A 42,070-nucleotide genomic window follows, 5' to 3' on the forward strand; every position below is an offset into this window, starting at 1 on the left:
GAACCTACCAAAGCTGCGCTATTTTGTGGCCAGGCCTAAAAGCCGACGCTAACACGCTGCAGAATCATAATCACCCGCATATGAACTGCCTCCCATTGCTTATGTCCAAGAAATGGGAGGCAGTCAAATCGAATGGAATACAGAGGCTTTATTCTTACATTTCTGTGCTTGTAGTTTTACAGGTCAAGCTGCATCAGGCGAGCAATGCTGACAATGTAGATCTTAAGAGCACGCTTGAGCCACTCCTCAGAGATTCCCTCGTCAGGACCGTGCTCCATACCAACCCACTCTGGCAGGTCTTTTGCGGCCTTGCTGTCATAAGGACCAAAGGCAACTGCGCGCTTAAAGTGACGTGCATAGGTGCCGCCACCAATAACAAACGCCTGCTCATCGCTGCCGGTGTACTCATGGAAGGTATCAAGCAGGGTAGTAATCTCAGGGGAGCTTGGGTCAATGTAGAAAGGTACAGCATCGGAGAGAACCTCAAAGGTACAGCCGTGATCCTCGCCAAGCTCAGTCATGCGCTTAGTGATAGCCTCGCCAGTGGTGGAAGTAGGATAGCGAGAGTCAACGGTCTGTACGTAGACATCGCCCTTGGTGCGGATAGTACCAGAGATGCAGGTCAGAGGACCAAACTTGTCGTCAGCACTCTGGATGCCCGTACCAGTACCATCAGTAGTTGAGCAAAGCTGCTTCGAGAAGGTCAAGAAGCCGCGCTCTTCTTCTCCACAGAGGTTGTTATCAAGCAGGTAAGTTACAAGCAGGCCAATTGCGTTGACAGTTCCTTCAGGCATGGAAGCGTGTCCACCCTTACCTGTTGCGTTAATGCGAGCAAGCTTAGTGCCATCATCTTCAACACCTGCGTCCTCAACCTTGATGGAATCAGTATCAGCCAAGGTAGATGCGTCAGCGCGGACAAGTGCGCTTGCAAGACCTGGAATAGCGTTAGGTACGGTACCACCGTCAAGCTCAACGATCTTCTCGCCGTTTGCACCAGCAATCTTTGGAGAGGTGAACTGTGCGTGGTACACGCCCTTCTCGCCGCAAATAAGAGGGAACTCAGCATCAGGAGTGAAGCAGAATGCTGGCTCTGGATACTTGGAGAGGTAGTAAGGGACGTCGCCCATGCCGGTCTCTTCGTTGTTGCCAACAATGGCTCGCAAGGTGTAAGGAAGCTTCTTACCAGTCTTTTTTACCTGCTCTACAAAGTAGTGTGCTGCCCAGAGTGAGAGTGCCAGAGGACCCTTGTCATCCAGAACGCCGCGACCCAGAATAAAGCCCTCGCGACGGGTAACGTCAAGTGGGTCTACCGTCCAACCCTTACCCAGAGGAACAATGTCGGAGTGAGCGATGGTAGCAAGGTACTTTTCGGACTCACCAGGAAGGTCACCAAAGCCCAGGTAGCCGTCTACGTCTGTGGTCTCAAGGCCCAGGCGCTCTGCAATCTCAAGGCCGCGGCGCAGTGCCTCATAAGACTTTGGACCCCAAGGCTTGCCAGGCTCTGCTAGAGACAGATCCTCAACGGACTCTACCTGCACGAGGTAGCGGATATCCTCAATAATCTCTTCCCAGTGCTCGTTGACAAACGCCTCGGCGCTTGCTTTGAGTTCTGCATCAGTCATGAAAACTCCTCTAATTCAAACGTTTGACCTTGGAACATATGGAGAGCAGCGGTTTTAGCCACATCCCGCGTATGAAATAGACAAGGTCGGGAACAAGGTACTAGTTACACTATACTTAATACCCCTTATCAAAGGAGTTAACTATGACGAAAAAGACTTTTATTGGAAACGCATCATTTCTTGGCGTTTTGACGGTTTTGGGAATTGTTTTGATGGTTCTGAGACAAACACTGCCTCAAGACACTTCCACGCCACTGTTCTATTCCTACATTGTTGCACCAATCATGCTGTATTTTGGCATTGCTGGCCTGGTGGGCCTGCTTATAGCACGCAATACCGGCTTCTCAGTAACTAAGACAGTGGCAGTTGTGCTGCGCACGCTTGCTGGAATCCTTTTTGTGCTGCCATTCTTTTTCTTCCTGATTGTGGTGCTCCCTTGGGTTCTTCTCCGAGGACTTTTTGCCATCCTTATGGTTGTCATGCTCTATGCACCATGGTTCTGGGCACTCTTTGGCCTGCTCTATGGCTTGAGCTGGGCTCAGCAGAAGGTTATTGAAGACGTTACCACTGACCCATTTGCAGAAGATGCAGCTGCTCAGAAAGCTGCTGTCGAGAAGAACGGTGTAGCTGATACAGATACAGCTAACGAAGACGCAGCCAACTAACAGGAAAGTCCCGCGCTCCATACAGTCCAACAAGAAAGAAGCAACGCGTGCTTGAGCTTAAAGGTATTTCAAAGCGTTACAACACTGGTGGATTTGAACAAACTGCAATGGACCATATTTCCGTTGCGTTTAGGGATAACGAGTTTGTAGCAATCCTTGGTCCTTCGGGCTCGGGTAAGACTACTATGCTCAATGTCATTGGTGGTCTTGATCGCTTTGACTCAGGAGATTTGCTGGTAGATGGTATTTCTACCAAGAAGTTCAAAGAGCGAGACTGGGATACCTATAGAAACAACCGCATTGGTTTTGTATTCCAGGCCTATAACCTTATTCCTCATCAAAGCGTGGTAAGTAACGTTGAGCTTGCATTGACACTTTCTGGCGTTTCTAAGTCAGAAAGTCATGAACGTGCGCTTGAAGCCCTTGATAAGGTTGGCCTTAAAGCGCACGCAAATAAGCGCCCAAATCAGCTTTCTGGCGGACAGATGCAGCGCGTGGCTATTGCTCGTGCGCTGGTAAATGATCCAGAGATTTTGCTGGCAGATGAGCCAACAGGAGCACTTGACTCTTCAACATCCGTACAGGTTATGGATTTGCTCAAAGAGGTGGCCAAGGACCGTTTAGTTATCATGGTTACGCATAATCCTGAGCTGGCTCATCAGTATGCAACGCGTATTGTTGAACTGGCAGATGGTCAGGTAACTGCTGATTCAGATCCATTTGATGTTGCAAGCGTTGCTCGTCGAGAAGCCAAGCCTTCTCGCAAGACCTCTATGTCGCTTCTGACTGCACTGGGTCTCTCGTTTAATAACCTCATGACCAAAAAGGGTCGCACGCTCATGACCGCATTTGCGGGCTCAATTGGCATTATTGGTATTGCAGCAATTCTGGCGCTGGCAAATGGTGCAAACGGTTACATCAAAAAGGTTGAGGAGGATACGCTTTCAATGTATCCACTCACCATCTCTGAACAGTCCGTTAATATTTCTTCCTTTATTTCTGGAAGTGGTAGCAGTTCTGACTCGGCTGATTCTCAAACGCAAGATGCACAAAGCGAGATGACGCAAAACCAGAAAAACGCAGAAGCTGCAAAGCTAGAAAATCAGCCCGCTGAAGGTGCCATTCCTACCAATAATAGGTTAGGGATGCAGGCAGAAAGTATCGGATCCAATGATCTGACCAGCCTGAAGGCGTTTCTCGACAATAATGGTGGCGGCATTAACACGTATGCCAGTGCTATTACGTATGGCTATTCCGTAAGTCCTTTCATCTACCTGCCAGCAGGCGCGGACTCTGGCTCTTCTGATCCTGTTCAGGTGCAGCCAGATGTTACCTTCTCTAAGGTGTCGCCTAAGATTCCGTCATATAGTCCGCTTGCTTCATTTGCAAGCACTACGCTGTTTAGTGAGCTTCCAGGAAATCCTTCCATTTACGAGGACCGTTATACGGTTCGTGCTGGCAGATGGCCTACTGCTTGGAATGAGGCTGTTCTGGTACTGCGTCCAAACGGCACTATGGATGACTTTTTGGAGTATACGCTTGGCCTGCGTGATTACGCTGGCCTGCGCTCTACCGTTGATAAAATTGCAAGTGGAGAATCTGGCACTATCGAAGAGTCTCATAATACATACACCTACGACCAGCTGATGTCTCCAACCTTTAAGCTGGTTATGCCTTATCAGCGCTATGTATGGGACGGAAATCTTGGTGTCTGGACAGACAAATCCGACGATCAGTCATACATGAATGACCTCATTGCTAATGCACCCGACCTGCATATTGTTGGTGTTGTTCAGGCAAAAGACCCAACTACCACAGGAGCGCTTTCTGAGGGCATTTACTACACGCCACAACTAACTCAGAAGATGATTTCTGATGCAGAGGCATCTCCTATTGTTCAGGATCAGATGAATCGCCCGGACGTTGACGTTTTCACTGGTAAAACCTTTGAGGACGAGAAGAACGGTCAGACTTCAGAGGGACTTTCTATCAGCTCTCTCATTTCCGTTGATTCTAACGTGCTTTCTTCGGCGTTTAACTTTAATCCACAGGCACTGAACTTCTCGTCAATTAATCTGTCTGGGCTGGATATGTCCTCGCTTGACCTTTCTGACGTGCAGCTACCACCTTTTGATACGTCGCAGCTTAATCTGTCTGACAGCAATGTACTGTCTTCTGTTACGTCTTCGCTTGATCCAGCTGCGCTGGCGGCGGCTTTCCCAGAGCTTTCTGCAGCAGACATTCAGCAGATTCTTTCTGGCATTACCGTTAATTTCAAACCAGGAGGACAAGCTGCTATTTCTTCGCTCATGGGCACTATTGCTCTGGGATGGAACTCTTGGAGTGCTGCTAATCCTGGCAAGACCATGGCCGACTATCTTGCAACAGATCAGGTTCGCACGCAGATTGTGACTACCGTTTCTTCTGCGGTTGATACCGATGACCTGCAGCAACAGCTGGTTAGTGCTCTGGCAAATAAGCTGGGAACCAATCCAGACCTTCCAAGCGTCCAGGCTGAGGTTTCTCAGAGGCTTATGAGTGCTTATCAATCACAGATTGCAAGTGCTCTTTCTGCAGCTATTACGCGCGCTATGAGTGCTTACGTGCAGTCTGCGTTAACCAGCGTGATGACGCAGGTTGCTTCTAGGATGCAAAATCAGATTGCAGGCGCTCTCAATACAGCTATGCAGGGTATTGCGGCAAATATGTCCAATGCTATGCACATAGATCAAGCAACGCTCGCTAGTGCCTTTAAGCTCAATGCTGACCCATCGCAGCTAGCAGCTATTGCCGCGTCAATGCTTAGAGCAACGCCGGCAACGTATGAGTCAAATCTTTCTAAGATGGGATATGCGGACCTTAATAAGCCCACGTCAATCAATATTTATCCTAAAGACTTTGCAAGCAAAGAGAAGATTGTTGAAATTCTTAATACGTACAACGCTGATGCAAAGGCTGCAGGTGAAGAGTCTAAGGTAGTTACGTATACCGACATTGTTGGTGCGTTGATGAGTTCTGTCACGCTGATTGTTGATATGATCTCGGCGATGCTGATTGCGTTTGTATCTATTTCGCTTGTTGTTTCCAGCATTATGATTGGAATCATTACGTTCATCTCGGTTCTTGAACGTAAAAAGGAGATTGGTATTCTGCGCTCTATTGGTGCTTCTAGGCGAGATATTGCCAACGTATTCAATGCAGAGACGTTTATTGAAGGCCTTATCTCTGGTGTTATGGGCATTGGCATTACGCAACTACTCATTTTGCCTGCAAATGCTGTGGTCAAAGCCATGTTTAACGTGGACAATTTGGTGATCTTGCCGATAAACGGAGCACTAATTTTGATTTTGATTAGTGTTGTCCTGACGCTTCTTGCAGGTCTTATTCCAGCAGGTAGAGCAGCTAAATCCGATCCAGTTCAGGCACTGAGAAGCGAGTAAGGCGCCTGGCTGGTCGCGCTGTCTGGCGAGAAGAACGTCTGGCTTCGTGCATTACCTCACAAGAAAAGCCCTGTCATACGCACGCATGACAGGGCTTTTGCGTTGTTGTTGCAGATACCAGACCTAGTTCTCCTGACCGCCAAAGAGGTCGACAACCTCAAGACCAAGCTTGGAGGCTTCAATGGCATCCTTTGCGCCAAAGACAACAATCGAGAGGTCATCATAGCTTTGAGGCATAGTGCTTCCCAGTGCCTTGATGTCTTCTACCTGGGCGTGAAGGATTTTCTCGCGAAGTTTACGCAAACGCTCTGGGTCACGGTGGTTGAAGTACTCAATGTCTTGCCTGCGAGCAAGCATGCGAGCGGGAACAGGAGCGTCAACGCCTGCAACAGAGGCAACTACGTAGCCCTCAAACTCGTCAGCGTCTGGAGTCCACTCAGAGAGCCAGCTACCTGCACCAACATAGCGGTCAAGGGTTGCATCAAGCGCAGGGTCTCGGTAGGAGACAAAGCTCTGCAGGCCAGCAATAGAGTTTCTGAACATGACGCCATAAGCTCCGCCCTTAACGCGAACCTCGTTCCACAGGTAATCAAGACCCAGAACCCTGGTTGCAACAAGCCAGTTACCCTGCTGTTCATGAGTTGCGTGAGCAACGTTTGGATAGGAGAGACCAACATAAGAAACGTTTGACGGAATGAGGTAGGCCACGCGCTGCAGCTTGCCTTCAGGAACAACAAGTGTCTGCGTTGCACTGTCTACCTGCGATTCATTGCCCTTCTTGAGGTTAAGATCTCCAGCTACTTGCCAGAATGCCTCGCGGCTCTGAGTGGAGCCGGTAAAGCTGACGGTAACGTTGTCTGCACGGAAAATCTTGCAAGTAAGTGCATCCAGGTCTTTTGCAAGCTGAGGAGCGCGCTCATCCCAGTTGGCAAGCAGGTTCTTTAGGTACTCGTAGAATCCAACGCCTGCCAGCGCATCGTTTACGCGGCTAGCAGCAGAATAGGAGTTCAAAGCCTTATTTTGTGCAGCGGTATGGCCCGCACCTACAAAGTACTGCTCCTGTGCAATACGTCGCTGAATCAAGATGTTCTTGAGGCGACCCAAGTCGTCAAAACACGTGCTGGACCAGACCTCAGAAGGAATGCTTGCAAGCCCCTGGGTTTTCTCGGCAAGGGCGCTTGCAGCAACAATAAAGGCGGGACGTGCCTGGTTAAGGGTGTCTTGGTCGTAGATATCTGTGAAGAACGAGAGGTGACCAAGGTTGCTCTCAATAAGAATATCAAGCTCGGATGCGGTATGTGTAGCCGTATCAAGCTTTCCCAGCGCCTCAGTAAGAATGCCCACAAGTGGCAGCTCTTCAAAGGTAACTGCGCTGGTCAAATCAAAGTAATGGTAGACGTAGTCGATGCCGTGAGTATCCAGCTCGTGCGCAATGCACGATAGGGGAGCTTCAACCTCAAAGCCAGCAGGACGCTCTCTACCTGCACCGATATCACTGAGCGAGAGGGACGGCAGCTTGGCTAAGTCTTCTGGAGCGTCAGGTGTTTCTTGCTCCAGACGCAGTGCCTCTACCTCTACGCGGATCTTCTCGACGTCCTCATCAGTGAGCGTGGAGCGAAGTTGTGCCAGTTCAGCGGCTTCTTCCTGAGCCTCTCCCTCGTCTGTAGGGACAAGCTCAACCTGAGCTGCGTGCTTGCTGTTGCAGATGAGCTCCAGCAGCAACTTCTCAAAGCCCTTTTGAGCTGCAAGTTCTTTGACGTAGGCGATGGCATCCTCGTAGCGGATGTAATCCAGAGGACGTGCGTCGTCATAGAGCCAGCTTGAAAGCGAACGCAGCGTGTACTCAATACCGTTTGAGTACGGCTGATCATTTTCGCGTAGGTTAAACTCTGCAAGTGCAATGGAAGCATTGAGCTTCTTTGGATCAATGCCTTCGGAAGCAATCTTTTTGCAGGTAGTCTCTACCAGCTCACGGAACTTTTGAGCTGCTCCTTCTCTGAGACCCTTGAGCTGCAAGAAGAGCATTGGCTGTGCAAGGTCATCGGAGAGATAGTAGCTAAAGTCATCGCCCAGCTCTGCGTCAAGAATTGCACGCTTGAGCGGGGATTCATTGGAGCCCATGAGGGTGTCAAACAAGATATCTGCTGCCATCATCTTGTTGCGCTGATCAGGCGTTCCAAGCACGTAACCCAGGCCAACGCTGGAGTTGTCGGCTGTGGTGTTCATGTGGACCTGGCAAGGCTCGGGCAACACGGGTGCCTGCAGGTTAAGCGGATTAGGGGCACCTGCATCGCGTTTCTCGGCAGCTGCAAACCTCTGGGCAATAAAGGAGAGCTCACGCTCGCAATCAAGGTCGCCGTAGAGGAAGGTGTAGCTGTTAGAGAGGTCGTAGTGGCGAGCGTGGGTGTCCAGGAAGTTCTCGTAGGTGAGCTCAGGGATTGCGCGAGGCTTGCCGCCAGACTCTTTGCCGTAGGCGGTATCAGGGAAGAGGGCCTCGCTAACAGAATCGTAGAGCACGCGATCTGGGTCAGAGAGAGCACCCTTCATCTCGTTGAAGACAACGCCGTTGTAGCTAAGATTGCCCTGCTCGTCAGCTTCTAAGTGCCAGCCTTCCTGCTCAAAGATGCGCTTGCGCTTATAGATTGCAGGATGCAAGACAGCGTCCAGGTACACGCTCATGAGGTTTTCCAAGTCAGCTACGTTAGTGCTGGCCACAGGGTAAACGGTCTTGTCAGGGTAAGTCATTGCGTTCAAGAATGTCTGCATAGAGGTCTTGAGCAGGTTAACAAACGGCTCCTTAACAGGATAGGCATCAGAACCACAGAGAACTGAGTGCTCCAGAATGTGGAAGACGCCCGTGTGGTCTACAGGAGGTGTCTTAAAAGCAATGGCAAACGAGCGGTTATCATCATCGCAGGCAAACCACATAAGGCGGGCACCTGTGGGAATGTGCTTAAAGATGTACGCATAGCCAGAAATCTCGTTAACCCACTCAGCCGAGATTACCTCAAAGCTTTTGTCCTCTGCGTGAAGCGTGCCAACAGAAAATGCACTGTCCATCTGCGAATACTTAGACGTCATAAGCTGCCAATCTATACGAAAACTTACGTGAGCATTAATGCCGTTTTTGAGACCATCTTGCCTTAACGGGGCCGTTTAGAGACCTAAGGCTCTGCGCGGAGCAGGGTAAGGTGGATTTTTGTTATTGTGATACTACCGCGTCAGAGAAAAAGTGACACTTGTATCCGTATTTTGTAATGAAAGATTTATACCCAGATGAATGATTTCATTTCTAATGAGAGCACGGTGGAGTCTTCTAAAGCCACAGACGTTGTAGAGGCCTTTGCGGAAGAGGAAGCACTTGGTAGCGACGACGCAGAAATAACCCCTGATAATAAGAAGAAAATCTATCGAGGAATGCTGTTTGTCTTGATTGGCGGAGCTTCCTGGGGCGCATTTGGAACCGCCGCAAAATACCTGCTAGATACCTATCATGTTGATCCCATGTGGCTGATTGATATTCGCGAGCTTTGTGCCTGCTGGTTATTCTTGGGTACTGCCTTTGCGTTGGATAGAAAAAATCTTACAACTGTCATTAGAAAGCCAAAAGAGTTGGCAAAGATTTTTGTAGTTAGTTTGTTTGCCATCTTATTCTCGCAAGTTGCTTACATTTATGCAGTTAATGCCACTAATTCTGGAACTGCAACCATTATGCAGTCGTTAGGCATGTTGGGCGTTTTGGCCTTTGTGTGCGTGGTTGGTAGGCGCTGGCCTCGCCGTCGCGAGATTCTTGGCATTGTTTTGGCACTTATTGGCACATATCTTTTGGTAACAGGAGGAAATCCCGGCACGCTTAACCTGCCAACATCAGGTATTTTCTGGGGCGTTATGTGTGCGTTTGCTCAGGCAGCCCTCTCCATTTTGCCCAAGCCTTTGATGGAGAAGTGGGGAAGCTTTACCGTAAACGGCCTTGCGTTTTTGTTCTCTGGCACGCTCATTGCCGTGTTTTATCAACCTTGGAATCACATGCCTCAGCTGGACGCCTTTGGTGTTTTGCTGGTAGTCATTGGCGTGCTGGTGGGAACATTCTTGGCGTACGGCCTTTACCTGCAGGGCGTTAAGGACGCAGGCTCACTTAGGGCGGTTCTTCTGGGTACTATCGAGCCCGTTATGGCAACCATCACCACCGTACTGGTGCTAGGAATTTCCTTTAGCGTTGCCGACCTCATCGGCTTTGCCCTCATCCTCGCCATGGTCGTGCTCACCGCGTAGCCGTACGCTCGCGCCGACCGCCATCTGGCGAGAAACCCGTCCACTCCAAGCTCAACTCAACCCACAATCACCTCCGCACCCGACAACAAAAACCCCGCAGGTAAACTGCGGGGTTTTACGTTCTCTAAAGGTTATGTGACCAGAAGCTTAGATGAGCTCCATCTGCGTAAGAACTGCCGAGTACCAGCCGTTTGGATTTGCTGGGTTGTACTTTGCAGCGCCAGAAACAGAAAGCCTTCCGCCATAGCCAGCAGCAAGACCAGCTGTGTGATCCCAGATAGCCTCTTCCCAGCTGCCCCAGCTTGAAGATCCCCAGCCCCATGCGTTATAGGGGAGGAAGTTATATCTACCCTTTGTACTTTCAACTGCAGAGATAGCAGGCGAGAGACGCGGGTCAACGCCGTAAGCCCATGCAGCCTCGGCAAAGGTTGAGCCGTAGCCAGCAAGAGGGGAACCAGCAAGATACGCATCAATTCGAGCGCCCCAGCTGCTTACAAAGTTGGTCTTATCGCTTGACCAGTCAACATTTTGAGCTGAAGGGGTTGATGGGGTAGTGACTTCTGTGGTGTTACCAGAAGCGTTGGTAAAAGTAGTCTCAGTAGAGGCTTGTTTCAGCGCCTCTTCTGCAGCTGCTGCTTCTGCTGCTGCCTGCGCAGCTTGCTCTGCCTGCAACTGCTCTCGTGTTGCAATTGCTGCATTCATAGCATCCTCAGCAGCCTTCTTCTGCTCTTCTGCTTCTGCCATCTGTGCATTTAAAGATGACTGAGTCTCAGAAAGCTCTTTGCTAAGGTCAACCAGGTGGTTGATAGCATCTGAATTTTTGTTCTGGATAATCTCAAGATACTGAACAACAGCAATCAGATCATTAAAGTTATCTGCCGACAAAAGCAGATCAATAATTCCCATAGAGCCCTGCTGCATGCGATACATAGCCCTAATAGACTCTGCAGCTTTTAGGCGCTGCTCTGGGAGCTGCTGCTCAATCTCTGCAATACGAGCCTCATTGTCTGCAATCTGTTTTTGCAGCTCAGCTACGCGCTGGTTAGCAGCATCGTAATCAGAATTGGTCTTTTCTACCTTGGCCTGGAGCTCTTCAAGAGTCTCTGCCTGAGCTCTTGAGACGCCAAACAAAAAGGTATTAGCAACAAGCACTGCTACAAGAAGTGCTGTCATAAGGGTAGAGCATGAAGGTAAGCGTCTGTGACGCATATATTTGTTCAAATCGACCTCCGCGATTGGGGCTTCCGATTAGTACGCATGTTGTGCCGTCCGCTCATTACTGGCTTCAAGCGCGAGGTCAGATAACACTTGACCTCCAAAATACGCATAATCGCTTTTCTCCGCTCGTGCGAGGGTGTCAATTCTACTTGTTTTTGGCTCCAAATGCCAACTTTGCAGAAAACAAGGCACTTTTAAAGTAGTAAAGTCGTTAGGTAAAACCGTGAACGGTAGAAAAAGAAAGGGCGAACGGATTGCGTACAATAGGTTCGTAATCAGTCCCCAAGGAGGTTTTAGTGGAGTCGGCAATTTTGTGGATTGAAGCGCTTAAATCAGCGTTATTTGGCGTAGTTGAAGGTATTACCGAGTGGCTACCTATCTCATCAACAGGCCATATGCTGCTACTCAATCAGTTCTTACCACTCAATGTTTCTGAAGACTTCTGGAATATGTTCCTCGTTGTTATTCAGCTTGGCGCAATTCTTGCAGTATGTGTGGGTTTTTTCCACAAGCTCAATCCCTTCTCGCCAAAGAAATCTAAGGACGAGAAGCGCTCTACCTGGAAACTCTGGGCAAAAGTGGTGGTTAGCTGCGTTCCTGCAGCAGCAATTGGTCTACCGCTCAACGACTTCATCGAAGAGCATCTTGGAAGCCCTTTTGTTATTGCCGCAACCCTTATTTTCTACGGCATCATCTTTATTGTGCTTGAGCTACATCGCGAGAAGGTCGCTGCAACGGTAAAGGTTGAAGCACCTCGTGGTAAACACATGCGCCCAGACGCCGCCGCATCCCTGAAGGCCCCCTCAGCCGACAACCTGGCCCGCGTGCAAGACATTGACAACCTTGACTGGAAGACCGCACTTGGTATTGGTGTGTTCCAGGTTCTTGCAATTGTTCCAGGCACTTCAAGATCTGGAGCAACCATTCTTGGCGGCTTAGCACTTGGTTGTTCAAGGGCTGTAGCTGCTGAGTTTACGTTCTTCCTGGCAATTCCTACTATGGCCGGCGCTTCTGCTTTGAGGCTTGTGCGCTACTTTATGAAGGGCAACACCTTCACTGCTCCTGAGGCAATTATTTTGGGTGTTGGTTGTTTAGTGGCGTTTATTGTTTCGCTTGTTATGGTCCGTGCGCTTATGGGCTATGTCCGCAAGCATGATTTCAAGCCTTTTGGCGTGTACCGCATTATTCTGGGCATTGCAGTTATCGCATACTTCCTGCTTGTTAAGTAAGTTTCTGACTGACAAGCGATACAACATATGCGTTCAAGCGCGGTGAGTTTCTCGCCGCGCTTTTTTATGCCAAAACATATGGAAAATACGTGGAAAACCTATGAAAGATATATGTAATCGCTCTGGGCTCATTTACTAAGAATTGCCTTGTCCTATATGCTCTTACAGCTGAATTTTGGCCGTAAGAGTACGTAATTACTTGTAATAGTTCCAGGAGGTTTTATGCGCCACATCAAGACGCTTCAGAGAATTGCGTGTGCACTTGCACTTGCGTTTGTTGCAATTCTTGCAGTTTCTGCACCAAAACTTGCATTTGCAGATCCTATTGATACATCTACACCAGGTGTAAAGGTTTCTGTTTTCTCGGCTGACGGTAATGCCGATACATCTAGGGTTCTTACAGACAACCCTCAGCGTTCTGGCCACCAGACTCCTGTTCCTGGTCAGTATGGCGAGATTGTTGTTCGCGTTGGTCAGACCATTAGAGATACTGGTGCGTATTCCCACTACACCACCACCCGTCCTGGTTTTGCTCCTTTTGGCGTAACCACTACGCTGGTCACCGCAGGTGCTTATCCTGAGCTCCCTGCTACTGATTATGACTTCACCTATGCTTTCTACGGAAACAGCAATACCGTAACTAACAACGGTGGTCAGTTCTATTTTGAGTTTACCGGTCGTAAGGTAACCCCTGCTAATCAGCCTGTTACGGCATTCTTCCTTGTTACTATGCAGGGAGATTCCTCTGATCCTGCTAACGTTGGCGGCAACACAACCCACCTTATGTGGGTTGGCTATCACATCCACGTTATTCCTGCAGAGACCACCCCAACTCCAACTCCAACACCTACGCCATCCGCAGTTAACCAGCTCATTTACGACGCAAATGGCGGCACCATCTACGGCAACGCAACTTATACAGAGTCCAAGACTCCAAATAACCCTCGTACCTATGGTTTTGCTGAGTACAACATCATTGAAGACCAGCCAGTCCGCGATGGTTACAAGTTTGAGTTCTGGAAGCGTTCTTACGTTGATAACCACTTCCGCTATGTTGGTGCTTCTGCTGTTCCTGCAGATGCAAACAACAACCCAGCTGGCGATAAACGCTATGTTTCTGAGACTACTGTCTTTAACATGAGAAGCCCTTATACTCTGACTGCTGTTTGGAACCAGGAGTATGAGCTCAGCTACGATGCAAACGGCGGTACTGGTGCTCCTGCAGCACAGAACGGTTACTTTGGTATTGATAGCAACACTGCTGACTCTCTCACTGATCCTAAGAACGAGACTGTCTCTGCTACCGTTCCAACTCGCGATGGCTACGTCTTCAAGGGCTGGAAGCTTGATGGCATCACCTATCAGGCAGGAGACCAGGTAACCCTTACCACCACCACTCCTAAGGTTGTTCTTGTTGCAGAGTGGGAGCCAGAGCCAGTTGCTCCTGTAACTCCAGAAAACCCTGCTACTCCAGAAAATCCTGCTACTCCAGAAAACCCTAGCACCCCAAGCACTCCAGGTATCCCTGGTGGTCCTCTTGCCCCAAGCTTCCCAAGCGCTCCAAATCCAGCAGCTATCCCATACTATGGCGGCCCTGCACTTCCATACACTGGTGATGAGAACCTCACACTTAGCGCCATCGTTATGGCATGTGTTGCAGGTGGTGTGATTGCTCTGGCAGTTGTTGCTCGTGCAAAGAGCCGTCAGGCAAACTCCATGAACTAAGGCAGGCGTTTGGTCTAGAAGATCTTCTCGCCATACGTGTAGAAGTTCACTAGCAGCATTGATGCAGATAAACCGGCTCTCTTTTGGGGGCCGGTTTTTTATTGTGGAGGCAACAGAAACGAGCGCAATTAATGTCCGGTTATCGGGGTACACTTTTACTCTAAGAATGATTGACACAAGGATGGCGTAATGCAGATTGATCTTGAAGGTTTAAATCCTGCCCAGCACCAGGCAGTTATGACAACTCAAGGACCCTTGCTGGTTCTTGCAGGAGCTGGTTCGGGAAAGACGCGTGTTCTGACGTTTAGAATTGCGCACATGATTGCCGATGAAGGCGTTCGTCCTTGGCAGATTCTGGCCATTACGTTTACAAACAAGGCCGCAGCAGAGATGCGTGAGCGTCTTGAAGCACTGCTGCCTAACAATATTCGCGGTATGTGGGTTTGCACGTTCCACGCTATGTGTGTCCGTCTGCTTAGAGAAGATGGTGAGCGTCTTGGTTATGGCCCCAATTTTGCTATCTACGACGATGATGATTCAAAACGCCTGGTAAAGACTATTCTGTCTGATTTGGATATTGATGTCCGTCAGTTCCCGCTCAACTCCATTCGTTCTAAGATTTCTGCTGCTAAAAACGCCCTTTTGTATCCCGATGATGTAGAGACACAAGCAGCAAGTCCTATGGATCACGTGGTAGCCCGCGTGTATCGTGCGCTTCAGACTCGTTTGGATAAAGCCAATGCCATGGACTTTGATGACCTTCTGGTTAAGGCGTTTGAGCTGCTCTCTAAGTATCCTGACGTGCTTGCCAAATACCAGGAGCGTTTCCGCTACATCAACGTTGACGAGTATCAGGATACCAACGGCGTCCAGTACGCAATTACCAAGCTTTTGGCATCCAAGTATCGCAATCTTATGGTTGTTGGCGATGATGACCAGTCAATTTATTCGTGGCGCGGAGCAGACATCAAAAACATCTTGGCGTTCGAGAAAGACTACGAGGAAGCAGTTGTAGTTAAGCTAGAGCAAAACTACCGCTCAACGGGCCATATTTTGGCCGCTGCCAATGCAGTTGTTGCGCACAACTCTCATCGCAAGCCAAAGCGCCTCTTCACCGATGAAGGAGATGGTGAGAAGATCCAGGTGTATCAGGCATCCGATGAGCGTGATGAGGGCGCATGGATTGGCTCTGAGATAGAAAAACTGCACGATAAGGGCACGTCATACGACAATATTGCCGTGTTTTATCGTACTAATGCGCAGTCTCGTATTCTTGAAGATATGCTGCTGAGAGCCGGTGTTCCTTACAAGATTGTGGGCGGCACTCGATTCTTTGATCGTGCAGAGATCAGAGACGTTATGGCCTACCTTAAGGTTGTTGTAAACCCTGATGATGATATGGCCGCGCTGCGCGTTATCAACACGCCTCGTCGCGGTATTGGTGCAACAAGCATTCAGAAGATTCAGACGTATGCACTGTATAACGGCCTGTCGTTCTTCTCGGCATGTGAAGCATGTGTGATGGAGGAGAGCCTTCTTACCGCAAAGGTGAGAAATGCGCTGGTAGAGTTTACGTCAGCTATTGAGCACGGCCGTCATATTGACGGCGAGCTTGATGAGGTAGTTGAGGCAATTATTGACCGCTCAGGTCTTATTCGTGCACTTGAGGCTGAGCATACCATTGAGGCTGATGGACGTATCGAGAACATTCGAGAGTTCTTTGGCGTTGCGGCAGAGTTTGACGAGTCTCACGACGATGTTGAAGAAACACTTGAGAGCTTGCAACAACTAAGGGAAGCAGGAGCGCTTGACGCACAAGATGCTGCTTCGCTGAGTGAGGCTGGTTTTGATGCTGCTACCGGCACGCTTGCTGGTGTTGCTGCTGAGCCAGACTCTGCACCTCAGGAAGAAGCTCTACATCCACAGGTTGCTGCAGAGAAGCTCCCGGCATTTATGGAATGGTTGGCACTTCGTTCTGACCTTGACAGTTTGGATGGCTCTACCTCTGCGGTAACACTTATGACCATTCACGCTGCAAAGGGTCTGGAGTTCCCAGCAGTATTTGTTGCTGGCATGGAGGAGGGTATCTTCCCTCATGCAAATTACGAGGCAGAGGCAGCTCAGCTAGAAGAAGAGCGCAGGCTGGCCTATGTTGCTATTACGCGTGCGCGTAAACGCTTGTATTTGACGTATGCGTCTACCAGAAGAACCTATGGCTCTGTTCAGGCTAATCCCGTATCGCGTTTTGTGGGGGAGATTCCTCAGGAGCACGTTAAAGCTATTGGTGTTGGCTCCGCAGGATTTTCCGGTGTTGGCTGGGCCAAGCGCGGAGACCGTCATGGCACCTTTGGCTCTGGCCGTGGTTCAGAAGTCTATGGTGGAAACGTTTTTGGTTCTCGTACGCGCTCTAGCGGTGGCGCCCCAGCTCCACGTCCAGCTCCTATTCAAAAGGACCCAGCCCGCGCTTCTACAAGCTTTGCTGTGGGAGATCAGGTGTCTCACAAGACCTTTGGTCCAGGTGTTGTTTTAGCAGTTCAGGGCGATACTATTGAGGTCAAGTTTACACGCACTAATAAGACAAAGAAGCTCATGAAGGGCTTTGCTCCGATAGTCAAAATTGAGGGATAGCCATGGTGTTGATGCATGACGGCTTAATTTTGGGCCTCACTCCACAAGATTTTATTTTTAGGGTAGTTACCTTTGTAGTTGTATTCTTCATTGCGTTTTTGATTGAGCATTTTGCAATAAAGCTCTCAAGAAAGGCTTTGGATTCATCTAAACTGCCGTCGGCATCTATCTTTGTCAACATAATCCGAGGAATCATCTGGGCGTTTGCTATTCTCGCGGTATTGCAGCCTGTTTTTGGCATTCAGCCAACGGCGTTTGTGACCGCTTTGGGAGTTACCTCCATCGCCTTGTCTTTTGGTCTCCAGGATACCATTTCTAACCTGGTAGGCGGCTTAGGCCTTATGTTGGTAGGTGTGGTTAAGCCGGGAGATCAGGTAAGCATTGGAACTATCTCCGGTGAGGTTATTGATATGAATTGGCGCTCTACCATAGTTCGTGCTCGTGGAGGTAGGGTAGACATCATTCCTAATTCAGTACTTAATAAAACAGCACTTGCGCATCGTACCAGGTGGGATATGACAGAGGTGCCCATTAATATAGTGCTTAAACCAACCGTTGATTTGAATGCGGTAACGCAAGAAATAACAGAAATTGTTCAAGAGGTAGTTGCACCTCAGCTTGATAGAACACTTCCTATTGAGGTTGAAGCATCAAGCATTGCTGAGACAGGCATCAAGGTAATCATTCATGTTCACATCAAAGACGATGCAAACGAAATGAGTGTACGAGACAAAATTGTAAGAGCCCTGGCTGGTTCTAGTTGGCTTGCAGGAGTAGGAGCTTAATATGAAAATTGGAATTATCGGAGCCATGGAACCAGAGGTTGCGCTACTAAAAGCGCAGATGACCGTTGAGCGCACGTATGATCAGGCCCGTATGCAGTTTGTTGAAGGCCTTTTGGGAGATGTTTCTGTTGTTGTTGTACAGTCGGGAATTGGCAAGGTCAATGCTGCAGCATGCACGCAGATCCTGATTGATACGTTTGCAGTAACACATGTTATTAATACTGGTATTGCAGGGCTTTTAAACCCTGAGCTACAGGTTGGGGATATTGTTATCTCCTCAGATTTAGTTCAACACGATATGAACGTTGGTCCTCTCAATTTTGCCGCTGGTCAAATTCCAGGTCTTCCAGTTTTCTCGTTTACAGCAGATGAGAGTCTTATTGAGCGCGCACTTGCATCAGCCAAAGAAGTAGCTCCTCAACTGCAGGTTATTTCTGGCCGCGTTGCTTCAGGAGATCAGTTTGTAAGTTCATCAGAGTTAGCAGACCACATCTACACAACGTTTGGTGCTGACTGTTGCGAGATGGAGGGCGCCTCAATTGCTCAGGTTGCTTGGCTTAACCACACACCGTTTGTGGTGATTAGGCTTATGTCCGATAAGCCCGGCACTACTTCAAGCGTTGATTATCTAACGTTTGAGCGCGAGGCTTCTGAGCGCTCTGCCAGAATTACTGCAGCTATTATCAAAAAGCTTGCCTAGTAATTAGGCGCGCATTTCTGAGTAACTCTTCTGGGTTACCTGGGCAACTCTTCTAGGACAACTGGGTAGTTCTTCTGGGCCAGCTTGTAATTTGCATAAGAGGGATATCGAGGCGTAAGAAACAACTTGCGCTGATTTAGCTATTCGAATGTTTTTAAACATAATTGAACGATATATCGATTATCATTGTCCCGTTATGAAAGTGGTTTGAAAGGTACCGAATGATAACCCTCGGACACTTTTTTGAGATGATGGTTGCCAATCCGTTTTTGGCCCTCGTCATTGTCCTTGTTTTTGGATGCATCTTTGTAAATGGTGCAACCGACGCGGCTAATGCTATTGCAGAGGCTGTTGGAACTCGTTCAATTAAAGTTAACCATGCAATTATCATGAGTGTTGTATGCAACTTTGTTGGTTTGGTGGCTATGTGCCTCATTTCAACTGCAGTTGCAGACACAATTTTGGGTATGGTTGACTTTGGTAGTAATAACCATGAGGCTCTTGTTGCTCTTGCCGCAGGCTGTGTTGGTATTGTTACTTGGGCAGTAGGAGCTTGGGCTTTAGGTATTCCAACTTCTGAGTCACACGCCCTTATTGCAGGTCTCACCGGTGCAGCACTTGCTATTCATGGTGATTTTGGTGCAGTTAACTGGGGCGAGTGGAGCAAGGTTTTAATTGGTCTGCTCTTCTCAACCACATTAGGTTTTGCCGCTGGTTGGATTATTGTTAAAGCAATTAACAAGTTTTGTGTAAACGTTGATCGACAACGCGCTGATGAGATGTTTGGCCATTTGCAAGTTGTTGGCTCAGCATTTGTTGCTGCTATGCATGGTGCACAGGATGGTCAGAAGTTCATGTCCATTGCTATGCTTGCAATTGCACTTTCAGCAGGTCATGGAGCTGCTGGTGCAGATGTATTCCCGCTCTGGTTGCAGGTACTGTGTGCTGCTCTTATGTCTATCGGCACTGCAATTGGCGGAAGAAAGATTATTAAAAAAGTCGGAATGGAAATGGTAAAGCTTGAGCGTTATCAGGGCTTTGCTGCGTCTTTCTCGGCATCTGCATCTTTGCTGCTTTCCACACTGACTGGTCTTCCTGTTTCAACAACTCATACAAAAATGACCGCCATGATGGGCGCGGGTGCTGCAAAAAATATTCGTTCAGTTAACTGGGGTGTTGCAAAAGAAATGGTAGCAGCATGGGTGTTTACTTTCCCTGGCTGCGGACTTATTGGTTTTCTTTTTGCAAAACTGTTCCTGATGATTTTCTAAGTACGTATAACTGTCTTTTACGAGTTCTATTGAACCACTCAACTTTATTGGAGGATTCATGCTAGGTAAGCCAAAAGAGGACGTCTTCTACACCATGTTCCGCGAGTTTGGCGACAAAATTGTAGAAACCGCTGAAGAGTATGTGGTCATTATGGAAGGCTTTCCCGAGACTGCTGCACGTATTCCTCAGATGAAGGTTTACGAGCGTGAGTGTGACGAGAAGGTCCAGCACATTATGAAGGAGCTTTACGCTTCCTTTGTCACACCATTTGAGCGTGAGGACATCTCTGACTTGGCGCTTCGTCTTGATGACATCGTTGACGGAATGAATTCTGTTGCGGAGCGCCTTGATCTCTTTAACGTTGACGACACTCGTAAAGAGGCTATGCAGCTTGCTGAACTTACCCTTCGCGCATGCAAGACGGTCCGGGAGATGCTGAGTGTTTTGAGTGATTACAAGAAAGATCCTACCGTTATGGAGAAGGCTATTGCAGTTGGACATGTTGAGGACGAGGGAGACCTTATTTACCACAACGCACTCTCTCGCTTGTTCCGTGATGAAATGCCTGGTCGCCACACCGTTGCTTGGCTTCGTATTTTTGACCGCATGGAGACTGTTCTGGATTCCTGTGACGACGCGGCGGGAGTTGTTCGCTCCGTCGTTATGAAAAACGCTTAAGTTCATTTTCTGCTAACGGTATATACAGACTAAAAACTGCCTTCCGCCGGGAGGCAGTTTTTATATTCTCTTTTTGTCCGGTATTGGGGTTAAACTGTTTATATAAAAGAAAGTGGAGGTGCCATGAGCGGCTTCAAGCGTTTTTGCTACATACTCTATGTTTTTGCAAGTGCTTTTGTGTTTTTAGCCCTTGCTTTAACGTGGTTTGGTCCTTGGACACATCAGGCAACTAATCTCTTGTTTAACAAGCCCTACCTTATTGCTCTTAACGCTTGTGCGGCTATTAGCATCTTTGGTCTTGTTGTGGTGTTGTTCAGAGCTCTATTCATTAGAAAAACGGTAAAGCTCACGGTTGCAACAGTTGAAGGCGGAACAATCTCCGTCACTAAAGATGCCATTTCTTCTCAGGCAGCCCATATTATTGAAGAAGATGGAACTTGCCTTGCACACCGTGTTAACGTGCAGATTTCTAAGAACAATTCTGTAGCCGTACAGATTGATATTCTCCCCAAAGAGCCTGTTGATGTCACCGCAAAGGGCTCTGAGTTCTATAACGCTCTTCAGTCTGGTCTTGCCATTGTGTGCGGACCTTGCGTTTCTAGCATTAATCTTTCTTTTATCAAGCCAAGTTCCTTCTCGCCAAAAGATGAAGAAGGCGCGTCTTTGTCTCAGTCAAAAGAGGTTGTGCCAGAACCAGAGACTGTAGAAGAGCAATCTTACGAGCAACCTTCCACTCAAGCCGCTGCTCAGCAGACTGGTAAAGACATTCGATTGAGTATTTCAGAGCCAGATGCAAAGGAGGTCACAGACAATGGATAATAGCTTCTTTCAGAAGATGCAGGAGAAGTGCAAAAAATACGTCGTTGACCATCCAGGTGCCATTATTGGCGGATTTTTAGGCCTCTTGTTTGCAATTTTTTTGTTTACGTTTGGCCTTTTTAAAATGCTAGTTGTTGCATTGTTTGTGTTGGTTGGAGTTGCCATCGGTCAGATTTTTGACGGAAAGGCAACCATTTTGGCAAAGATTCGTTCCTTATTTACGGATAGAAACTAGATAGGAGAGAGCTGTGGCAGAAGAGCTTACTAATTCGCAAGAGACCACCTCTGAAGAAATTGTTCCTGCAGAAGAAACAACAGATGTTCCTTCCGATGCAGATCTTGAGGATACAGACTCTCTTACCTTCTCTGGTGGAGTTGTCGAGAAGATCGTCTCGTTGGCTTTACGTGACGTCACCAACGTGGTGGGCGCTCGTGGAAACTGGCTTAACAGAGTTCAGGATGTACTTGGTGCATCTGATACGGCTAAAGGTGTCACTGTAGAGGTGCTGCCTGATAGCTCGCTAAATGTTACCGTTTCTGTACTTATTAAATATGGTTCTTATGCGCCTCAGATTTTTGAAGACGTTAAACATACAGTTGTCGAGAAAATCACCGGTATGACAGGCCTTGAAGTTTCTGGTGTTAACCTACGAATTGAAGATGTTTTGACCGAAGAAGAATACGATCGCCTAAAACATCGTCCAGAAGAGCCTGAACAGCTAGACAAAGAAGAGTAAAGTACGCTAAAGTTGCACTGTTTTACGCTTTTATAGTAATTGTTTTATTGTTTTGTCACTACAAGCTCCCTAAGCGCAAGGAGTTTTACCATGAAAAGGCTTTCACGTTGGAGCATGGCGATTGTTGCTACGTTTGTGCTAGCACTCTCGCTCGTTGGAGGACTTGCAAAGCAAGCACTCGCAGACACCACCCCTGTTACCTCAGAGGCTGAGCTGCTGGCTGCTATTGCTGCTGCTCCAGCAGATGGTTCGCAGACTATCGTTCAGGTAAATGCGGACTTTACCATTACTGCTCCAGTCCAGGTTCCAGCTAATAAGAACATTAGGTTGATGGGTACTGGAACTATCACAAGTGCCATGACCGGCTCTAATTTCTATATGTTCAAGATTGCTTCTGGCGGCGCAGTTACTCTTGATGGCGCCACCATTGATGGCAACAACACTGCATTTGCCGTTGAGAACCGTGGTAGCTTTACCTTGCTTCGTGGCGTTATTAAAAACGGTAAGGCAAAACCTACACCTGGAAATAACGGCGTAGTTCTTACTACTGGCGCTGGCGCAAAATTTGTTATGGCCGGCGGCACCATTCAGGACAGCACGGTTGCTAACGCTCTTGGTGGCGCAGTTACTGTTGCAAATGGTGCAACAGGTGAGCTCCGTGACGGTACCATTCAGAACACTACTCTTACCAATCAGTACTCCGGTAGCGTTTTGGTAAGAAATGCAGATTTCACTATGACTGGCGGAACCATCACTGGGGGCGATGCTTCTTCTACCATTAATTCTTCTGGTGGTCTGATGCTCTATGCCTTGGATCCAAACGGTGAGACAACAACAGCCACTATGGGTGGTGGATATATCACTAACAATAAGGCTGTTGAAGGTGCAGGCGTCTACATTTACGCAGGTAATCCTCAGTTTGGTGATTCTAAGTCAAAGGCAGACTTTACCTTCAACGGTGGCTCTATTACTAATAATGTTGCTTCTGAGTCCGGTGGTGGTATCTACGTAATCTGGAACGGCAACGTTGTTATGAATAACGGCATCATCAAGAACAACACTGCTGGCATTGCTGGCGGTGGCGTTGCTACCTACGACCAGTTTGTTGGTGTTGTTGGTGGTCAGAAGGTTCCTTATTCCAAGGTTGGTGCTCCATGGAATAACTGGCCAAACATTTATCGCGCTGGCTTCACCATGAATGGTGGCTCTATTGACGGAAACAAGGTCACTAGTAATGGCACCAACCAGCTTGGCGATAAGGGTGTTGGTGCTGGTATTTATGTTGCATCTGCTAATGTAACCCTTAATGCTGGTGAAATTATCAATAACACTGCAAATGACCAGGGCGGCGCAGTTTACGTTGCTTCTGTTCCTTATGTTGTCCACATTAATAACGCACTTATTAAGAACAACACCGCAACTGTTATTGGTGGTGGTGCTTGGTTCTGCCCAACCGGTGTAGCTGAATTCCACTCCAAAAATGGCGTAGCATTCTTCAACAACACCGCAAATGGTGCTGGTGATGAGATTGCAACCGTTCGCGGTGCAGGTGAATCTGCTGGTGCAACTATTTCTGATTATATGCTTGGTGGTGCCTCTGCACATTGGACTAAGGATGGCGCGGTTACCATCAACCTTCCTTCAATCCTTGGTGAAGCTGATCCAGCTGCTGCACGTCATACTACTGAAGAAGTAAGCAATATCGTTAACAACACCGATATGCTTGCTCTTGAGTCTAATCTTCGTTATAGCTCTATCGCCGCAGCACAGAATAAGGCTCAGCTGATTATTTCTGGAAATACTGCACAGCGTGGTGGTGGTATTGGCTCCAACGGTACCGTTATTACTGGTGAAGAGGGTACTCAGGATGTAACCGTTAAGAAGGTTTGGGATACTTCTGCAAACCCAGATGCAGTTATTCCAGAGACGCTTACTGTTTATCTAAAGGCAGATGGATATGTTGTTGACTCCGTTGAGCTTTCTGCAGCTAATAACTGGGAGCATACATTCCACGGTCTTCCTGATAACGTAACTTTGAGCTTTACAGAAGGAACCGTAGTCGGTTGGACTGCTCAGACTCCTGAGGTTAATGGTAACGTTACTACCCTGACCAATAAGGCCGACGCTCCCGTGACTCGTGATGTCCCAGTAACCAAGGTTTGGAACGGTACAAAGAAGGATTCTGTAACCGTTCACCTGCTTGCTGATGGTGTTGACACTGGTCAGACCCTTGTCCTTTCTGAGGCAAACAATTGGACCGGTTCGTTTGTTGGTGTAAATCTTTACGCAGCAGATAATCACGTCATTGCTTACACCGTTTCTGAGGATGCTATCGAGGGTTACACTTCTGAGATAACTGGTGATATGGCTAATGGCTTTACCATTACCAACACCGAGACTCCAGTTACTCCAACTCCAACTCCAGAGAAGCCTGGTAAGAAGCGTAAGCATCGCACGCCTGATACTGGTGACGCAAGCGTTGTAGCTATGGTTGCTTTTGCAACAGTTGGTGCTGGCTTTGTTGGTGTTGGAGCATATGCTCGTACTCGTAAAGAGCAGTAAGCAACACACATACACTTAGTATGCAGATCCCCCGCTTTTATAAAAAGCGGGGGATCTTTGTCAGAAGGACGATTCCTTGTTTTAACTGGAGATGTTTACGTTCACCGAATTTGCCAACCGTTTAACCAATAAGAGTGTTCTTCTCGCCAGGAGAGATTAGAGAAGAACGACAATACTACTAGGTGGATAGTGAGTATCTGCATGAGTACCTTATTGGAGGTTGTTATGGAGCTCAAAGCTGATAAAAAGGTAATTGTCGAGCGTAATAACAAGGTTGTGTATGACAACGGAGACACAGTTGTTAAGGTGTTCAGCGGAAGCAAACCTTCTGCTGATATTATGAATGAGGCTTTAAACCTCACTCGTGCTGAGCAGGCTGGCATCAACGTTCCTTCTCTTGTAGAGATTAGTAAGGTTGGTAATTGCTGGGCTGTTTCAACCAGAAAAGTTGAAGGCAAAACAATTAGGCAGCTTATTGAGGAGCATCCAGAAAAAGAGGACGAGTATCTCAATAAGTTTGTCGATATTGAGCTGGCTATTCACGCTCATAAGGCACCGCTTCTTACTCGTCAAAAAGACAAGTTCACCCGAATGATTAACAGCATTCCAGATATTCTTGATGAGGCTACAAGGTATGAGCTTCTGCTCAAGCTTGATGGTATGAAGCCTCACACTAAGGTCTGTCATGGTGACTTTGTTCCTTCCAACGTTATTCTCGCCGAAGATGGCGCTCCTGTAATTCTTGACTGGGCCCATGCGACACAAGGCAATGGTGCTGCAGACTGCGCTACAACTTATCTGCACCTGCTTCTTCATGGTGATGAGGAACTTGCCGAGAAATACATCAATCTTTATTGCACTAAGCAGGGCTGCACTCGTCAGTATGTAAATGAATGGCTTGGCATTATTGCTGCAGCAGAGCTTGCTCGCGGTCGTGTAAAAGAAACAGAGTTCCTGCTCAAGTGGGTAAATGTTTTTGATGCAATGTAGTTGGTTACAAGAACTTTAAACTAGCTGAGAAGAGCCTCGTCAGGGGCTCTTCTTTTATTACACTTCTTGTCATTACATAAAGAGACACAAGGAGTTAGTCATGTACGATATTGATCCAAAGCAGACCACCGTAAAGTCAGAAAATAAGAAATCAAAGCTTGAGCGCATGAGCGCTGGTGAGTGGTGTGGTGGCTCTGATGAGGAGCAGAGTGCTGCGTTTTGGCGCGCTAAGGATCTTGCCTGGGAGTTCAATCAGACCCGCCCAAGTGATAAAGAAAAGTGCCGTCAGATTTTGAGCGAACTTCTCGGTGAACTAGGAGAGGGAAGCGCTGCAGTTTCTCCTTTTAATGTTGACTATGGCTTCAATATCAAGATTGGCCCACATAGCTTTATCAACCATGGTGCATACTTGATGGATTGTGCGCCTATCACTTTTGGTGCCCATAGTTTTGTGGGCCCTCAGTTTAAGGCGTACACCGTTCAACACCCTCTAGATGCTGAGGAGAGAAATGCTTGGTATGAGCGAGCATTGCCTATCACAGTGGGAGATAACTGCTGGTTTGGCGGAAATGTGACGGTGCTTCCCGGTGTAACTATCGGAGATAACTGTGTAATTGGTGCTAATAGTCTGGTTACTAAAGATATTCCAGACAATTCTCTTGTTGTTGGATCTCCAGCAAAAGTTGTACGTCAAATTACTGAGGCGGATAAGCTGGGACTTAAGGAGCTTTTGGGTTAGTTTTGTTGGGCAGGCGCACGCGGCTTTAGGGGATTGTTTAACTATTTATTTGATGTTAGAGACGACCGCGCTATAATAATTGTAACGGGGAGCTGGGAAATGGCCCGGCTGAGAGGCAGCACCGTATGTTGCGACCCATTAACCTGATCTGGGTAATGCCAGCGTAGGGAGCCAATGCCGTCCTTACGCACTACAAGAAGGAGGGCATATGAAAAAACTTTCTCAGTTTACACTGCAAGCCATATCCCTTGCTTCTTTTCTTGCGCTTTGGCAGCTTGTCATTGTTGTAGGAATTATCCCAAATTATCTTGTGCCAACTCCTGTTCAGGTTGTATTTGCGCTGGTCAAAGACTTTCAGCTTCTTATGACGCATACCGGAATTACGCTTTTAGAATCCCTTGTTGGCCTGGCCATTGGAGTTTTTATTGGCTTTGCGCTTGCGGTTCTTATGGACTTCTTCAAAACGCTGGACAAGCTGCTTTCTCCACTTGTAACTATCTCACAAACTATTCCTATTGTGACCATTGCGCCGCTTTTGGTGCTTTGGTTGGGCTATGGCCTCTTGCCCAAGATTGTTCTTGTGGCTATTTCAACGTTTTTCCCTATTACCGTGGCGCTGAACTCGGCATTTAAATCGATTGACCCCGATATGGTTGATCTAATGACCACCATGGGAGCTAGTCGTTGGCAGATTTTCTGGCACGTCAAATTGGCCGCCGCTGCACCACAGTTTTTCTCGGGACTCAAAATGAGCGTGACCTACGCCGTAATTGGCGCAGTAATTGCAGAGTGGCTGGGAGGCGACGCTGGACTGGGCGTCTATATGACACGCGTCAGAAAAGCATTTGCGTACGACAGGATGTTTGCAGCAATCGTGGTGGTTTCTGCATTGTCACTGGTGTTGATGAAGCTCGTAGAACTTGTCCAAAAGCGAGCGCTACCTTGGGATACCTCTCAGAAAACCAAGGAATCCGCGCGGTAACTTTGATGGAACTCAAAGAAAGAAGTGATTACACGCATGAACGCATTTAATCGCAAGGGTATAACAAGAAAAGGCTTTCTAACTGCAATGGGTTTCTCGACAGCAGGACTTTGCGCAGGTTGCTCGCTTGAACAGCCGTCTGCTCCATCCAACGCAAACAAGGGTGCTGGGCAGAATTCCGGCGGTACCACAGAGATTACGTTTGCCCTGGACTATACCCCCAACACCAACCACACCGGCATTTATGTAGCTCAGGAAAAGGGCTACTTTAACGAGGCTGGCCTCAAAGTAACCATTCAGCAACCACCTGCTGACGGTGCGGACGCGCTGATTGGTGCTGGTGGTGCTCAGATGGGCGTTACCTACCAGGACTATATTGCTAACAGCCTCTCGTCATCTAATCCTCTGCCGTATACTGCGGTGGCTGCTATCATTCAGCACAATCTTTCAGGCATTATGAGCCGTGAAGAAGATCACATTGTTCGTCCGCGTGACCTTAATGATCGTACTTACGCAACGTGGAATCTCCCTGTTGAGCAGGCTACTATCAGGTCAGTTATGGAGTCTGATGGAGGAGATCCCTCCACGCTTAAAATGGTACCTTATGAGGTAGATGATGAGGTATCTGGACTAAAAGCAAAGATGTTTGATGCTGTTTGGGTGTATGAGCAGTGGGCTGTTCAAAACGCTCGTGTTCAGAACTTTGCGTACAACTACTTTGCGTTTGCAGCTATTGATCAGAATTTTGACTACTACACGCCAGTTATCGCAGTAAATGATGGCTTTGCAAAAGAGAATCCAGACGCTGTTAAGGCCTTCTTAAGCGCTACCAGAAAAGGTTATGAGTTCTGCGTTTCTAACCCTGATGAAGCGGCAGAAATTCTACTCAAAGCTGTTCCAGAACTTGACGCTGACCTGGTTAAAGCTTCTCAGAAGTTCTTGGCTGCCAAATACATTGACGACGCCGAGAAGTGGGGAGTTATTGACTCTGCTCGCTGGCAGCGATTCTACACCTGGCTCAATAACCAGCAGCTGCTAGAGAATAAGATTGACCCATCCGCAGGATTTACTAGTGAGTACCTTGGATAAGAAGCTTATTGACATAACAGAAGGTGCTGCTATGGACGCTTCTGGCGAGAAAAGCCTAGGAGCTGCACCTGCATGCGAGACGCAACAGGACGCGCCAGCGCTTGAAGCACGCCACCTTACGCTGGTTTGGGGAAACGGCCAGGTAGTTGCTCAGGATATCTCGATTGAGCTGCAACCTGGCACCATTACCTGCTTGGTTGGTCGCTCGGGCTGTGGCAAGACAACACTGCTCCACGCACTTGCGGGACTTCTGCAGCCACAGGAGGGCAGGGTGCTGCTGCATGGCTCTGACGTCACGGGACATCCGGGACACATCGGCTACATGCTCCAGAAGGATCTGCTTATCCCAAGCAAGCGCATCATCGACAACGTAGCGCTTCCGCTTGAGCTGAAGGGCGTCTCGCGCTCTGAGGCACGCGCACGGGCCCAGGAGATGCTGGAACGCGGTGGACTTGAGCGCGTGGCACAAAGCTGGCCTCACGAGCTCTCAGGCGGCATGAGACAGCGCGTTGCGTTCCTGCGCACGGCACTCATTGGCTCAGACATCATGCTGTTGGACGAGCCCTTCTCGGCACTAGATGCTCTCACACGGCGAGAAATGCGTGCGTGGCTCATGTCTTCCGTGAAGGAGTTTGGCCTCTCCGTACTGGTGATCACGCACGACGTTGATGAGGCGGTTGCCATGGCTTCGCGCATTTATGTAATGGCGGGCAGTCCCGCGCAGGGCGTGGTAACCAAGATTGTGGGCGTTGTTGAGCCGCAGGGCTGCGCTGATACAGTGTCGGAGGCAGGCTCTGGCAAAGACGCTGGTCAAGGTGCTGACCTAGCATCATTTGATTTGAGCGAAGAGTTTTTGGCTGCCAAGCGAGAAGTGCTTTCGTTGCTGGGATAGTTGCCTGGATGCGTTGCTGCGGGTGTGCGGGTTTCTCGCCTCGTGGTCTTTAGCTGCGGGTTTCTCGCCTTGGATTTGATACAGAAAAAGACGTGAGAGCTTGTCTCTCACGTCTTTCTTGTTAGCTTGATTTGCGTGCACGTAAAACCTATTTGTGTAGCTTAATTACTCGCTGAACTCCAGGAATGCACGGTAACCGCGATATGCCTCAAAGATGTCGGCCTTGTTTGCAATCTCCCAAGGTGCGTGCATGGAGAGAACAGGGACGCCGCAGTCGATGACGTGCATGCCGTATTTTGCCAGCATGTATGCGATAGTTCCGCCGCCACCAGCGTCAACGCGGCCAAGCTCAGCGGTCTGGAACTGGACGCCAGCGTTGTCCATAATGCGACGAATCAGTGCAACGTACTCGGCATCGGCATCGTTAGAGCCAACCTTGCCGCCGCTACCAGTGAACTTGTTAAAAGCAAGACCGTGACCCATGATGGCGGAGTTCTTGATTTCAAAGCTACCAGCAAAGCTTGGGTCATAACCAGCAGAAACGTCGCTAGAGAGCATGTAGGAGTTAGCCATGCAGCGGCGCAGAAAAAGTGGAGACTCAAAACCGGCAAGCGCCAGAACCTCTGCCATGATGTTCTCAAAGAAGAGGGAGTTCATGCCAGTAGCGCCAACGGAGCCAATCTCTTCCTTGTCGGTCAGGATGGTGACGGAAGTACGTGCAGGAGTGTCGCACTCAAGCTGCGCAATCAGGGAAGGGTAGGAGCAGCTGCGGTCGTCGTGACCGTAGCCCAAGATCATGGAGCGATCAAAGCCCATGTCACGAGCAGGACCTGCAGGAACAATCTCAAGCTCAGCGGAGAGAAGGTCTGCTTCCTCAATGCCGTAGAGGTCCTTCAGGATGTTGATGACGTTAGCCTTAACAGCTTCCTTTGGCTCGTCGCCCTCAGCATCGGCGGGTTTCTCGCCGTTCTGACCCCAAACAAGTGGACGATTACCAACAATAAGGTCGAGCATCTCACCCTCGATGACCTTGGAAGCGGTCTTTCCAAGCTGCTCAGCGCTCAAGTGGATGAGAAGGTCGGAAATGCAGAAAACAGGATCGGTTGGGTCCTCACCAACGCATACGTTTACGACGCTACCGTCTTTAAGTGCAAGAACGCCGTGAATTGCCAGGGGAATGGTGACCCACTGGTACTTCTTGACGCCGCCGTAGTAGTGGGTGTCAAAGGTGGCCAGCTCGTTGCGCTCCTCAAGAGGGTTCTGCTTGACGTCCAGGCGAGGGGAGTCGATGTGAGCTCCAAGGATGTTTAGGCCCTCTTCCAGGGACTTGGTTCCAATCTGGACAAAGATGACGGACTTGCCGCGAATGTCTGCATAGACTTTATCGCCAGCCTTGAGGGTTTTACCTGCAGCGATGGCGTCAGAAAGCTTAACGTAACCTGCTGCTTCGGCAAGCTTGATAGCGCTTGCGGCGCACTCGCGCTCAGTCTTGTTCTCGGAGATAAACTTTCTGTAGCCCTCGGTAAACGACTGGAGTTTGTCCAGGTCTTCCGAGGTGTACTTTTTCCATGCGTTTGTGGTTTCCATACCCATCCTTTCTGCAGCAAGCTCTGTGTGAGCTGCTGTTTGTTGTTGCTGTTAGTTGCGCCGACCGTGATGAGACCGCGACTTAGTTGCCACCATTGGAGCTGTTTGAGCCAGAACCACTGGATCCGCTGCCAGAACTATTGCTAGAGCCAGAGTTCTGATTGGAACCAGAATTGCTGTTTGAGCTGCCCGTTCCAGAGTTGTTGCTGGAAGAATTACTCTCAGACGAGCTGCTTGAGCTGCTAGAGTCGCTGGTCTTTTCCGAACTAGACGAGCTGTCGGAGCTGGTGGTCTCTGATTTCTTGGAGTCAGTGCTCTCCGAAGAGGAATCCTTGGAATCAGTGGACTTGCTTGACTCGTCGGTCTTCTCGCTAGAAGAGCTGGAATCGTCTTTCTTATCCGTCGAATTGCTGGTATTCGTAGTTTTTTCCGTCACAACTGGGGTTGTGCTGACCTTAGGTCCCAAGCCAGATCCGTCGGTGATATAGCTGAGGAACATTGCATAAAGAATGACGGCAGAAATGGTAAAGATAATTGAAATAATGGTCACGATAGTCAGCGCTCTTACGCGCTTGCGAGACAGTGTTGGTGTGCGATTTACCTGCGACGACTGCCCTGTACCAGAGTCAGCGTTGGGATAATAATCGCGAGAAGGTGCATATTGTGCTCGAGGCATATATTGTGTGCCTTCAAGCGTTGTTTGGCTGCTGTTTGGATATGCCTGCTGGTTATATTCATCATTGTCGCTAGCGCGGAACTTATGCGTGGAGCGCCTGATAACGTTCTGGTAAATCTGCGAAGCAAGCGCCGAGGCGGCGGCACCGACGGCCACACCGATAATCGAGCCTGCAATACCAATCTGGTTTGACAGTACAAACGCAGTCACCGCAGCAAGCGATGTTGCCAAAATTTGGGTAATTGAGACGTCCTTAAGAAGGCTGGGCTTCTCGTTTGTTGCCTCATCTGTAGGCTGAGCAGGCGAAGCTAATCGAGTTTTGTCTGCATCAAAGTGCTTATAGCTCACAAGATGCTCCTTTCTTCGAACTGATAGCCTACCTCATTTTTGTGAAGATGTAATGTTTCGTCGCTAAATCGCAACATCAGAGGGCATTAAGTTTCATCCAACATACAACTTCAGTGTCGGAAATGGCGAGAAGTTCTGTGAGTAACTAAGCGATTTTCTTATGCGCGTGTTTCTCGCCATGTATTTGTTAAAAACGACCGTATCAAAGGTGATGAAACAAGGTATCATTTATATGTATCAGTTTTCCGTCAAACGGAGGTTTAGCATGCTTGTAAGCGCAAAAGCCATGCTCCAGAGTGCCGAGAAGGGCCACTATGGCATCGGCGCATTCAACGAGAACAACCTTGAGTGGACCGCAGCAATCCTTGATGCAGCAGAAGAGCTTCAGTCTCCTGTCATCATCCAGTGCACCAGCGGTGCAGCAAAGTGGCAGGTAAGCTACCGCGTTGTTGCAGACATGGTTCGTCGTCTTGTTGAGGACAAGAACATCACCGTTCCAGTTGCTCTTCACCTTGACCACGGTTCATATGAGGATGCATTCAAGTGCATCGAGGCTGGATTTACTTCCATTATGTACGATGGTTCTCACGAGCCTGATTTTGAGACCAACCTTAAGCGCACCGAAGAGGTCGTAAAGGCAGCTCACGCAAAGGGCATTTCTGTTGAGGCTGAGGTCGGCGGCATCGGCGGTACCGAGGACGGCGTAACCGCTAAGGGCGAGCTTGCTGATCCTGAGCAGTGCGCAAAGATTGCTGACCTGGGCGTTGACTTCCTTGCATGCGGCATCGGCAACATTCACGGTATCTACCCAGCTAACTGGGAGGGTCTCTCCTTCGATCAGCTCAAGGCTATCAAGGAGCGCGTTGGCGATCTTCCACTTGTTCTCCACGGTGGTACCGGTATTCCTGTAGAGCAGGTTCAGAAGGCTATCTCTATGGGCATCTCCAAGATCAACGTCAACACCGATCTTCAGCTTGTCTTTGCTGAGGCAACCAAGAAGTACGTTGAGGCTGGCCTTGTTGACAACGGCAAGGGCTACGATCCTCGTAAGCTTCTGAAGCCTGGTCGCGAGGCAATTGTCGAGCGCACCAAGGAGCTCATCCGCGAGTTTGGTTCCGACGGTAAGGCTTGGAACTAACCTGCGGCATATGCTGGGCGCGCGGGCGTTGGCACGTTGATGCGATGATGCGACGCACGCTCGCAGCTAGTTAAAGCGACGGACCTGGATTTTCTCCAGGTCCGTTTTTTTTGTTTGGGCTGGCATGTGCGAAAGACATGCGTCTAGTACGTTCTTCTCGCGAGATGCGGGTGCGATAGGTGTGCAAGACGCGCTTGAAGCGCTGGATGATCAAAAAGATGGGTAATCACGTGCCTGAAAAGTGAAAAGATTCGGTATATTTTGCCTAAACTTGGCAAAGAATCTGTGGATTTGCCTGATTTTGTCAAAGATTCTGTGGCCATTTTACAGATTCTTTTAACTTTTTAGGCAATTTTTGTACAAGGAAAACTGGATCTTCTCGCCTCAGTACATTCGTACAGCAGAAATGAAAATTGCGAATTTGGCGCAAATTGAATTTGACCGGAATTTGACCAAGAATACGTCGCAGGGAAGGTCTAACACTGCTAGCTGGACATTTAGTGGCAATGATTTTCTGACAAATTTGCCTGACCTGCAGTTTTACAACAAATGTCACTTATCTACAATCAGCGACATAAGTTGCAAGTTTTTCTTAAGAAAATACTATGTATTCATGGAATTTTATCTATCACATACAACCGCTCTACAATTATTCCGTGCTATGAGAATTAAGGGTCACGGATTGATTCACCATGACTTTTCGAGTACTGGAATTCATACAGAGTTTTTAACTTTGGAGCTTGGTCAAATCAAGGAGAAGGTATTTTCTAGCTTAGGAATAATGCTGACTGAGCCAATTGAGTTGGTAGTTGACGAGAAGAAAAATACCTACCAATCGAGCAGAATAAAATTTCACACTTCGTCTCATTTTGCGCAAACTCCGTGTATGGAGTTGAGTCTTGGTACATCAGCGATTAAAGTGGCGTCACCTTTTGAACTCATGATTGAAATGGCCCAAGAACAAACATTACTAGAAACAGTGATGCTAATTTCAGAATTCCAAGGCAGGTATGTTATCGACCCATCTACTTCTGAATTAAGATCTAATTGGTATGATCCAGTTTTTCAAAAGGTAGACTTTGAGCGTTATTTATCCTCAGTTTCTAGATGCAGCGGAATAAGGAATGCAAGATTAGCATCATTGTATTCTTTTGATAATGCTGCTTCTCCAATGGAAGTCAAACTTGCTCTTCGCGCTTCGCTTCCTGTGTCCGCAGGTGGTTATGCAATTCCTAAGGTTGAGCTAAATAAGGAAGTAAGGATTCAGCAATTAAAGAGCAGAATACTTACAGAGAAAACAAGGGCTATCGATCTATTGCTTTCAAAGGGTAACTACGATGCAGACACAAATAGACAAGCAGCCATTGAATACAATGGAGCCGTACATGAATTAGCAGAGGTTTCAACGCGCGACTATCGGCGTAATAACGAACTCGTTTCAGCTGGAATAATGGAATTTGTTATTGAAAAAGCTGAGTATGATGACATCGTTTTTATGGATAACATGTTTAATTCAATTAGAAATCAACTTGATATTCCAAGAAGACATACATCATCTGATCGCAGAAAAATGGAAAGAGCTAAAAGAATCAAATTGTGGAGTGAACTAGAAAAGCTCTGCTAAATTCAGGACAAGCGAGCCTGTGACTCTTTTAAGTTGCCTGAAAAGTACAAAGGATCTGTAAATCTGACACAGATTCTTTGATGAAATCAGGCAAATCCACAGATTCTTTGATGTTCTTAGGCAAAATTTACAGATTCTTTGCAGAAATCAGGCTCGCACTCGGCACACATCCAGCGCGCATTCAGTACACAGGAAGCGCGCTGCCCGTGCGCACTTCTCGCGAGAAACCCGGTGCACTCCAAGGTCTTCTCGCTGTGCACGCCCCACCGCACACGACAATAAAACCGCAGCTTAAACGCTTACTCAGCGGTAGGGTTGTCGGCGGGGGAGACGTGCATGTTGCCTTCGTTTTGGGCGATGTCCGCGAGCGTCTTGCTGTCCAGGAAACTGGAGGTCATGCGGCCAAGGTCACGCCAAATGTTGATGGTGGTGCAGGACTCCATCTGGGGACAGAGGGTGGTGTTTGTGCAGTTCAAGCAGCTAGCGGGCGCAAGATTGCCTTCGGCTGCGCGAAGAATCTCACCCAGCGTGTAGTCCTCGGGTTTGCGCGTGAGGCGATAGCCGCCGCCCTTTCCACGCAGGCTCTCGACGTATCCAGCCTTGTGCATCAGGGCAATGACCTGCTCAAGGTACTTGCGCGAGATGTTCTGGCGCTCGGAAACGTCGCCCAGCGAGACCCATCCCTCGTGAACAGCCAGGTCAGCCATTGCGCGGAGTGCGTACATTCCCTTCGTAGAGAACATTCCGGCCACGGCTACTCGCCGTCCTCGGCGTGCTTGCTCTCGGCGCCGTCCTCAGCGCGCTTACTCTCGGTACCGTCCTCGGTGGTAGACGCACCGGCTGCAGTAGAACCGCTGTTGTGAGCCTCGAGCATCTCCTCGAGCGTGTGCCATGCCAGCTCGGCACATTTAACGCGTGCAGGCATGTGTGCGATGTCGTGCAGAATGTTGGCGTCTTCCAGCTGGTCAAGCACAGCCTCGTCAGTTTCTTCTCCGCGAATCATGCGCCCAAAGAGTTTGCAGAGCTCAATGGCCTCTTCTGGGGTACGGTCGATCATCAGATCGCTCATAATATCGGCCGAAGCCTGAGAAATCGCACATCCGCTGCCCACAAAAGCAGCCTCGGCAATCTTTCCGTTCTCAATACGCACGGAAAACGTCAGCTCATCGCCACAAGAAGGGTTAACACCCTCGTGGGAGACAGTTGGATTATCCATCTGGTATTTGTAATCGGGGTGAGAAACGTGGTCCATAAACTCAGCGTTATACAGGTCGTTTGCTGCCACTTATTTCAACTCCTTGTTTTATTTGTTGCTGACCGCGCTACCAAAGATCTTCCATACCTGGTTAAGACCCTCGATGAGCTGGTCAATATCGTGTTTATCGTTGTAGAACGCAACGGATGCGCGGCAGGTGCTGGACTCGTGCAACTCAATCAGAAGCGGCTCGGCGCAGTGATGACCAGCGCGAATGCAAACGTTGTTCATGTCTAGGATGCTCGAGACGTCGTGCGGATGAACGCCGCGCACGTTAAACGCCACAGCGCCCACGTGATTTTGTCCCAGCTTAGAGCCAACGATATCTACAAAGTCCAGCGTGCACAGCTGCTGTACCAAGTACCTGGCGAGAAGTTCTTCTCGCTTCTCGATTTTTGCCATATCTAAGCCGTTAAGGTATTCGACAGCGGCGCCGGTAGCGTAGATACCTGCGGCGTCCTGCGTGCCCGCCTCAAACTTCTCGGGAACAGGAGCCCAAACGGCGCTGGTTTCGGTGACGGAATCAATCATCTCGCCGCCAGTAAGGAACGGTGGCATGGCATCAAGCAGCTCTGCACGACCCCAGAGCACGCCAATGCCCATAGGTCCACACATCTTGTGTGCCGAGAAAGCCAGCAGGTCGCAGTCAAGATCATGCACGTCAATAGGGATGTGAGGTGCGGATTGGGCGGCGTCGACAACCATGTAGGCGCCCATAGTGTGAGCGCGCTTGGCAATGGCTTTGATGTCATTGCGGGTGCCCAGCACGTTGGAGACGTGTGTGACAGACACAATTTTGGCACGCTCGGTAATCTTTGACGCAATCTCTTCAGGCGTAATCTGGTACTGCGAATTCATGCGCAGGTACACCAGATTAGCGCCGGTAGCTTTACAAATCTGCTGCCATGGGATGATATTGGAGTGGTGCTCCATAATGGAAATGACCACGTCATCGCCTGGCTTGAGTGCATAGCGGCCAAGGCTTGAAGCAACCAGATTAAGCGCCTCAGAAGTGTTGCGCGTAAAGATAATCTGCTGGCTTTCTGGCTTGCCGTTTTTATCGACAGCTCCAATGAACTTTGCAATCGAAGCGCGAGCTCCCTCGATAGCTGCGGTTGCTTCCACACTCCAACGGTACAATCCGCGCAAAGCGTTTGCGTTCATGGTCTCGTAGAAGCCAGACTGCGCCTCAATAACCGCATGGGGACGCTGAGAAGTAGCAGCGCTGTCCAAGTAAGCTACCTCTGGGTTTGCTGCCAGAATTGGAAAATCTGCCTTGTAAGGGTTATCGGTAATCTGAGCAACTTCTGCGTCGGTCATTACGCGACACCACCTTTGCTGGAATCGGCTTCAGCGTCGGAATTCCTGCCATCACTGGCAGCCAGGGAGTTGCCAGCTGCGTCGTCACTAGCTGCAGATCCGTCATAGTCGTGAGCAATTTCTGCGCCCAGCTCAGCCTCGCAACGCTCAACAGCCACGCGGTGGGAAATCTCCTCAGGCGCGTTGATGATGGCGTCTTCAAAAAGAGCGCGTATAAACATCTGCTCAGCAGCCTGGTGAGAAAGTCCTCGAGCCGCAAGGTAATCAAGCTGCTCAGGGGAGACGGATCCGATAGTAGCGCCGTGGTTACCAGCAACGTCGTCTTCATCACAGAGAATAGCAGGCATGGTCTTGTTGACAACGTCGTCACCAAGAATCATGACCGTTTCAATCTCGTTGCCCTGGGCATCCTTTGCACCGCGGACAAGATCGATAGTTGCGCGAAGCGTCTTCTTAGCTGCCTCGTTAAGGACGCCGGACTCGGTGAGCAGCGCGCGCGTAGAGGTACCACGCATGCGTACCAGGTGGTTAATATCAAGCGTCTCTTCGTGAGTAGCGTGATAGCGATTGTTAAGGTCAAGGCGAGCTTGAGCGCCAACTAAGTTGGCGGTAAGGCCAAGACCGATGGTTGATCCACCCAGAGCGTACTGCTTAACGTCAACAGCAGCGTCCTGGTGAATCTCAAGGCCAACGCTTTCAAGGTGCTGCTGGCCCTCATTGACGCCAAGCATCTCAATAAGGTGCAGTTTTGCACCAGCCTCAACCACAATGCGGGTGAGCGCAGCGCTGGTTGGAAGCGCATCGTCGTTCGCGTCGCTGCCTGTAGGTGCGTCGCCGTCAACATCGCCTGCAAACGCTGCGATGACTACGGTAGCCTCAGCACCTTCGCGCACAATGATGCCGGTATTAGCGCACTGATTTTGAGCTGCAGAAACAGCAACAACAATAGGCTCTTCTCGCTTGGTACGAGCGGGAACGTTGTAGAAATCAGACTTGAATGCCTGTGACTCTACGTAGTCAGTAACCTCTTGGCCCATTCCACACTCAATGCGCTCAAAAAGGCGAGGCAGAGGCAGGTAGACTTTGCCTGCGTCAGCGTGATTAGGGACGGTAACTGACAGTGAGTTTGCGCGTAGACGGTTCCATGTCTGAGCTGCAGGAACGTTGGCGCGATTAATCAAAACGTTATCCATTAACCAATCGCTCCTTCCATCTCAAGTTTAATCAGGTTGTTCATCTCAACGGCGTACTCCATTGGGAGCTCCTTTGAGACAGGGTTTGCAAATCCGTTTACTACCATGGTGCGAGCCTCAGCCTCAGAGCAGCCGCGGCTCATCAGGTACAAAACGGTGTCGTCAGAAATGCGGCCAATAGTTGCCTCGTGGCCAATCTGAGCAGTTGCATTGCGGACATCCATCTCTGGGATGGTGTCGGAACGGCTGATGTTATCCAGCATCAGAGACTGGCACGAGAATGCCACGCGAGCGTTTTCTGCCTTGCGGCCAACGGTAACTGTAGAGCGGAAGGTATTGACGCCACCGTCCTTGGAGATGGACTTAGTGTCAACGTTTGCTGAGTTATTGGAGCCGTTGATGATCACCTTGCAGCCCGTGTCTAGGTCCTGCGTAGCGCCTGCAAACGTAATACCGGTGAACTCGCAGTTAGAAGAATCGCCGTTCATGATCGTAGAAGGGTAGAGGTAGGAAACGTGGCTTCCAAAAGAGCCCGAGACCCACTCCATCTTTGCATTGCTGCCAATAATGGCGCGCTTGGTGTTGAGATTGTACATGTTCTTGGACCAGTTTTCGATGGTCGAGTAGCGCAGACGAGCGCCGTCCTTAACAAAGAGCTCAACAGCCCCTGCATGGAGGTTTGCTGCATAGTACTTAGGTGCGGAGCAGCCCTCAATAAAGTGCAGGTCAGCACCTTCCTCAACAATAATAAGCGTGTGCTCAAACTGGCCAGCACCCTGAGCGTTCAGCCTAAAGTAACTCTGAAGTGGGTAGTCCAGAGTGACATTTTTAGGAACATAGACAAAAGAACCGCCAGACCACACGGCATAGTGCAGCGCCGCAAACTTGTGGTCTGAAGGAGGAATCAGCTTGCCAAAGTACTCTTTAACAACGGGCTCCCACTGTGGATCATGTAGAGCATCCTCAATAGTGGTGTAAATAACACCCTGCTCAGCAACTTCCTCACGCATGTTGTGATAGACAATCTCAGAATCGTACTGAGCACCAACACCAGCAAGGCTCTCTGCCTCTGCCTGTGGAATGCCCAGACGATCAAAGGTATCCCTAATATCCTCAGGTACGTCGTCCCAGCTATTTGCCTCCTGAGTCTTTGGCGAGACATACGTGGAGATATGATTCAAATCCAGACCTGCAATAGAAGGTCCCCAGTTGGTAGCCATCTGGCGCTGGTGATAGGTTTCCAGAGCCGACAACCTCATTTGGAGCATCCACTCGGGCTCTTCTTTTTTCTTGGAAATAGCACGCACAATTTCTGGCGTAAGGCCATCATCGTAGCGCTCGTAACCCTCTTCGGACTTGGTGAAGTCGTAGAGCGAGCGGTCTACGTCAGCGACCTCAGATCGCTTCTTCTCGCTCACTAGTTAGCACCGCCCTCATCAGTCTGGCTCTCAAAACGCTCAAAGCCCTCGTGGTCAATCTGGTTAATGATGTCAGCAGGACCATCTGCCACCAGGTGACCCTTAACCATAACGTGAGTGCGGTCAATCTCAAGGCGCTCAAGAATGCGGGTGTTGTGAGTAATGATGAGCAGGGAGCCGCCGCAGGTCTCGCGATAAGCCTGAATGCCTTTTGAGACAACGGAGAGCGCGTCAACGTCCAGGCCAGAGTCTGTCTCGTCGAGAATGGCAAGCTTAGGTTGAAGCAGCAGAAGCTGGAGCATTTCAACCTTTTTCTTCTCGCCACCAGAGAAGCCAACGTTAAGCTCACGCATCAAGAAGCCCTGGTCAAGCTCAAGGTGATCAGAAATCTGACCAACACGCTGACGGAACTGACGAGCAGTCATCTTAAGCTCAGGGCGCATCTGTGTAATGGTACGCAGGAATGAATAAAGAGGAACGCCAGGAACCTCAACAGGTGCCTGGTAGGAGAGGAAGATGCCCGCAAGGGAGCGCTTATCTGCAGCAAGCTCAGTTACATCCTCGCCGTTAAAGATAAGAGAACCTTCGGTAATCTTATAGGTAGGATCACCCATAATGACGCGGCCAAGTGTTGATTTACCTGCGCCGTTAGGTCCCATCAGAACGTGAGCCTGGCCATCACCAATGCTCAGATCAATTGAATGCAGGATGGATTTCTCCTCGGTACCTGCGGAAATTCCGTTTACACGGAGTAGTTCAGTTGCCATAAATCTCTCTCCAAATATCTCTACGTGCAAGCACGTGATACGTTTGTGACTAGCCACTTTGGACAGCTCTAGGGCGAGCAAAACCTTGTGCTAGTGCGGTTTTGTGGCAAAGACAAACGCCAATGTCACCGATGTTTTTGTCATACCCCAAAATCCGCTAATTCATACTAAATGGTAGGAATTAAAAAGCAACCCTCACATACGCACTTTTTCACGTTTTCTAGAAAATAATCGGATTTTTTCATAGGTTTCAAAAGTTATAAAAGCTTTTCTGCGCCAGAGCTGTCTCTCATGGGTAAACTAGAAACATCTATGTTTGTAACAAGGAGGATTCATGGGTCAGAGAATTCAAGGTACCGAAGATCTTTACGGCGGCTATATGCGCTCTTGGGAGCATATGCAAGATGTTGCCCGCCATCTGTTTGGTACTTATGGCTTTGACCGCATTGAGACTCCTGCACTTGAGCAGGTAGACACCTTTGTTCACGGCATTGGTGAGTCGACCGATGTAGTACGCAAAGAGATGTTCCGCGTTTTTTCAGGCGCGCTACTTGATGATTTGCTAGCTGCCGGCAATGAGTCCGGTCTTAAGCCTCGTCAGCGCATGGCTATGCGTCCTGAGGGAACTGCTGGTGTGGTCCGTGCTGCTGTTGAGCACAACTTTGTGCCACAGGGAGGAACTCCTGCAAAACTTTGGTACGCTGAGTCAATGTTCAGGGGAGAGCGTCCTCAGAAAGGCCGTCTGCGCCAGTTCCACCAGGTAGGTGTCGAGTGGCTTGGAGCCTCTGATCCAGCTGCCGATGCAGAGTCCATCATCATGTTGATGAAGTTTTACGAGCAGATGGGCTTCTCGCCAGCTGATATGAAGCTCATGATTAACTCCATGGGTGACGCGGAGTGCCGCCCAGCATATCGCGAGAAGGTCAAGCAGTTCATTCTTGATCACAAGGATGAGATGTGTGAGGACTGTCTTGAGCGAGCAGAGATTAATCCGCTTCGTGCGTTTGACTGCAAAAACGAGAGCTGTCACGCGGTTATGAAGGATGCTCCACTGATTTCTGACAACCTGTGTGATGATTGCCGTGCTCACTATGAGCAGGTCAAGGCATATTTGGACGCTGCGGGTATTTCATACGTTGAGGATCCAACGCTTGTTCGCGGTTTGGATTACTACACACGTACTGTTTTTGAGGTAGAGATTCCAAACGCTGGCGTTGGCGCTATCGGCGGTGGCGGCCGTTATGACGGTCTTGTTGAGCTTGAAGGCGGAAAGCCAACTCCAGGCGTTGGATTTGCTGTTGGCTTTGAGCGCATTATGCTGGCGCTGGAAGCTCTTGGTGTTGCAGCTGAGCCCGCAGCTCCAAGCTGTGTGTATGTTGCTTGCGCAGGTGTTGAACAGGCTCCTGTTGTATTTGATGCTGTGCTGGCACTGCGTGAGGCTGGCATTAGATGCGAGGCTGATCGCACTGGTCGTTCGCTGAAGGCTCAGTTTAAGCAGGCGGATAAGATGGGCGCAACGCTTTGCGTGGTTATTGGTCCAGATGAGGTTGAAGCCGGTGCGGTAACCCTTCGTGATATGGAGTCTCACGAGCAGGTACAGATACCTGTTGACCAGCTTGTTGTTGAGGTTAAAGCAAGACAGTAACAAATAGGACTGGAAGTCAAATTTAAACCTCTCATGTCTTAGGCATGAACTGCCT

33 protein-coding genes and 1 riboswitch are annotated in these 42,070 nt (G+C 49.1%); of the genes, 22 read left to right on the forward strand and 11 right to left on the reverse strand.

The annotated features are described in order from the left end of the window. Window positions 1–176 precede the first annotated feature (176 nt). Entirely contained in the window at window positions 177–1,622 is a 1,446-nt protein-coding gene (locus HMPREF1647_RS05465; RefSeq protein WP_035432840.1) for a Sapep family Mn(2+)-dependent dipeptidase, read from the reverse strand. A 143-nt stretch (window positions 1,623–1,765) separates the two neighbouring features. Here HMPREF1647_RS05465 and HMPREF1647_RS05470 point away from each other — a divergent pair, with 143 nt between their 5' ends. Both HMPREF1647_RS05470 and HMPREF1647_RS05475 read left to right on the forward strand, forming a co-directional pair. Beyond that, the gene (locus tag HMPREF1647_RS05470) at window positions 1,766–2,287 is read left to right on the forward strand and encodes a hypothetical protein (protein ID WP_035432841.1); all 522 of its coding nucleotides are present in this window, start codon (window positions 1,766–1,768) and stop codon (window positions 2,285–2,287) included. 47 nt (window positions 2,288–2,334) lie between these two features. Next, complete coding sequence (locus HMPREF1647_RS05475; protein ID WP_035432843.1) at window positions 2,335–5,727, forward strand: ABC transporter ATP-binding protein/permease; 3,393 nt, start codon at window positions 2,335–2,337, stop codon at window positions 5,725–5,727. A gap of 123 nt (window positions 5,728–5,850) precedes the next feature. On the opposite strand, the gene HMPREF1647_RS05480 is transcribed toward HMPREF1647_RS05475, so the two are convergent. After that, window positions 5,851–8,808 carry an insulinase family protein gene (locus HMPREF1647_RS05480; RefSeq protein ID WP_035432845.1) on the reverse strand — a complete coding sequence of 986 codons (2,958 nt, stop codon included), beginning with the start codon at window positions 8,806–8,808 and terminating at the stop codon, window positions 5,851–5,853. A gap of 225 nt (window positions 8,809–9,033) precedes the next feature. Here HMPREF1647_RS05480 and HMPREF1647_RS05485 point away from each other — a divergent pair, with 225 nt between their 5' ends. Then, window positions 9,034–9,999: a DMT family transporter gene (locus HMPREF1647_RS05485; RefSeq protein WP_035432885.1), complete on the forward strand. Its 966-nt coding sequence runs from the start codon at window positions 9,034–9,036 to the stop codon at window positions 9,997–9,999. 147 nt (window positions 10,000–10,146) lie between these two features. Here the strand turns inward: HMPREF1647_RS05485 and HMPREF1647_RS05490 are convergent, their stop codons facing one another. Beyond that, entirely contained in the window at window positions 10,147–11,172 is a 1,026-nt protein-coding gene (locus tag HMPREF1647_RS05490; protein WP_262363819.1) for a coiled-coil domain-containing protein, read from the reverse strand. 341 nt (window positions 11,173–11,513) lie between these two features. Here HMPREF1647_RS05490 and HMPREF1647_RS05495 point away from each other — a divergent pair, with 341 nt between their 5' ends. From HMPREF1647_RS05495 to HMPREF1647_RS05570, 16 genes are all read left to right on the forward strand, one after another. Further along, a complete protein-coding gene (locus tag HMPREF1647_RS05495) occupies window positions 11,514–12,446 on the forward strand; it encodes an undecaprenyl-diphosphate phosphatase (RefSeq protein WP_081933330.1) in 933 nt (310 codons plus the stop codon). A 222-nt stretch (window positions 12,447–12,668) separates the two neighbouring features. Continuing rightward, window positions 12,669–14,171: an InlB B-repeat-containing protein gene (locus HMPREF1647_RS05500; RefSeq protein WP_035432846.1), complete on the forward strand. Its 1,503-nt coding sequence runs from the start codon at window positions 12,669–12,671 to the stop codon at window positions 14,169–14,171. Window positions 14,172–14,360: 189 nt separating this feature from the next. Continuing rightward, entirely contained in the window at window positions 14,361–16,799 is a 2,439-nt protein-coding gene (locus tag HMPREF1647_RS05505; RefSeq protein WP_035432847.1) for an ATP-dependent helicase, read from the forward strand. A 2-nt stretch (window positions 16,800–16,801) separates the two neighbouring features. Continuing rightward, entirely contained in the window at window positions 16,802–17,584 is a 783-nt protein-coding gene (locus tag HMPREF1647_RS05510; protein WP_035432848.1) for a mechanosensitive ion channel family protein, read from the forward strand. A 1-nt stretch (window position 17,585) separates the two neighbouring features. Next, window positions 17,586–18,284, forward strand: coding sequence for a 5'-methylthioadenosine/adenosylhomocysteine nucleosidase (locus HMPREF1647_RS05515; RefSeq protein ID WP_035432850.1), 699 nt, complete (start codon window positions 17,586–17,588; stop codon window positions 18,282–18,284). 221 nt (window positions 18,285–18,505) lie between these two features. After that, a complete protein-coding gene (locus HMPREF1647_RS05520) occupies window positions 18,506–19,555 on the forward strand; it encodes an inorganic phosphate transporter (RefSeq protein ID WP_035432852.1) in 1,050 nt (349 codons plus the stop codon). 58 nt (window positions 19,556–19,613) lie between these two features. After that, the gene (locus tag HMPREF1647_RS05525) at window positions 19,614–20,234 is read left to right on the forward strand and encodes a DUF47 domain-containing protein (RefSeq protein ID WP_035432855.1); all 621 of its coding nucleotides are present in this window, start codon (window positions 19,614–19,616) and stop codon (window positions 20,232–20,234) included. A gap of 123 nt (window positions 20,235–20,357) precedes the next feature. Further along, the gene (gene amaP / locus HMPREF1647_RS05530; RefSeq protein WP_052039157.1) at window positions 20,358–21,053 is read left to right on the forward strand and encodes an alkaline shock response membrane anchor protein AmaP; all 696 of its coding nucleotides are present in this window, start codon (window positions 20,358–20,360) and stop codon (window positions 21,051–21,053) included. Then, entirely contained in the window at window positions 21,046–21,288 is a 243-nt protein-coding gene (locus tag HMPREF1647_RS05535; protein ID WP_052039158.1) for a DUF2273 domain-containing protein, read from the forward strand. Before amaP ends, HMPREF1647_RS05535 begins: the two co-directional genes overlap by 8 nt. 13 nt (window positions 21,289–21,301) lie before the next feature. Then, window positions 21,302–21,790: an Asp23/Gls24 family envelope stress response protein gene (locus tag HMPREF1647_RS05540; protein WP_035432857.1), complete on the forward strand. Its 489-nt coding sequence runs from the start codon at window positions 21,302–21,304 to the stop codon at window positions 21,788–21,790. Between the two features lie 90 nt (window positions 21,791–21,880). Beyond that, window positions 21,881–24,352, forward strand: coding sequence for a Cna B-type domain-containing protein (locus HMPREF1647_RS05545; RefSeq protein ID WP_052039159.1), 2,472 nt, complete (start codon window positions 21,881–21,883; stop codon window positions 24,350–24,352). A 201-nt stretch (window positions 24,353–24,553) separates the two neighbouring features. After that, window positions 24,554–25,342, forward strand: a complete 789-nt coding sequence (locus HMPREF1647_RS05550) for a phosphotransferase family protein (protein WP_396415969.1) — start codon at window positions 24,554–24,556, stop codon at window positions 25,340–25,342. Between the two features lie 100 nt (window positions 25,343–25,442). Further along, complete coding sequence (locus HMPREF1647_RS05555; RefSeq protein ID WP_052039160.1) at window positions 25,443–26,081, forward strand: sugar O-acetyltransferase; 639 nt, start codon at window positions 25,443–25,445, stop codon at window positions 26,079–26,081. 74 nt (window positions 26,082–26,155) lie between these two features. Beyond that, window positions 26,156–26,268, forward strand: a riboswitch (TPP riboswitch). A 21-nt stretch (window positions 26,269–26,289) separates the two neighbouring features. Next, window positions 26,290–27,063 carry an ABC transporter permease gene (locus tag HMPREF1647_RS05560; protein ID WP_035432861.1) on the forward strand — a complete coding sequence of 258 codons (774 nt, stop codon included), beginning with the start codon at window positions 26,290–26,292 and terminating at the stop codon, window positions 27,061–27,063. Window positions 27,064–27,099: 36 nt separating this feature from the next. Beyond that, window positions 27,100–28,152 carry an ABC transporter substrate-binding protein gene (locus HMPREF1647_RS05565; protein WP_035432898.1) on the forward strand — a complete coding sequence of 351 codons (1,053 nt, stop codon included), beginning with the start codon at window positions 27,100–27,102 and terminating at the stop codon, window positions 28,150–28,152. A gap of 31 nt (window positions 28,153–28,183) precedes the next feature. Beyond that, window positions 28,184–29,044 (forward strand): ABC transporter ATP-binding protein, encoded by an 861-nt coding sequence (locus HMPREF1647_RS05570; protein WP_035432900.1) that lies wholly within the window; start codon window positions 28,184–28,186, stop codon window positions 29,042–29,044. Between the two features lie 165 nt (window positions 29,045–29,209). On the opposite strand, the gene HMPREF1647_RS05575 is transcribed toward HMPREF1647_RS05570, so the two are convergent. Both HMPREF1647_RS05575 and HMPREF1647_RS06835 read right to left on the reverse strand, forming a co-directional pair. Next, window positions 29,210–30,631 (reverse strand): aminopeptidase, encoded by a 1,422-nt coding sequence (locus HMPREF1647_RS05575; protein WP_035432863.1) that lies wholly within the window; start codon window positions 30,629–30,631, stop codon window positions 29,210–29,212. Window positions 30,632–30,713: 82 nt separating this feature from the next. Further along, window positions 30,714–31,655 (reverse strand): hypothetical protein, encoded by a 942-nt coding sequence (locus tag HMPREF1647_RS06835; RefSeq protein WP_052039161.1) that lies wholly within the window; start codon window positions 31,653–31,655, stop codon window positions 30,714–30,716. A 265-nt stretch (window positions 31,656–31,920) separates the two neighbouring features. On the opposite strand from HMPREF1647_RS06835, the gene fba reads away from it, so the two are divergent. Both fba and HMPREF1647_RS05590 read left to right on the forward strand, forming a co-directional pair. Then, complete coding sequence (gene fba / locus HMPREF1647_RS05585; protein WP_035432865.1) at window positions 31,921–32,793, forward strand: class II fructose-1,6-bisphosphate aldolase; 873 nt, start codon at window positions 31,921–31,923, stop codon at window positions 32,791–32,793. Window positions 32,794–33,454: 661 nt separating this feature from the next. Further along, a complete protein-coding gene (locus HMPREF1647_RS05590) occupies window positions 33,455–34,417 on the forward strand; it encodes a hypothetical protein (protein WP_187468929.1) in 963 nt (320 codons plus the stop codon). A 299-nt stretch (window positions 34,418–34,716) separates the two neighbouring features. Here the strand turns inward: HMPREF1647_RS05590 and HMPREF1647_RS05595 are convergent, their stop codons facing one another. The 6 genes from HMPREF1647_RS05595 to sufC are packed head-to-tail and all read right to left on the reverse strand — an operon-like array spanning window position 34,717 to window position 40,370. Beyond that, window positions 34,717–35,169, reverse strand: coding sequence for an RrF2 family transcriptional regulator (locus tag HMPREF1647_RS05595; RefSeq protein WP_035432870.1), 453 nt, complete (start codon window positions 35,167–35,169; stop codon window positions 34,717–34,719). A gap of 2 nt (window positions 35,170–35,171) precedes the next feature. After that, complete coding sequence (gene sufU / locus HMPREF1647_RS05600) at window positions 35,172–35,702, reverse strand: Fe-S cluster assembly sulfur transfer protein SufU (RefSeq protein ID WP_035432872.1); 531 nt, start codon at window positions 35,700–35,702, stop codon at window positions 35,172–35,174. An 18-nt stretch (window positions 35,703–35,720) separates the two neighbouring features. Further along, a complete protein-coding gene (locus tag HMPREF1647_RS05605) occupies window positions 35,721–36,992 on the reverse strand; it encodes an aminotransferase class V-fold PLP-dependent enzyme (RefSeq protein ID WP_035432874.1) in 1,272 nt (423 codons plus the stop codon). After that, the gene (locus tag HMPREF1647_RS05610; protein ID WP_035432876.1) at window positions 36,992–38,185 is read right to left on the reverse strand and encodes a SufB/SufD family protein; all 1,194 of its coding nucleotides are present in this window, start codon (window positions 38,183–38,185) and stop codon (window positions 36,992–36,994) included. The genes HMPREF1647_RS05605 and HMPREF1647_RS05610 overlap by 1 nt, the downstream gene beginning before the upstream one ends. Next, a complete protein-coding gene (gene sufB, locus HMPREF1647_RS05615; protein WP_035432878.1) occupies window positions 38,185–39,603 on the reverse strand; it encodes a Fe-S cluster assembly protein SufB in 1,419 nt (472 codons plus the stop codon). Before sufB ends, HMPREF1647_RS05610 begins: the two co-directional genes overlap by 1 nt. After that, window positions 39,603–40,370, reverse strand: coding sequence for a Fe-S cluster assembly ATPase SufC (gene sufC, locus HMPREF1647_RS05620; protein WP_035432880.1), 768 nt, complete (start codon window positions 40,368–40,370; stop codon window positions 39,603–39,605). Before sufC ends, sufB begins: the two co-directional genes overlap by 1 nt. 334 nt (window positions 40,371–40,704) lie before the next feature. Here sufC and hisS point away from each other — a divergent pair, with 334 nt between their 5' ends. Beyond that, window positions 40,705–42,015, forward strand: coding sequence for a histidine--tRNA ligase (gene hisS, locus HMPREF1647_RS05625; protein ID WP_035432882.1), 1,311 nt, complete (start codon window positions 40,705–40,707; stop codon window positions 42,013–42,015). Window positions 42,016–42,070 lie beyond the last annotated feature (55 nt).

This window comes from Lancefieldella parvula DNF00906 (genome assembly GCF_000758945.1).
Taxonomy (GTDB): domain Bacteria; phylum Actinomycetota; class Coriobacteriia; order Coriobacteriales; family Atopobiaceae; genus Lancefieldella; species Lancefieldella parvula_C.

Excerpts from the sequence above, each read along its gene's own strand:
- HMPREF1647_RS05465 (WP_035432840.1), bottom strand. The coding sequence starts at position 1,622 with ATGACTGATGCAGAACTCAAAGCAAGCGCCGAGGCGTTTGTCAACGAG.
- HMPREF1647_RS05470 (WP_035432841.1), top strand. The coding sequence starts at position 1,766 with ATGACGAAAAAGACTTTTATTGGAAACGCATCATTTCTTGGCGTTTTG.
- HMPREF1647_RS05480 (WP_035432845.1), bottom strand. The coding sequence starts at position 8,808 with ATGACGTCTAAGTATTCGCAGATGGACAGTGCATTTTCTGTTGGCACG.
- HMPREF1647_RS05490 (WP_262363819.1), bottom strand. The coding sequence starts at position 11,172 with ATGACAGCACTTCTTGTAGCAGTGCTTGTTGCTAATACCTTTTTGTTT.
- HMPREF1647_RS05500 (WP_035432846.1), top strand. The coding sequence starts at position 12,669 with ATGCGCCACATCAAGACGCTTCAGAGAATTGCGTGTGCACTTGCACTT.
- HMPREF1647_RS05505 (WP_035432847.1), top strand. The coding sequence starts at position 14,361 with ATGCAGATTGATCTTGAAGGTTTAAATCCTGCCCAGCACCAGGCAGTT.
- HMPREF1647_RS05510 (WP_035432848.1), top strand. The coding sequence starts at position 16,802 with ATGGTGTTGATGCATGACGGCTTAATTTTGGGCCTCACTCCACAAGAT.
- HMPREF1647_RS05515 (WP_035432850.1), top strand. The coding sequence starts at position 17,586 with ATGAAAATTGGAATTATCGGAGCCATGGAACCAGAGGTTGCGCTACTA.
- HMPREF1647_RS05520 (WP_035432852.1), top strand. The coding sequence starts at position 18,506 with ATGATAACCCTCGGACACTTTTTTGAGATGATGGTTGCCAATCCGTTT.
- HMPREF1647_RS05525 (WP_035432855.1), top strand. The coding sequence starts at position 19,614 with ATGCTAGGTAAGCCAAAAGAGGACGTCTTCTACACCATGTTCCGCGAG.
- amaP (WP_052039157.1), top strand. The coding sequence starts at position 20,358 with ATGAGCGGCTTCAAGCGTTTTTGCTACATACTCTATGTTTTTGCAAGT.
- HMPREF1647_RS05535 (WP_052039158.1), top strand. The coding sequence starts at position 21,046 with ATGGATAATAGCTTCTTTCAGAAGATGCAGGAGAAGTGCAAAAAATAC.
- HMPREF1647_RS05545 (WP_052039159.1), top strand. The coding sequence starts at position 21,881 with ATGAAAAGGCTTTCACGTTGGAGCATGGCGATTGTTGCTACGTTTGTG.
- HMPREF1647_RS05550 (WP_396415969.1), top strand. The coding sequence starts at position 24,554 with ATGAGTACCTTATTGGAGGTTGTTATGGAGCTCAAAGCTGATAAAAAG.
- HMPREF1647_RS05555 (WP_052039160.1), top strand. The coding sequence starts at position 25,443 with ATGTACGATATTGATCCAAAGCAGACCACCGTAAAGTCAGAAAATAAG.
- HMPREF1647_RS05560 (WP_035432861.1), top strand. The coding sequence starts at position 26,290 with ATGAAAAAACTTTCTCAGTTTACACTGCAAGCCATATCCCTTGCTTCT.
- HMPREF1647_RS05565 (WP_035432898.1), top strand. The coding sequence starts at position 27,100 with ATGAACGCATTTAATCGCAAGGGTATAACAAGAAAAGGCTTTCTAACT.
- HMPREF1647_RS05570 (WP_035432900.1), top strand. The coding sequence starts at position 28,184 with ATGGACGCTTCTGGCGAGAAAAGCCTAGGAGCTGCACCTGCATGCGAG.
- HMPREF1647_RS05575 (WP_035432863.1), bottom strand. The coding sequence starts at position 30,631 with ATGGAAACCACAAACGCATGGAAAAAGTACACCTCGGAAGACCTGGAC.
- fba (WP_035432865.1), top strand. The coding sequence starts at position 31,921 with ATGCTTGTAAGCGCAAAAGCCATGCTCCAGAGTGCCGAGAAGGGCCAC.
- HMPREF1647_RS05590 (WP_187468929.1), top strand. The coding sequence starts at position 33,455 with ATGAGAATTAAGGGTCACGGATTGATTCACCATGACTTTTCGAGTACT.
- HMPREF1647_RS05605 (WP_035432874.1), bottom strand. The coding sequence starts at position 36,992 with ATGACCGACGCAGAAGTTGCTCAGATTACCGATAACCCTTACAAGGCA.
- HMPREF1647_RS05610 (WP_035432876.1), bottom strand. The coding sequence starts at position 38,185 with ATGGATAACGTTTTGATTAATCGCGCCAACGTTCCTGCAGCTCAGACA.
- sufC (WP_035432880.1), bottom strand. The coding sequence starts at position 40,370 with ATGGCAACTGAACTACTCCGTGTAAACGGAATTTCCGCAGGTACCGAG.
- hisS (WP_035432882.1), top strand. The coding sequence starts at position 40,705 with ATGGGTCAGAGAATTCAAGGTACCGAAGATCTTTACGGCGGCTATATG.